This is a genomic window from Salipiger aestuarii, from assembly GCF_003259905.1.
Lineage (GTDB): Bacteria > Pseudomonadota > Alphaproteobacteria > Rhodobacterales > Rhodobacteraceae > Salipiger > Salipiger aestuarii.
This window is the reverse complement of the sequence record NZ_QLMG01000004.1, coordinates 1-56,901: the sequence shown is the minus strand read 5'-3', so window position 1 is coordinate 56,901 and position 56,901 is coordinate 1. Positions and strand designations below refer to the sequence as shown.

The 56,901-nt window shown below is 61.5% G+C and carries 55 protein-coding genes (1 of these 55 only partly in view); 28 read left to right on the top strand and 27 right to left on the bottom strand.

The annotated features are described in order from the left end of the window. The 5 genes in view from ATI53_RS03625 to hslO are tightly spaced (at most 40 nt apart) and all read right to left on the bottom strand, a layout consistent with a single transcriptional unit that may run on beyond the window. Positions 1–893 carry the beginning of an ABC transporter ATP-binding protein gene (locus tag ATI53_RS03625; protein ID WP_009505544.1) on the bottom strand. The gene continues 979 nt to the left of window position 1, outside the view, so only the first 893 of its 1,872 coding nucleotides appear in the window; its start codon is at positions 891–893; its stop codon lies off the left edge, out of view. Between the two features lie 40 nt (positions 894–933). After that, on the bottom strand, positions 934–1,512 hold the full coding sequence (locus ATI53_RS03620) for a LysE family translocator (RefSeq protein WP_009505543.1): 579 nt from the start codon (positions 1,510–1,512) through the stop codon (positions 934–936). Further along, the gene (locus ATI53_RS03615; RefSeq protein ID WP_111549745.1) at positions 1,509–2,648 is read right to left on the bottom strand and encodes a CCA tRNA nucleotidyltransferase; all 1,140 of its coding nucleotides are present in this window, start codon (positions 2,646–2,648) and stop codon (positions 1,509–1,511) included. The genes ATI53_RS03620 and ATI53_RS03615 overlap by 4 nt, the downstream gene beginning before the upstream one ends. Continuing rightward, on the bottom strand, positions 2,645–3,247 hold the full coding sequence (locus tag ATI53_RS03610; protein ID WP_111549744.1) for a CoA pyrophosphatase: 603 nt from the start codon (positions 3,245–3,247) through the stop codon (positions 2,645–2,647). The genes ATI53_RS03615 and ATI53_RS03610 overlap by 4 nt, the downstream gene beginning before the upstream one ends. After that, positions 3,244–4,221, bottom strand: a complete 978-nt coding sequence (gene hslO / locus ATI53_RS03605; RefSeq protein ID WP_009505539.1) for an Hsp33 family molecular chaperone HslO — start codon at positions 4,219–4,221, stop codon at positions 3,244–3,246. The genes ATI53_RS03610 and hslO overlap by 4 nt, the downstream gene beginning before the upstream one ends. A gap of 76 nt (positions 4,222–4,297) precedes the next feature. Between hslO and ATI53_RS03600 the strand changes: the two genes are divergently transcribed. Next, the gene (locus ATI53_RS03600) at positions 4,298–4,735 is read left to right on the top strand and encodes an NUDIX domain-containing protein (protein WP_034452987.1); all 438 of its coding nucleotides are present in this window, start codon (positions 4,298–4,300) and stop codon (positions 4,733–4,735) included. Here ATI53_RS03600 and ATI53_RS03595 read toward each other — a convergent pair. Then, positions 4,723–6,003: a PP2C family protein-serine/threonine phosphatase gene (locus ATI53_RS03595; protein WP_034452985.1), complete on the bottom strand. Its 1,281-nt coding sequence runs from the start codon at positions 6,001–6,003 to the stop codon at positions 4,723–4,725. The two genes, ATI53_RS03600 and ATI53_RS03595, sit on opposite strands and share 13 nt — an antisense overlap. Positions 6,004–6,148: 145 nt before the next feature. Between ATI53_RS03595 and ATI53_RS03590 the strand changes: the two genes are divergently transcribed. Continuing rightward, positions 6,149–6,484 carry an Hpt domain-containing protein gene (locus ATI53_RS03590; protein WP_009505536.1) on the top strand — a complete coding sequence of 112 codons (336 nt, stop codon included), beginning with the start codon at positions 6,149–6,151 and terminating at the stop codon, positions 6,482–6,484. Here ATI53_RS03590 and ilvA read toward each other — a convergent pair. Then, positions 6,481–7,707, bottom strand: a complete 1,227-nt coding sequence (ilvA, locus tag ATI53_RS03585) for a threonine ammonia-lyase IlvA (RefSeq protein WP_009505535.1) — start codon at positions 7,705–7,707, stop codon at positions 6,481–6,483. The two genes, ATI53_RS03590 and ilvA, sit on opposite strands and share 4 nt — an antisense overlap. A 39-nt stretch (positions 7,708–7,746) precedes the next feature. Next, positions 7,747–8,481: a hypothetical protein gene (locus ATI53_RS03580; protein ID WP_009505534.1), complete on the bottom strand. Its 735-nt coding sequence runs from the start codon at positions 8,479–8,481 to the stop codon at positions 7,747–7,749. 130 nt (positions 8,482–8,611) lie between these two features. Between ATI53_RS03580 and ATI53_RS03575 the strand changes: the two genes are divergently transcribed. Then, positions 8,612–9,832 carry an argininosuccinate synthase gene (locus ATI53_RS03575; RefSeq protein WP_009505533.1) on the top strand — a complete coding sequence of 407 codons (1,221 nt, stop codon included), beginning with the start codon at positions 8,612–8,614 and terminating at the stop codon, positions 9,830–9,832. A gap of 589 nt (positions 9,833–10,421) precedes the next feature. Here ATI53_RS03575 and ATI53_RS03570 read toward each other — a convergent pair. Beyond that, positions 10,422–11,138, bottom strand: a complete 717-nt coding sequence (locus ATI53_RS03570; protein WP_034452983.1) for a sulfotransferase-like domain-containing protein — start codon at positions 11,136–11,138, stop codon at positions 10,422–10,424. Positions 11,139–11,176: 38 nt separating this feature from the next. Next, complete coding sequence (locus tag ATI53_RS03565; protein WP_009505530.1) at positions 11,177–12,073, bottom strand: aminotransferase class IV; 897 nt, start codon at positions 12,071–12,073, stop codon at positions 11,177–11,179. A 150-nt stretch (positions 12,074–12,223) separates the two neighbouring features. On the opposite strand from ATI53_RS03565, the gene msrA reads away from it, so the two are divergent. Beyond that, positions 12,224–12,853, top strand: a complete 630-nt coding sequence (gene msrA / locus ATI53_RS03560; protein WP_009505528.1) for a peptide-methionine (S)-S-oxide reductase MsrA — start codon at positions 12,224–12,226, stop codon at positions 12,851–12,853. On the opposite strand, the gene ATI53_RS03555 is transcribed toward msrA, so the two are convergent. After that, positions 12,850–13,725 carry a ribokinase gene (locus tag ATI53_RS03555; RefSeq protein ID WP_009505526.1) on the bottom strand — a complete coding sequence of 292 codons (876 nt, stop codon included), beginning with the start codon at positions 13,723–13,725 and terminating at the stop codon, positions 12,850–12,852. The two genes, msrA and ATI53_RS03555, sit on opposite strands and share 4 nt — an antisense overlap. Before the next feature lie 33 nt (positions 13,726–13,758). Further along, positions 13,759–16,014, bottom strand: a complete 2,256-nt coding sequence (locus tag ATI53_RS03550; RefSeq protein WP_111549743.1) for an NADP-dependent malic enzyme — start codon at positions 16,012–16,014, stop codon at positions 13,759–13,761. Between the two features lie 136 nt (positions 16,015–16,150). Between ATI53_RS03550 and mutS the strand changes: the two genes are divergently transcribed. Beyond that, positions 16,151–18,793 carry a DNA mismatch repair protein MutS gene (gene mutS / locus ATI53_RS03545; protein ID WP_034453011.1) on the top strand — a complete coding sequence of 881 codons (2,643 nt, stop codon included), beginning with the start codon at positions 16,151–16,153 and terminating at the stop codon, positions 18,791–18,793. Between the two features lie 103 nt (positions 18,794–18,896). Here the strand turns inward: mutS and ATI53_RS03540 are convergent, their stop codons facing one another. Both ATI53_RS03540 and hrcA read right to left on the bottom strand, forming a co-directional pair. Then, positions 18,897–19,454, bottom strand: coding sequence for a nucleotide exchange factor GrpE (locus tag ATI53_RS03540; RefSeq protein ID WP_009505522.1), 558 nt, complete (start codon positions 19,452–19,454; stop codon positions 18,897–18,899). A gap of 10 nt (positions 19,455–19,464) precedes the next feature. Then, on the bottom strand, positions 19,465–20,529 hold the full coding sequence (gene hrcA, locus ATI53_RS03535) for a heat-inducible transcriptional repressor HrcA (RefSeq protein WP_009505521.1): 1,065 nt from the start codon (positions 20,527–20,529) through the stop codon (positions 19,465–19,467). 113 nt (positions 20,530–20,642) lie between these two features. On the opposite strand from hrcA, the gene rph reads away from it, so the two are divergent. Genes rph through hemW form a run of 3 tightly spaced genes read left to right on the top strand, consistent with a single transcriptional unit; the run spans position 20,643 to position 23,114 of the window. Beyond that, positions 20,643–21,356: a ribonuclease PH gene (gene rph / locus ATI53_RS03530; protein ID WP_009505520.1), complete on the top strand. Its 714-nt coding sequence runs from the start codon at positions 20,643–20,645 to the stop codon at positions 21,354–21,356. Then, the gene (gene rdgB, locus ATI53_RS03525) at positions 21,353–21,964 is read left to right on the top strand and encodes an RdgB/HAM1 family non-canonical purine NTP pyrophosphatase (protein WP_111549742.1); all 612 of its coding nucleotides are present in this window, start codon (positions 21,353–21,355) and stop codon (positions 21,962–21,964) included. The genes rph and rdgB overlap by 4 nt, the downstream gene beginning before the upstream one ends. A 1-nt stretch (position 21,965) precedes the next feature. Then, complete coding sequence (gene hemW / locus ATI53_RS03520) at positions 21,966–23,114, top strand: radical SAM family heme chaperone HemW (RefSeq protein WP_034453009.1); 1,149 nt, start codon at positions 21,966–21,968, stop codon at positions 23,112–23,114. 15 nt (positions 23,115–23,129) lie between these two features. On the opposite strand, the gene ATI53_RS03515 is transcribed toward hemW, so the two are convergent. The 6 genes from ATI53_RS03515 to rho are packed head-to-tail and all read right to left on the bottom strand — an operon-like array spanning position 23,130 to position 29,960. Next, entirely contained in the window at positions 23,130–24,041 is a 912-nt protein-coding gene (locus tag ATI53_RS03515) for a ParB/RepB/Spo0J family partition protein (protein WP_009505517.1), read from the bottom strand. A 41-nt stretch (positions 24,042–24,082) separates the two neighbouring features. Beyond that, positions 24,083–24,892 (bottom strand): ParA family protein, encoded by an 810-nt coding sequence (locus ATI53_RS03510; RefSeq protein ID WP_009505516.1) that lies wholly within the window; start codon positions 24,890–24,892, stop codon positions 24,083–24,085. Continuing rightward, positions 24,885–25,508 carry a 16S rRNA (guanine(527)-N(7))-methyltransferase RsmG gene (gene rsmG / locus ATI53_RS03505; RefSeq protein WP_111549741.1) on the bottom strand — a complete coding sequence of 208 codons (624 nt, stop codon included), beginning with the start codon at positions 25,506–25,508 and terminating at the stop codon, positions 24,885–24,887. Before rsmG ends, ATI53_RS03510 begins: the two co-directional genes overlap by 8 nt. Continuing rightward, positions 25,505–27,382, bottom strand: a complete 1,878-nt coding sequence (gene mnmG, locus ATI53_RS03500) for a tRNA uridine-5-carboxymethylaminomethyl(34) synthesis enzyme MnmG (protein ID WP_170134519.1) — start codon at positions 27,380–27,382, stop codon at positions 25,505–25,507. Before mnmG ends, rsmG begins: the two co-directional genes overlap by 4 nt. A 3-nt stretch (positions 27,383–27,385) precedes the next feature. Beyond that, a complete protein-coding gene (gene mnmE, locus ATI53_RS03495) occupies positions 27,386–28,669 on the bottom strand; it encodes a tRNA uridine-5-carboxymethylaminomethyl(34) synthesis GTPase MnmE (RefSeq protein WP_009505513.1) in 1,284 nt (427 codons plus the stop codon). Between the two features lie 19 nt (positions 28,670–28,688). After that, positions 28,689–29,960 carry a transcription termination factor Rho gene (gene rho / locus ATI53_RS03490; RefSeq protein ID WP_009505512.1) on the bottom strand — a complete coding sequence of 424 codons (1,272 nt, stop codon included), beginning with the start codon at positions 29,958–29,960 and terminating at the stop codon, positions 28,689–28,691. A gap of 530 nt (positions 29,961–30,490) precedes the next feature. Between rho and ATI53_RS03485 the strand changes: the two genes are divergently transcribed. The 4 genes from ATI53_RS03485 to dnaQ are packed head-to-tail and all read left to right on the top strand — an operon-like array spanning position 30,491 to position 33,186. Next, entirely contained in the window at positions 30,491–31,090 is a 600-nt protein-coding gene (locus tag ATI53_RS03485) for a Maf family protein (RefSeq protein ID WP_009505511.1), read from the top strand. Further along, positions 31,087–31,917: a shikimate dehydrogenase gene (locus tag ATI53_RS03480; RefSeq protein ID WP_111549739.1), complete on the top strand. Its 831-nt coding sequence runs from the start codon at positions 31,087–31,089 to the stop codon at positions 31,915–31,917. Before ATI53_RS03485 ends, ATI53_RS03480 begins: the two co-directional genes overlap by 4 nt. Beyond that, positions 31,917–32,507: a dephospho-CoA kinase gene (gene coaE, locus ATI53_RS03475; RefSeq protein ID WP_009505509.1), complete on the top strand. Its 591-nt coding sequence runs from the start codon at positions 31,917–31,919 to the stop codon at positions 32,505–32,507. The genes ATI53_RS03480 and coaE overlap by 1 nt, the downstream gene beginning before the upstream one ends. Then, on the top strand, positions 32,500–33,186 hold the full coding sequence (dnaQ, locus tag ATI53_RS03470; protein ID WP_111549738.1) for a DNA polymerase III subunit epsilon: 687 nt from the start codon (positions 32,500–32,502) through the stop codon (positions 33,184–33,186). The genes coaE and dnaQ overlap by 8 nt, the downstream gene beginning before the upstream one ends. Before the next feature lie 4 nt (positions 33,187–33,190). Here the strand turns inward: dnaQ and secB are convergent, their stop codons facing one another. Further along, positions 33,191–33,709 carry a protein-export chaperone SecB gene (secB, locus tag ATI53_RS03465; protein ID WP_111549792.1) on the bottom strand — a complete coding sequence of 173 codons (519 nt, stop codon included), beginning with the start codon at positions 33,707–33,709 and terminating at the stop codon, positions 33,191–33,193. Positions 33,710–33,777: 68 nt separating this feature from the next. Next, the gene (locus ATI53_RS03460; protein WP_111549737.1) at positions 33,778–34,278 is read right to left on the bottom strand and encodes an FxsA family protein; all 501 of its coding nucleotides are present in this window, start codon (positions 34,276–34,278) and stop codon (positions 33,778–33,780) included. A gap of 104 nt (positions 34,279–34,382) precedes the next feature. On the opposite strand from ATI53_RS03460, the gene ATI53_RS03455 reads away from it, so the two are divergent. The 3 genes from ATI53_RS03455 to ATI53_RS03445 are packed head-to-tail and all read left to right on the top strand — an operon-like array spanning position 34,383 to position 36,687. Next, entirely contained in the window at positions 34,383–35,042 is a 660-nt protein-coding gene (locus ATI53_RS03455) for a Tim44/TimA family putative adaptor protein (RefSeq protein WP_111549736.1), read from the top strand. A 2-nt stretch (positions 35,043–35,044) separates the two neighbouring features. Then, positions 35,045–36,100, top strand: a complete 1,056-nt coding sequence (gene mltA / locus ATI53_RS03450; RefSeq protein ID WP_111549735.1) for a murein transglycosylase A — start codon at positions 35,045–35,047, stop codon at positions 36,098–36,100. Then, positions 36,097–36,687 (top strand): Smr/MutS family protein, encoded by a 591-nt coding sequence (locus ATI53_RS03445; protein WP_009502910.1) that lies wholly within the window; start codon positions 36,097–36,099, stop codon positions 36,685–36,687. Before mltA ends, ATI53_RS03445 begins: the two co-directional genes overlap by 4 nt. Here the strand turns inward: ATI53_RS03445 and idi are convergent. Then, positions 36,671–37,195 (bottom strand): isopentenyl-diphosphate Delta-isomerase, encoded by a 525-nt coding sequence (gene idi, locus ATI53_RS03440; protein WP_111549734.1) that lies wholly within the window; start codon positions 37,193–37,195, stop codon positions 36,671–36,673. The two genes, ATI53_RS03445 and idi, sit on opposite strands and share 17 nt — an antisense overlap. 136 nt (positions 37,196–37,331) lie before the next feature. Here idi and ATI53_RS03435 point away from each other — a divergent pair, with 136 nt between their 5' ends. Further along, complete coding sequence (locus ATI53_RS03435) at positions 37,332–37,757, top strand: c-type cytochrome (protein WP_009502908.1); 426 nt, start codon at positions 37,332–37,334, stop codon at positions 37,755–37,757. A gap of 117 nt (positions 37,758–37,874) precedes the next feature. On the opposite strand, the gene ATI53_RS03430 is transcribed toward ATI53_RS03435, so the two are convergent. Next, positions 37,875–38,996 carry a polysaccharide biosynthesis/export family protein gene (locus ATI53_RS03430; protein ID WP_009502907.1) on the bottom strand — a complete coding sequence of 374 codons (1,122 nt, stop codon included), beginning with the start codon at positions 38,994–38,996 and terminating at the stop codon, positions 37,875–37,877. 175 nt (positions 38,997–39,171) lie between these two features. On the opposite strand from ATI53_RS03430, the gene ATI53_RS03425 reads away from it, so the two are divergent. Then, positions 39,172–39,783 carry a sugar transferase gene (locus tag ATI53_RS03425; protein WP_111549790.1) on the top strand — a complete coding sequence of 204 codons (612 nt, stop codon included), beginning with the start codon at positions 39,172–39,174 and terminating at the stop codon, positions 39,781–39,783. 3 nt (positions 39,784–39,786) lie between these two features. Here ATI53_RS03425 and ATI53_RS03420 read toward each other — a convergent pair whose 3' ends face one another. Both ATI53_RS03420 and ATI53_RS03415 read right to left on the bottom strand, forming a co-directional pair. Next, positions 39,787–40,446 carry a YjbF family lipoprotein gene (locus tag ATI53_RS03420; RefSeq protein WP_009502905.1) on the bottom strand — a complete coding sequence of 220 codons (660 nt, stop codon included), beginning with the start codon at positions 40,444–40,446 and terminating at the stop codon, positions 39,787–39,789. After that, on the bottom strand, positions 40,443–42,596 hold the full coding sequence (locus tag ATI53_RS03415) for a YjbH domain-containing protein (RefSeq protein WP_111549733.1): 2,154 nt from the start codon (positions 42,594–42,596) through the stop codon (positions 40,443–40,445). Before ATI53_RS03415 ends, ATI53_RS03420 begins: the two co-directional genes overlap by 4 nt. Before the next feature lie 215 nt (positions 42,597–42,811). Between ATI53_RS03415 and ATI53_RS03410 the strand changes: the two genes are divergently transcribed. From ATI53_RS03410 to ATI53_RS03360, 11 genes are all read left to right on the top strand, one after another. After that, positions 42,812–43,669 (top strand): flagellar motor protein MotB, encoded by an 858-nt coding sequence (locus tag ATI53_RS03410; RefSeq protein ID WP_111549732.1) that lies wholly within the window; start codon positions 42,812–42,814, stop codon positions 43,667–43,669. 138 nt (positions 43,670–43,807) lie between these two features. Beyond that, on the top strand, positions 43,808–45,106 hold the full coding sequence (locus ATI53_RS03405; RefSeq protein ID WP_009502902.1) for a flagellar hook protein FlgE: 1,299 nt from the start codon (positions 43,808–43,810) through the stop codon (positions 45,104–45,106). Positions 45,107–45,144: 38 nt separating this feature from the next. Continuing rightward, entirely contained in the window at positions 45,145–46,602 is a 1,458-nt protein-coding gene (gene flgK / locus ATI53_RS03400) for a flagellar hook-associated protein FlgK (protein WP_111549731.1), read from the top strand. A gap of 10 nt (positions 46,603–46,612) precedes the next feature. After that, complete coding sequence (locus tag ATI53_RS03395; RefSeq protein ID WP_034451528.1) at positions 46,613–47,614, top strand: flagellin; 1,002 nt, start codon at positions 46,613–46,615, stop codon at positions 47,612–47,614. An 8-nt stretch (positions 47,615–47,622) separates the two neighbouring features. Beyond that, complete coding sequence (locus tag ATI53_RS03390) at positions 47,623–48,717, top strand: flagellar basal body P-ring protein FlgI (RefSeq protein ID WP_223865882.1); 1,095 nt, start codon at positions 47,623–47,625, stop codon at positions 48,715–48,717. 79 nt (positions 48,718–48,796) lie between these two features. Further along, the gene (gene motA, locus ATI53_RS03385; protein WP_111549729.1) at positions 48,797–49,666 is read left to right on the top strand and encodes a flagellar motor stator protein MotA; all 870 of its coding nucleotides are present in this window, start codon (positions 48,797–48,799) and stop codon (positions 49,664–49,666) included. Continuing rightward, positions 49,663–51,927, top strand: coding sequence for a hypothetical protein (locus ATI53_RS03380; RefSeq protein WP_240778541.1), 2,265 nt, complete (start codon positions 49,663–49,665; stop codon positions 51,925–51,927). The genes motA and ATI53_RS03380 overlap by 4 nt, the downstream gene beginning before the upstream one ends. Before the next feature lie 268 nt (positions 51,928–52,195). Continuing rightward, the gene (gene flhA / locus ATI53_RS03375; RefSeq protein ID WP_009502895.1) at positions 52,196–54,280 is read left to right on the top strand and encodes a flagellar biosynthesis protein FlhA; all 2,085 of its coding nucleotides are present in this window, start codon (positions 52,196–52,198) and stop codon (positions 54,278–54,280) included. After that, complete coding sequence (locus tag ATI53_RS03370; protein ID WP_009502894.1) at positions 54,277–55,044, top strand: flagellar biosynthetic protein FliR; 768 nt, start codon at positions 54,277–54,279, stop codon at positions 55,042–55,044. The genes flhA and ATI53_RS03370 overlap by 4 nt, the downstream gene beginning before the upstream one ends. A 6-nt stretch (positions 55,045–55,050) precedes the next feature. Further along, entirely contained in the window at positions 55,051–56,142 is a 1,092-nt protein-coding gene (locus ATI53_RS03365) for an EscU/YscU/HrcU family type III secretion system export apparatus switch protein (RefSeq protein WP_009502893.1), read from the top strand. Continuing rightward, complete coding sequence (locus tag ATI53_RS03360) at positions 56,142–56,567, top strand: hypothetical protein (protein WP_009502892.1); 426 nt, start codon at positions 56,142–56,144, stop codon at positions 56,565–56,567. Before ATI53_RS03365 ends, ATI53_RS03360 begins: the two co-directional genes overlap by 1 nt. A 30-nt stretch (positions 56,568–56,597) precedes the next feature. Here ATI53_RS03360 and ATI53_RS03355 read toward each other — a convergent pair. After that, a partial coding sequence (locus ATI53_RS03355; RefSeq protein WP_146609879.1) for an integrase core domain-containing protein occupies positions 56,598–56,901 on the bottom strand: 304 nt, incomplete at its 5' end.

Here is a 56,901-nt window from a genome sequence, read left to right as displayed (position 1 = left end):
ACGCTCGCCAGCCCCTGCATCCAAAGCATCAACCCCCAGCCGACAACCCCGACGATCAGCAGACCGTTCAGCACCACCAGCACAAGGTCCATGATGGTGTATAGCCGCATCTCCTTTTGAAACGTGTCGCGGGCGAGGTCGATCGCTTCTTTTGCGTAATCCAGTTCCTGGCGGTCCTGCGCGAACATCTTGACCGAATGGATGTTGGTGTAGGCATCCACCACGCGCCCGTTCACCTGGCTGCGGGCATCCGATGCGGCCTTGGACGCGGGGCCGACACGGCGGATCAGCCAGCGCATCAGCACGATATAGCCGATGAACCACAACACCAGCGGCAGCATCAGGCGCGGATCGGCATCCGCCAGCAACACGGCCGCACCAACGATATAGGCCAGCGCGAATGTCAGCGCGTCAAAGACCTGGAACACCGCCTCGCCCGCCGCCGGAGGCGTTTGCATGATGCGATTGGCGATGCGCCCGGCGAAATCGTTTTCAAACCAGCCGATGGACTGACGCAGCACCTGCGCGTGCGACCGCCAGCGGATCAGGATGCCAAAGCTGGGCATGATCGCGTTGTTCAGCACCAGCACATCCAGCGCCTGAATCAGCGGGCGCAGGAACAGGACGAAAACAGCCAGCAATATCAGAGTGGTGCCGTGATCCTGCCAGACCTGCGCCGGATCTCCGGCAAGGATGTCGACAACCCAGCCCATCGCCCAGATCAGCCCGATTTCGACGCTGGCCACTGCGACCGACAGCAGCCCCGCCCAGACAAACAGTTTGCGAAACGGGTGTGCGTATTCTGCGATAAACGGCAGCAACTTGCGCGGCGGCGTGTCCGACGCGGTGTATTCGGTATAGGGATCGACCAGATTTTCGAAATAGCGGAACATGTCGGGGGGTCCTTGCCAGGCGCGGAGTGTCCCCGATTCCCTACTGGAAGACCATGACCGAAAAACTGCCCAGCGCGACGGCCATGATCCGCGAAAAGATCCGCCACGCCTGCGGAGTTGTGAGCAGCCAGGTGAGCAGGCTGCCCGCGCTTGCCCAGAACAGGCAGCACAGCAGGTTCAGCCCGCTGAAGGCGCTGCCCAGCCGGATCGCTTCGCCCAGCGGACCATAGCCTCCGGGATAGGCCGAGCTTGCGGCCAGCGCCACCGCCCAGACCTTGGGGTTGATCCACTGGAACAGCACCGCCTCGATCAATGTCATGGGGCGGTCGCGCCCCTGCCCGCGTGCGCGATGCGAATGCCACAGCCCCCAGGCCATCCACAGCATCCAACCGCTTGCGGCGATCTTGAGCGCAAGCTCCGACACCGGCGCCCGCGCCAGCAGCGTCGCAATGCCAAGACCCGTCAGCCCGGCGGTGATGCCCACCCCCAGCACCACACCGAACAGATGCGGCAGCGTGCGCTTCAACCCGAACCGCGCGCCCGACGCTGTCAGCAAAACCACGTTCGGCCCCGGCGAAAATAGCCCGAGGAAGACAAAGCCATACAGCGGGTCGATCATGACAGAAGGTCCGCTTTCGTTAGTGAAAATCCCGATGCCACCCAGCGGGTTTCAAGGTCTTTCAGCGCCTTGCCCAGGTCTGGCCCTTGCAGGCCGGGCATCAGGTCACGCGGTTTCACGGGAAACACGGCCGAGACGCCTTGCGCGATCAGGGCGTCGGTGTCGGGCGCCAGCGGCACGCCCAGGCTGGCCGCCCGCAGCGCCGCCACGTCGCGGGCAAACGCCGCGCCGTGGCGCCAGGCGGTTTCGGCCAGATTGTCACAACCCAGCGCCGCGCGATAATCGCTCAGCCGACGTTGCTGCCGCCGGGACAGGCGCAGTTGCGACCCATTCACCCCCAGCACCGCAAGCCGCCGCAGCGGATCGGGCGCCAGGCCCGCGCCCTGTTCGATGTGGATCAGAGGCCCCAGCGCATCCGGCGACGCCCCCGGAAGCACCCGCGCCAGCGCGCCGACCTGCGCCATGCAGGCCACGGCAGGCGCAGGATCGGGCGCGCCGAGCAGCTTCAGAAGCTCTTGGCCCACCCGTTCGGCGGACAGCGTTTCCAGCCCGTCCAGCCCGTCGGCAATGCCCGAGAGCGCGTCCGGGTCCATGCCCTGAGACGGGTCGGCGTACCACGCGGTAAAGCGGAAAAATCGCAGAATACGCAGGTAATCCTCGCGAATGCGCGCGCGCGCGTCGCCGATAAAGCGCACCTTGCGCGCGGTCAGGTCCGGCAGGCCTCCGACCGGGTCCAGCACGTGACCGCGCGCATCGGCATAAAGCGCGTTCATGGTGAAATCGCGTCGCGTCGCGTCTTCTTCGACGTGGTCGGAAAACCGCACGACGGCGCGCCGGCCGTCTGTTTGCACATCGGCGCGAAAGGTCGTGACTTCATGCCCGATGCCATCCGCAACCACCGTGATCGTGCCATGGTCGATGCCCGTCGGCACCGGTTTCAGCCCGGCCGCCTGCGCTAGCGCAACCACCTGTTCGGGGCGGGCATCGGTTGCGATGTCCACGTCCGACACCGGCACGCCCATCAGCGCGTTGCGCACGCAGCCGCCCACGGTGTAGGCGCTGTGCCCGCCCGCCTCAAGCATGCGCAGCACCGCCTGCGTCGGCGCCGCGCGCAGCCAGTCGCCGGTCACCCTCACAGGGCGATGCGCCCGGCCAGCGCCCGCAGCATCCGCGCGGTGGCACCCCAGATATAATAGGGGCCGAAGGGCGCGGTGTAATACAGCCGTCGCTGACCGCGCCAGCGGCGGCCTTCGATGCGGTATCGCGCCGGATCGGCGACATGGGCAAAGGGCACGCGAAAGATTTCGGCGACCTCACCCGGTTCGGCCACGGCGGCAAAGGGGCCGGCAAGCGCCACCACCGGCGTCACCAGAAAGCCGGTCACGGTTTCATGCGGGGGCAGCGTGCCAAGGATCTGCACCCTGTCCGGGGGCATTCCCACTTCCTCGTGCGCTTCGCGCAGCGCCGCGCCCACCGGGCCATCGTCGCCGGGGTCGACCTTGCCGCCGGGAAACGCGATCTGGCCGGGGTGGTGTTTCAGCTTTGAACTGCGCTTGGTCAGCAGCAGATCCAGCCCGGTGTCGCCGGGCAGAAACGCGGCGAGCACCCCCGCATGGCGCAGTTTGCGACCCTCGGGCAGGAGCGCGCCTGGGTTCAGGTCGAAATCCGACGAGGGCTGCCCCGTGGCCTGTAGCGCGCGGCGCAACGCATCGGCCTGATCTTCGGCAAGAGTCACTTTTTCGCCTCGAACCCCACGGTCTCTGGGTCGAGATCGTAATGCGCGCCGCAGAACTGGCAATCGGCGGTGACGCGCCCGTCGTCGGTTGTCATCTTTTCGATGTCGCGGGCCGAATAGATCGACAGCGACTGGCGCACGCGATCCTCGGAACAGGTGCATCCGAATCGCACCGGCTGGGCATCAAAGACCCGTGGCTGTTCCTCGTGGAACAGCCGCACCAGCAGATCGGTCGGCGGCAGGTCCGGTCCGATCAGTTCCAGTTCGTCGACCGTATCGACATGGAAATTGACGCGTCGCCAGTTTTCCTCTTCGTCGCCATCGACCAGGTCCTCGGCCCTGAGCAGGCCTCCGTCGCCCGAGCCGCCCCCCTGCGCAAAGGGCGACGCCTTGGGCATGACCTGAATCATGATCCCACCCGCGCGCCATTCACCTGTCCCGTCCGCGTTCATCGCCTTGCCGAAGTTCAGCGCAAAGCGGGTGGGCAACTGCTCGGACTGGGCAAAATAGCTTTCGGCGCAGGCCGCAAGCGATCCGCCCGCCAGCGGCGTGATGCCCTGATACGGGGTCGTGCCTTCGCCCTGATCCATCAGGATGGCGAAGTATCCGTCTTGAAGCTGATCGAACGCCGCCTGTTCATTCACCTGATCCCGGTCGAAACTGGCGTAGGCGCGGATGCGCGCGGGCTCGCCCTCGGCGGTGGGGGCGAAATAGTCGGTGGCGATCATCCGCACCGCGCCGCGCGTCTGCACCTGAAGCGACAGCTTCCAGCGCAGCTTGACCGTCTGGCCGATCAGCGCCGTCAAAAGCGCCATCTCGGCCACCAGCGCCTCGACCGGTTCGGGGTAGTCATGCTGGCTCAGGACACCATTCAGCACCCCGTCCAGCCGGGCGACCCGGCCACGGATGTCGGAGAGATCAAGCTGAAACGGGAGAACGGTGTCATCCCAGGCAAGTTTGCTGCCGATGGTCATGGGGTTTCCTTATCTGCCGCGCGTTGGCATACCGGCACCATATAGGCAGAGCAAGGTCGATACCAAGGGGGCCGACATGATCCGACGCCACGGAGACGCACCCGAAGCCGGGCGACGCTATACGCTGAGGCGCGGGGCCTACGCCATCCTGCCGCGCGACGGCGCGCTGCTGGTCACCCATCAGGATGATCCCTGGCCGGAATTTCAGCTGCCCGGCGGCGGCATAGATCCCGGCGAATCGCCGGTACAGGCGCTGCACCGCGAAGTTTACGAGGAAACCGGCTGGCACATCGCCCGCCCGCTTCGGCTTGGCGCGTTCCGGCGGTTCACCTTCATGCCGGAATACGACCTATGGGCAGAAAAGCTGTGCATCATCTACGCGGCGCTGCCGGTGCGCCCGCATGGCCCGCCGATCGAACCGGGCCATACGGTGCACTGGATGGCACCGGCTGCGGCCGCCGGACTACTGGGAAACCCCGGTGATCGGGATTTCGTGCTGCGTCACGCGGTCTGAGCATCATCCGGCCCATCGAATTCAAGCAGGGCGGCAGAGATGTCGTCTTCGAGGGGGACGCCGTCGCGGGCAAGCTGGCTGAGCCGCCAGAACAGATCATCCAGAAATTCGGTCCCTTGCGCATCTGCCCCCTGCCCGACGAGGCACTGGCCGACCAGTTCGGCCAGCCCGCCCTGGTCCAGCATCTGTCCGCTTTTCAGCCTCGCCTCTGAAAAACCGTCGGAATAGATCAGCAGCCGATCACCGGGCCGCATGTCAAATTCGATACGGTCATATTCGACATCGGACAGGAGGCCGATGGGCAACCCGCCGCAGCCCATGAATTCCACCTCACCGTTGGCGCGGATCAGAAGCGGTGGCGGATGACCCGCCTGCACCATCTTTACGCTGCCGGTGGCGAAGTCGATGACCGCGTAGCCCATCGTCAGGTATTCCGCCACGCCGGGGTCCGCCGAAAGGCGCGCGTTCAGCCGCCTGGCGACCTCTTCGGGCGGACAAAATGCAACGAGATGTTCGAAACGCCGTTCCAGCGCGATATTCTGATCCGGAAAATCGCCGCCAAGATAGCCCGCCACCCGCGCCGTCATCAGCGCCGATGTGATGCCGTGCCCGGAGACATCAATGCTGTAGACACCAAGCCCGAACTGGTTGGGGCTGAAAAACCCCACCAGATCGCCCCCTACATGACCACAGGGTTTCAGCAGCAGGCTGACACGCGCAGGGCCGTAATCATGGAAACGCCGGGGGACCAGCGCCTCCTGAATGGTGCGGGCCTGGCGCAGATCACGGTCGATCGCATCACAGGCGCCGCGCAACTCCGCGAGCGTATCGGTCAGCTTGCGCTCCATCTCAAGAATGCGGGCGCCGGCGTTGATGCGGGCACGCAGCTCGTCGGAATTAACCGGCTTGGTGAGAAAATCATCGGCCCCCGCATCCAGACCGGCGGCAATTTCACCCTTTTCGCTCTTCGAGGTCAGCAAGATGAAATACCCGTAATTGTCGCGCCGCAGTTTGCGAAACCGGCGGCAGAATTCCAACCCGTCCATGCCCGGCATCATCCAGTCCGACAGCACCGCATCGGGCACCACCGTTTCGCACAGCTCAAGCGCGGCTTCGGCGCTTTCGGCCTGCCACACCTCAAACCCCCAGCGATTGAGCATCGCACTCAGGATCTTGAGCTGCACCACGCTGTCGTCCACCACGAGCACCCGCCTGAGGTGTGCCGAGGACGGGGTAAGGGTGGTGCTATTTGCGGTGTTCGGTTGCAATCGCGTTTCCGGAAATCGAATGACGTTCAAGAAGTCATACCGCCCGGTCCCTAATTCAACCTTTACATGCCCCCGAACAATTTGCCGAAACCGCTCAGAAATTATTTACTTCTTCCCGCTACTTTTTTTGGTCAGGAGGTGCGCCATGATCGACTGGGACCGTGTGGCCGAGCTTCGCGATGAAATCGGGGCCGAAGATTTCGACGATATCGTCGATGCCTTCCTGACAGAGGTCGAAGGCACACTCGAAGAGCTTCCGCAGGCCGCCGGATCGGCCCCGGACATCGAATCGAAACTGCACTATCTGAAGGGCAGCGCCCTGAATCTTGGCTTTTCGGCGCTGGCCACGCTTTGCCAGACATGGGAAAGCGCTGCGAAACGCGGCCAGATCGACGACATCGACCTTGCCAGGGTCTCGACGATCTACCGATCCTCGCGCGACGAATTCCTGCGAGAATTGCCGAAACGCTACGCCGCCTAGATCAGGAACTGCGCCAGCGTCTCGTCATCGGTGATGTCGCGCCAAGCATAGCCGTTGGCATCGAGATGCGCATGAAGGCGCGCAAAATTTTCGGGCGCCCCGGTTTCGATCCCGATCAGCACAGAGCCGAAATTTCGTGCCGATTTCTTCAGGTACTCGAACCGCGCGATGTCGTCTTCGGGACCCAGAAAATTCAGAAAATCCTTCAGCGCGCCGGGACGCTGGGGCAAGCGCAGGATGAAGTATTTCTTGACGCCTAAAAACCGTTGCGCGCGCTCCTTCACTTCGGGCAGACGCTCGAAATCGAAATTCCCGCCAGAGGTGACACACACGACCGTACGCCCGCGAATCGCCTGGCCCAGATCCTTGAGGGCATCGACAGACAGCGCACCCGCAGGTTCCAGCACGATGCCTTCGACATTCAGCATGTCCAGCATGGTGGTGCACAGCCGATCCTCGGAAATCGCCAGCGTGTTCGCCAGGCCGACGCCCTTGAGACAATCGAACGTGCGCGCGCCGATCTGTCCGACCGCCGCGCCATCGGCAAAGGTGTTTACCTGCGCCAACGGCACCGGCTTGCCTGCTTCCAGTGCCGCGCGCAGGCAGGCCCCGCCGGACGGCTCGACAAAGGTATATTGCACGTCATTGCTGAAATACCCAAGCATTCCCGAGCCAAGCCCGCCGCCACCAACCGGGATCACCACATGATCCGGCAAGCGGCCAAGCTGGGTTTCGATCTCGGCCGCGACGCTGGCCTGCCCCTCGATCACGTCGTCATCGTCGAAGGGCGATAGAAAATGCCCGCCCGTCTCGGAACAATATTGCTGCGCCGCCGCCAGCGTGTCGTCGAAATAGTCGCCGGTCATCACGATCTCGACCATGTCACCGCCAAAGATCCGGGTCTTTTGAATCTTCTGGTCCGGCGTTGTCACAGGCATGAAGATCACGCCCTTTTTCCCGAAGAACTTGCACATGAAGGCGACGCCCTGCGCGTGGTTTCCCGCAGACGCCGCAATGAACAAATCCGCCTCGGGGCGCTTGGACATGGCGTTGAACGCACCGCGCAGCTTGTAGCTTCGCACCGGGCTGAGGTCTTCGCGTTTGAGCCAGATGTCGGCGCCGTAAAGGGCCGAAAGGTGGGCGTTGCGCTGTAGCGGTGTCTCGGGGAAAACCGCGCGCATCCGCTCTGCGGCGGCGCGGGCCCTGTCGTGAAAACTGTCCATGCGTCTGACCTTGCGCAATCCGCGCCGCTTGGCAAGCGGCTAGTCGATGTGCCGGCCCTCAATAAAGTGGCCATAAAGGGTGGTCAGCAGCGACACTCCGAACATGGTCACGAACCAGTTGATCACGACCGAATAGATCAGGCTCACCGGCCCCGAACTGTCGCCGTCGATCATCGCCGGAATTTCGATCAACAGCCGCCCGCCCATGACGATCAGCGCCAGAACCAGCAGCGCGTTGTCGCTGGACCTTGTCGCCTCCCAGCTGTCGCGCAGGGTCAGCGGGTGCGCCACGGCAGCGGCGGGCAACACCAGCCCAAGGCGGAAAAACACATAGCTCGCCAGCCCGACCAGGCCAAAGGCGATCACCCCGCCCAACTGGGGCACCGCCTGTGTGACGCCCAGCGCCAGCCCCGCAAGCACGCCAAACAGCAGCCCAAGCATCAGGCCGAGTCCCAGCGACCGCCACAGGTAAGCGCCGATTTCGGACCCGTGCCAGCGCGGCGCAAACCCTGCCGGCCGTTCTCCGATCAGCACAAAGCGGTGCCAGCCTACCGCGATCCACAGGCTGAACAGAACGGTCACGACCAGGGTCAACAGCGCGATCAGAATCTCCGGCAACCCGCCAGAAGACGGCGCCGTCTGCCCGGCGCTCGTGCCGATCAGCGTGGTGAACAGAATCTCCTGAGCGACATACAGTACCGCTGAAAGCCGCAGCGCGACGCCAAGGTTGTCCACCACCATCCGTATCGAATGAAGGAATAGTTTCCAGCCCATCTGGCGCGCCCCATCTGTCGTCTTTCCCGGCAGGGCTATCACAGGAACCGGGCCGGTCAACGTCCGATCCTTGCCCCCTGCGTCAAAAGGCCATAAACCGCGCGGCAGATTTCATCACAAGGAACGAAGCATGTCGGCGCCCAAGAAAGTCGTCCTGGCCTATTCCGGAGGCCTCGACACCTCGATCATCCTCAAGTGGCTGCAAACCGAATACGGCTGCGAGGTGGTAACCTTTACCGCCGATCTCGGCCAGGGCGAAGAGCTGGAGCCCGCCCGCGCCAAGGCCGAGATGATGGGGGTCAAGGAGATCCACATCGAGGACCTGCGCGAGGAATTCGTGCGCGATTTCGTTTTTCCGATGTTTCGCGCGAACGCGCTGTACGAAGGGCTGTACCTGCTGGGCACCTCGATCGCGCGCCCGCTGATTTCCAAGCGCCTCGTCGAAATCGCCGCCGATTGCGGGGCCGATGCGGTGGCGCATGGCGCGACCGGCAAGGGCAACGATCAGGTGCGGTTCGAACTGGCGGCCTATGCGCTGAACCCCGACATCAAGGTGATCGCGCCGTGGCGGCTGTGGGACCTGTCGTCGCGCACGAAACTTATTGATTTTGCAGAGAAAAATCAAATCCCAATCGCCAAGAACAAGCGGGGCGAAGCGCCGTTTTCAGTTGATGCGAACCTGCTGCACACCTCGTCCGAGGGCCGCGTTCTGGAAGACCCGGCCATCGAGGCGCCGGAATATGTGCTGCAGCGCGTGGTCCCGGTGGAACAGGCACCAAACGAGCCCGAGATGGTCGAGATCAGCTTTGAAAAAGGCGACGCGGTGGCGATCGACGGCCAGGCAATGTCGCCCGCAACGATCCTGACCAAGCTCAACGAGCTTGGTGGCAAGCACGGCATCGGCGTTCTGGATCTGGTGGAAAACCGCTTCGTCGGCATGAAATCCCGCGGCATCTATGAAACGCCCGGCGGCACGATCCTGCTGGAGGCTCATCGCGGCATCGAACAGATCACGCTGGACAGCGGCGCGGGTCATCTGAAAGATTCGATCATGCCGCGCTATGCCGAGCTGATCTACAACGGCTTCTGGTTCTCGCCCGAACGCGAAATGATGCAGGCGCTGATCGACAAGTCGCAGGAACACGTCACAGGCACCGTTCGGCTGAAGCTATACAAGGGATCGGCCCGGACTGTCGCGCGCTGGTCCGAACATTCGCTTTATTCCGAAGCGCATGTGACTTTCGAAGACGACGCCGGCGCCTACAATCAGGAAGACGCCAAGGGCTTTATCCAGCTTAACGCGCTGCGTCTGAAACTGCTTGCCGCACGGAATCGTCGCCTCAGGGGTTAAGTCATTTTCGCAAAACGGTACCCTGTCGTCCCCGCTGGGCATGCCTCCGGCGGGGATAGTTTCGGTGTCAGGTGTTTGATCCCTTGGCCCGCTGGTCCGATCCTTTCGATGGAAGGGAGAGAAGCCCTATGGCACGACATATACGTCACGACCAGGTACGCCATCCGAGCAGCGATTCAGCGATCGCCAGCTTCGACCGTGGCGTTGACCTCAGGGCTCCGGATGAACCCGTAGGCGGTTGCCAAACGGCGCAAGCGACCTGCACTTCCTCGCCCTCTCGCCTGAGGAGCGCTGGCACGTCATCAATCGTTCCATCGTTGGCGCGGACTTGCCTAAGCGGCTGAACTGCTGGCGTTATATCTGGTCGCGAGCGCGACCAGATGTCGGATGTATTTTGGCAGAACCCTGGCGGCGTTTGTTTCGCCCCCGCTGTTCCTGAATGTCGCGAAGTCCGGGACAAAGCGATTCGAGTAATGAAGATGCAAGCCTTGGTGCTGCAGGGCGCAAATGCATATTTTCACAAGGTGCATATATCCCTACATGGCACACCGCCTGCCACGCTGAGCGCGAACTTAGCGGGTTAGCAGCGTCAGGCGGGCAGGCAGGCGCGCATTTTCTCGTAATGCGGCAACGCGTCTTCGACGAGCGCCATGCCTGCGGCGTCAAGACCGGGCATCGGGCCCTCTGGCCCGGCGAACCCGGTCGAACGATGCACGTCGCGATACCAATGCGCCGCCCAGATTCCATCGGCAGGATGCCCCCCCAAAGGCCACGTCAGCATGGCCGGATCGAAGGAAAGCCCAAGCGCCGCGCACAGATCGCGCAACCGCGCTTCGGGATTGGCCCGAATGTCGCCGCTGTCGATCACCAGCGGAGTCAGCCCCAAGGACAGCACATGATCGTAGATTTCGGCCTGCGCCGCAAAACCTATGTCGGCGGCGGTCGGGTTTTCATACCCTTTGGAAAAGCTGGCAACCACGCGGGCGGGATGGCGCAGCAGAAAGACATGCACGCAATCCTTCATGAAATCGCGGGGCATTCCGGCGATCATGTGCTGGCACATGTGCTTGTGATACGCATGCGTCTTGCCACGCGGCGGCGGCCCCCGCAGGACGGCGGACATTTCCCTGGCGGTTTCGTATCGCGCGTCCATGATCTCCCGCGCCATCGGATGAGGCAGGCGTGTGCGGCGCAAATACGGGCCATAAAACGGCTCGTCCACGACGTGGAAATCGGATCGGCTTCCGAAGGCATACATGAGTGCCGTCGACAGGTTCCGTGGTCCCGACCACATGGCGAGTTTCATGGCGGGGCTTTCATCGGGCGAATCTCATGCGGCACTCCTCATGCGGTCACCATCGCCTTGTAAAGTTGCAGAATCCTTTCCGTAACGGGACCCATTTGACCCGTTCCGATCTTTCTTCCGTCGATGTCGCCCACAGGGGTCTGCGCCCCGAACGTTCCGGTCAGGAACGCCTCATCCGCCCCATAAGTGTCGACAAGCGAGAAATTGCGCTCGTACACCGGGATGCCGGCCTTGCGGCAAATCTCGATGACCTTGCCGCGCGTGATGCCGTTCATGCAGTAATCGCCCGTGCTGGTCCAAACCTCGCCCCGGCGCACGATGAAGAAGTTGCACGCGTTGGTGGTGTTCACAAAACCATGGACATCCAGCATCAGCGCCTCATCCGCGCCGGCCTTTTCGGCGGCGATGCAGGCCAGAATGCAGTTCAGCTTCGAATGGGAATTCAGCTTGGGGTCCTGCGTCATCGGCAAGCCGCGCTGATGTGGCACGGTGGCCAGCCGGATCGGGCGCCGGATCGACGGGCGGGAATGCTCCATCAGGATCACCACCGTCGGGCCGGACACCGACAGCGCCGGATGCTGAAAGGGCCGCGACTTGAGTCCGCGCGTCACCATCAGGCGGCAGTGGGCATCGCTGACCATGCCGTTCGCCTGCTGCGTGTCAGCGATGGCCCGCCGCAGCGCCGCGCGGTCCATTCCGATGTTCAGGTCGATCGCCAGCGCCGCCTCGAACAACCGGTCCAGATGCAGGTCGAGAAAGCTCCAGCGACCATCGTACAGCCGCAGCCCTTCCCAGATCCCGTCGCCCAGCATGAAGCCGGAATCGTAGACCGACACCATCGCCTGGGCCTTTGGTTTCAGCGTGCCGTTGACCCAGATAAGGATGTCTTCGTTGCGCGCATCGTCCTGCGCCTGGTGCGTGGTAAGCTTGTCCATCCGCGCAACGTTAAGCGGATTTAGCGGTCGCGAAAAGACGTCACGCACGCTCACCATCCGGTGAGATGCCGCCCCGACGCTTGATCGGGCACGCGCCGCGCCCCAGCCTTTGTGCAGAACCAGCCTTTGCATAAAGAGAGAGACTTGCGCATGATCCGCCTTCTGTCCATCGCCGCGCTGCTGTGCAGCGGCTTTTCCGCTCAGGCCGCCGAGCGGCAGATCACCGTCGCAGGGGGGTGTTTCTGGTGCGTCGAGGCGGATTTCGAAAAGGTCCCCGGCGTCACCGGCGCCGAATCCGGCTACACCGGCGGCACCCTTGCCAAGCCCAGCTACAAACAGGTCAGCCGTGGCGGCACCGGTCATTACGAAGCGGTGCGCATCACCTATGACGACACACGGATTGCACCCGAACAGCTGTATGCGCTGTTCTTCCGCTCGGTCGATCCCACCGATGCAGGCGGCCAGTTCTGCGATCGGGGCGAAAGCTACCGGACGGCGATCTTTGCGGGAAGCGCCGCGCAGGAATCCGCGGCCAGGACCGCCAGGGCCAAGGCGCAGGCCGAGCTGGGCCAGAAGATCGTCACGCCCATCCTGCCCGCCGCGACGTTTTACGCCGCCGAAGAAGAGCATCAGGACTATTACAGGAAAAACGACATCGTGCTGACCCGGTTCGGCCCGACCAGCAAGGCGAAGGCGTACAAGAAATACCGCGATGCCTGCGGGCGCGACGAGCGGGTGCGCCGGCTTTGGGGCGCGGGCGCGCCGTTCGCCGGCGGCTAAAACCGCGCTTCCTGCACGTCGCGCAGATCGGGGATCACATCGGCGGTGCCGTGGCGCGTGACCATCAGCGCCGCCGCCTTGGCCGCCATCCCGACCGCCTGTTCCAGCGGCATGCCCCGATCCAGCCCCGCGACAAGATACCCCGCGAACGTATCGCCGGCCCCCGTCGTATCGACCGAAGTAACCTGCGGCGCGGCGAACCGGCGCGGCTGCCAGCGGTTGCGCCGGGTGTGAAGACGCCCGCCCCGCGCGCCCTCGGTCACCACAACCGTGTCGATCCCCAGATCGGCCAGCCCGGCCTCCATCGCCGTGGTCAACTGATCGCATTCGACTTCGTTCAACACGAGCAGATCACAGAACGGCAGCACGGCGCTGGCGGCATCGATTTCGAACGGGGCGGGGACATAAGCGACCTTCAGTCCCAGCCGCCGGGCCAGCGCCGCAGCTTCGGGCTGCAACAGCGTCTCGTTCTGCATCAGCAGCCAGTCCCCGGTCGAGGCCTCGGACAGCGCGCTGCCCAGCAGGGTTTCGGGGATGGCGTGGTTGGCGCCGTGGTGGATCACAATCGAGTTTTCGCCGCCGTCGTCGACAAGAATCACCGCGTGGCCCGTCACCGCATCGACCCGCGCGATGTGGCGGGTGTCAACTCCGTATTCCATCATCCGCCCGACCGCCCAGCCGCCATCGGCCCCGACCGCCCCCAGGTGCACCACCCGCGAGGCCGCGCGCGCCGCCGCGACGGACATGTTGGCACCCTTGCCGCCCAGCCCGCGCAGCATCGAGCTGGCCGCGATGGTTTCGCCCGGCAGGGGCAGGCGCGGCACCGAATACGCCAGATCCGCGTTGATGGACCCCAGGTTCCAGATTGTCATGCCCGCCCCTTTCCGTAACGCATGCCATACGGCTCAGCCGACTTTGCAGGCCGCCAGCACCGCCATGTTGAGAATGTCGTTCGCCGTCATGTTGGTCGAACAGATCTGGATCGACGCGTCGACCCCTGCAAGGATCGGACCGATCACCGTGGCGCCCGCCATCTCCTGCATCAGCTTGACCGAAATCGACGCCGAATGCCGCGCCGGCACCACAAGAATGTTTGCCGGTCCGGTCAGACGCTGGAACGGATAGGCCTCTTGCGCCTTTGTGCTCAGGGCGACATCGACGGCCATGTCGCCTTCGTATTCGAAATCCACGCCGCGCGCGTCCAGAACCTGCGGCGCGACGTGCATCTTCAGCGCGCGCTCCGAAACCGGATAGCCAAAGGTCGAAAACGACACGAACGCGACCCGCGGCTCCAGCCCCAGATGCCGCGCCACGCCTGCCGAGCGTTCCGCGATGTTGGCCAGATCGTTCTCGTCGGGCCATTCATGCACCAGCGAATCCGAAATCAGCACGATCCGCCCCTTGAGCAGCAGCGCCGTGACCCCGACAGCCCCGTGATGCGCATCGGCGTCGAACACCGTGTTGATGCGTTCCATCACATGCGCCGATTTTCGCGTCGCGCCGGTAACAAGCCCGTCCGCATGGCCATGCGCAAGCATCAACGCGCCGAACACATGCCGGTCGCGGGCCGCAAGGCGGTGGATGTCTTTCTGGTCACGCCCCCGCCGTTGCAGGCGCCGGTAAAGGAAGTCCTTGTAGGTGCTCAGATAGCGGGTGTTCGCGGCGTTCACGACGTCGAGTTCGCGCACCGCATCGCCCAGACCGGCCTTTTCCAGCTTGGCCTTCACGTCCTCTTCGCGACCCACGACCAGCGCCTTGCCCAGCCCGTTCCGCTGGTACATCACGGCGGCGCGCAGCACGCGCGGGTCGTCGCCTTCGGCAAAGATCATCCGGGCCTGCGCCTGCCGGGCGCGGTTGTTGATGCTGCGCAGCATCGGCGCGGTCGAATCCATCCGCCCGCGCAGCGTTTCCTCATACGCCGGGATGTCGATGATCGGGCGCCGCGCCGCGCCTGTATCCATCCCGGCCCTGGCCACGGCGGGTGGAATGCGGTGGATCAGGCGCGGATCGAACGGCGTCGGAATGATGTAATCGCGCCCGAAACTGAGCTGTTTTCCGTAGGCAAGCCCGACCTCGTCGGGCACATCCTCGCGGGCGATGGCGGCAAGCGCCTCGGCGCAGGCGATTTTCATCTCGTCATTGATGGCGCGGGCGTGAATGTCCAGCGCGCCCCGGAACAGGTAGGGAAAGCCCAGTACGTTGTTGACCTGATTGGGGTAATCGCTGCGTCCGGTGGCGACGATGGCATCGGGGCGCACCTCGTGGGCCTCTTCGGGCAGAATTTCAGGGTCGGGGTTGGCCATGGCAAAGATCACCGGGTTTTCGGCCATGCCCGCAACCATGGACTGCGTCACCGCGCCCTTGGCCGACACGCCAAGGAACACGTCCGCGCCCTGCATCGCCTGTTCCAGCGTGCGCTTGTCGGTCGCCGCGGCATGGGCCGATTTCCACTGGTTCATGCCCTCGGTGCGGCCCTGATAGATCACGCCCTTGGTGTCGCACATGATGCAGTTGTCGTGGCGGGCGCCCATCGCCTTGACAAGCTCAAGACAGGCGATCCCTGCTGCCCCGGCGCCGTTCAACACGATTTTCACGTCTTCGATCTTTTTGTCGGACAGATACAGCGCGTTGATAAGCCCCGCCGCGCAGATCACCGCCGTACCGTGCTGGTCGTCGTGAAACACCGGAATATCGCACAGTTCCTTGAGCCGCTGTTCGATGATGAAACATTCGGGCGCCTTTATGTCTTCCAGGTTGATGCCCCCGAAGGTCGGCGCCATCAACTTGACCGCGTTGATGAATTCCTCCGCGTCTTCGGTGTCCAGTTCGATGTCGATGCTGTTCACATCGGCAAAGCGTTTGAACAGCACCGACTTGCCCTCCATCACCGGCTTGGACCCAAGCGCGCCAAGATTGCCAAGGCCCAGCACCGCCGTGCCGTTGGAAATCACCGCAACGAGGTTGCCCTTGTTGGTGTAATCATAGGCAAGCTCGGGGTTGGCGGCGATTTCCTCGCACGGCACCGCGACGCCCGGCGAATAGGCCAGGCTAAGGTCGCGCTGCGTGGTCATCGGCACGGTGGCCTGGATTTCCCACTTGCCGGGCACCGGTTCGAGATGGAAGGCCAGCGCCTCCTCTCGCGTGAATTTCATCTTGGCCATGGTGCGACTCTCCCCTCGCAGGCGGCGTTGTCTCTCGTAGCGCAGCGGCGCGCGCGGCTCAACTGCGCGGTTTTCACCTTTCATGAGGGGACGGGGCTTTGCTATGCCGGGCGGGAACGACAAGGTGGGAAACGCGATGACGACGGTCACTCCGATGATGGCGCAATACATGGCGATCAAGGCCGATCACCCGGATGCGTTGTTGTTTTACCGGATGGGCGATTTTTACGAGATGTTCTTTGACGATGCCGCCGCCGCATCCGAGGCGCTGGACATCGCGCTGACCAAACGGGGCAAGCACGACGGCGACGACATCCCGATGTGCGGCGTACCGGTGCATTCCGCCGAAAGCTACCTGCTGACGCTGATCCGCAAGGGGTTTCGCGTTGCCGTCTGCGAACAGATGGAAAACCCGGCCGAGGCAAAAAAGCGTGGCAACAAATCCGTGGTCCATCGCGAGGTCGTTCGCCTTGTCACTCCCGGCACCCTGACCGAGGAATCGCTGCTTGAGGCCCGCCGCCACAACTATCTTGCCGCGCTGTCGTGCCTGCGCGACGACTGGGCGATCTCCTGGGCCGATATTTCCACCGGCGCGTTCCATGTGATGCCACTGGGCCGTGCGCGCATCGGGGCGGAACTGGCCCGGCTAGTACCGTCCGAGGTGCTGGTGTCGGAAGCGGTCGATGCAGAGCTGCGCAGTGTATTCTCGGATCTGGGAATTTATCCAACAGTTCTGGGGCGCGCCTCGTTTGACAGCAGCAGCGCGGAAACGCGGCTGTGTTCATTGTATCAGGTTCAGACGCTTACCGCCTTCGGGAATTTTTCCCGATGTGAACTGTCGGCCATGGGGGCGCTTGTCGATTACCTCGACATCACGCAAAAAGGACGCCTGCCCCTGTTGCGCCCCCCGCAAAGCGACGCCGTTTCGCGCCTGCTTCAGATCGACGCCGCCACCCGGCGTAACCTCGAACTGACTCATTCGATGAGCGGCGGGCGCGCCGGATCGCTGCTGTCGGTCATCGACCGCACCGTGACGCCCGGCGGCGCGCGGCTGCTGGAACGGCGCGTTTCGTCCCCGTCGCGGGTGCTGCCGGTGATCCACGAGCGGCTGGACGCGATCGACTGGGCGATGGAAACGCCCCTGTCCTCCACGCTGCGGGACCGTTTGCGCAAGGTGCCCGATCTTGACCGCGCCCTGTCGCGGCTTGGGCTTGATCGCGGCGGGCCGCGCGACCTGGCGGCTGTGCGCAACGCGCTTGAGCAAGCGGAAGAGATCTGCGACGCGCTGTCCGGCGCCGACCTGCCATCACTGCTGACCGAATCCCGAGACGCGCTTGGCGGTCACGAGGCCTTGCTGACGGTTCTGGACAGCGCGCTGGTCGCCGAACCGCCGCTGCTGGCCCGCGACGGCGGGTTCATCGCCCCGGACTATGACGCCGCCCTGGACGATGCCCGCCGGTTGCGCGACGAGGGGCGCGGGATCATCGCCAGCATGCAGGCCCGATACGCTGAGCGCGCGGGCGTCCCATCGTTGAAGATCAAGCACAACAACGTGCTGGGCTACTTCATCGAAACCACGGCGACCCACGCGGACAAGATGATGTCGCCGCCGCTGAACGACAGCTTCATCCACCGTCAGACCACCGCCAACCAGGTTCGGTTTACCACTGTCGAGCTCAGCGAACTGGAAACCCGCATTCTGAATGCATCGGGAGAATGTCTCGAAATCGAGAAGCGGCTGTTCTCTGACCTGCGAGAGGCGATCCTCGCCAAAGCGCCGCAGCTTTCGGAAACCGGCCTTGCCCTGTCGGAAATCGACCTTGCGCTCGGGCTTGCCGATCTTGCCAGACAACACGACTGGACCCGCCCCAGGGTTGACGACAGCCGTGCGTTCGACATCAGGGCGGGCCGGCACCCGGTGGTGGAACGCGCGCTTCAGCAGCAGAACGCAGGCGCCTTCATCGCAAATGATTGCGCGTTGATGCCCGAAGGCGACGGCGCCGCTGTCACCCTGCTGACCGGCCCCAACATGGCAGGCAAATCGACCTACCTGCGCCAGAACGCGCTGATCGCGTTGCTTGCGCAGATGGGCAGCTATGTGCCTGCGCACAGCGCCCATGTCGGCCTTTTCAGCCAAGTGTTCAGCCGCGTCGGCGCGTCCGACGATCTTGCCCGGGGGCGGTCGACCTTCATGGTCGAAATGGTCGAAACCGCCGCGATCCTCAATCAGGCCGACGACCGCGCTCTGGTCATTCTGGACGAGATTGGCCGCGGCACCGCGACCTACGACGGCCTGTCCATCGCCTGGGCCACGCTGGAATATCTGCAAGCCAACAACCGCGTCCGCGCGCTTTTCGCGACCCATTACCACGAGCTGACACAGCTGGCGGGCAAGCTGGAGGGCGTGCGGAACGCCACGGTCGCGGTGCGCGAATGGAACGGTGAGGTGATTTTCCTGCACGAGGTCCACGACGGCGCCGCCGACAGGTCCTACGGCGTTCAGGTCGCGCAGCTTGCCGGGTTGCCCAAACCGGTGATTGCCCGCGCCCGCAGCGTGCTGGAGGCGTTGGAAAAAGGCGAACGTGACCGCGCCACGCCCAAGGCGCTGATCGACGATCTGCCGCTGTTTTCCGCCGCCGCCCAGGCCGCCCCCACCACGGCACCCACCGGCCCGTCCCCGGTGGAACAACATCTGCGCGATCTGAATCCCGACGATCTTAGCCCCCGCGACGCGCTTCGGGCGCTTTACGATCTCAAGGCGCTGACCCACAACGACTGACGGCGCAGGGAAGGCGCCGCCATATGTCTATTTCTGGCAAAAGATGCGCCGAGGATGAAGCGATCGTCAGGCCAGGAGGGGCGGCCCCCTGCCCCGCGATCCTTCAGGTGGCCGGCATAGAGCTGACGCCGACCTGCGCCGGGCGCAACAGGCGGTCATGCAGCATGAACCCCGCACCCGACACCTGAATGATGTCGCCGGCCTTGGTGCCCGGCAGCGGCGCTTCGAACATCGCCTCGTGCTGCTGCGGGTCGAACCGGTCGCCCACTTCGGGGGTTATCATCGTCATGCCGTGCTTGGAAAACACGTTGCTGAGCTCGCGCAGCGTCAGTTCGATGCCCTCGATCAGCGCTGCCGCGGCGTTTTCGTCCCTGGCGGCGTTCAACGCCCGCTGAAGGTTGTCGTAAACCGGCAGCAAGTCGCGCGCCAGGCGCGAGCCGCCATATTGCTGCGCCTCGCGGCGGTCCTTGTCGGCGCGCTTGCGGGCGTTCTCGGCATCGGCCAGAGCGCGCATGAAACGGTCCTTGAAATCGTCCCGCTCTGCGCGCAGGGCATCGAGCTCTGCCGCGTCCGTGTCGATCTCGGCCTCGTCTTCGGCATAGGTCTCTGCCTCTGCGTCCGCAATGTCATCGAGAAAATCGTCGTTCTTCGGGTCTGCCATGTCTTAACCTCTAGCTCCGCTCGGCAATCAGCTTGCCGACCAGCTGCGCCGTGTAGTCCACAATCGGAACGATCCGGCCGTAGTTTAGGCGCGTGGGGCCGATGACCCCCACCGCACCGATTATCTTGCGATCCGCGTTCATATAAGGAGACACCACCAGAGAGGAACCCGAAAGTGAGAAAAGTTTGTTCTCCGAGCCGATAAAAATCCGCACGCCGTCGCCGCTTTCGGCCAGATCGAGAAATTCCGCGATGTCGCGCTTTCGTTCCAGATCGTCAAACAGGCTGCGGATCCGGTCAAGACCGGCCGCCTCGTCGTCGCCGCCCAGCAGATTCGCACGCCCCCGCACGATCAGCCGGGCCGAGCTGTCGGCATCGTCTTCCCAACTGGCGATTCCCGCTTCGATCAGTTCGGCGGCCAGCGTGTCGATTTCACGCCGGCGGTGGTTGATCTCATCTCCCATGACGTGACGCAGCTCGGACAGGGTACGCCCTTCGAGCAGCGCATTCAGGAAATTCGCCGCCTCGCGCATCGAGCTGGGCGTCTGACCGGCGGGCGGCTTGAACAGACGATTTTCGACAGTGCCATCGGCGAATACAAGCACCACCAGCGCCCTGTCATGCCCCAGACTGACAAATTCGATATGCTTGATCGGGGCTTCGTGCTTGGGAGTCAGAACAAGGCTTGCGCCTTGGGTCACCCCGGACAGCGCGGTGCTGACCCGGTCCAGAACGCCGCCCACATCGTCCGCCCCGGTGCCGCGCGTGGCATCAAGCGCCTGTCGGTCGGACACGTCCAGGTCACGCACCTCAAGCAGGCCATCGACGAACATCCGCAGCCCCATCTGCGTCGGGATCCGCCCTGCCGACACATGCGGGCTGTCAAGCAGCCCGAGGTATTCCAGATCCTGCATCACATTGCGGATTGTCGCCGCCGATACCTTTTCGCTCAGCGCACGCGTCAATGTGCGCGAACCCACGGGTTCGCCGTTGTCGAGATACCCTTCGACCACCTTGCGAAACACTTCGCGAGAGCGGTCGTTCAACTCTGAAAGCAGGGTCTTGTCCTGTTTCATCAAGGCGTCCTCCGCTTGAAGGGTCATTAAAGACGACGCAGCGCCGCCGTCAATCGGGGTTGCGGGGCGAGCGGCGCATCAGTATCCCGAAGCCAATGAAAAAAGGGATACAGATGCGACCGTCAGGACGAGATTTAAGTGAAATGCGCCCGGTTTCAATCGAAACGGGTGTTGTGAAGCATGCCGAAGGCTCCTGCCTCATCCGCATCGGCGACACCGCCGTGATCTGCACCGCCTCGCTTGAAGAGCGCGTGCCGCCGTTCATCAAGGGATCCGGGCTGGGATGGGTCACCGCGGAATACGGCATGCTGCCCCGGTCGACCGGATCGCGCATGCGCCGTGAAGCCGCCAGCGGCAAGCAGGGAGGGCGCACGGTGGAAATTCAGCGCCTGATCGGGCGCAGTCTGCGCGCGGGCGTCGATCGGGTCGCACTGGGCGAACGTCAGATCACCGTCGACTGCGACGTGATCCAGGCCGATGGCGGCACCCGCTGTGCGTCGATCACCGGCGGTTGGGTCGCGTTGAAACTGGCGGTAAACAAGCTGCTGAAGGCGCGCGCCATCACGTCCGACCCGCTCGTGTCGCCGGTTGCCGCCGTATCCTGCGGCATCTACGCCGGTCAGCCCGTGCTGGATCTGGACTACCCCGAAGACAGCGAAGCGGGCGTCGATGGCAACTTCATCCTGCGCGGCGACGGCCAGTTGATCGAGGTGCAGATGTCCGCCGAGGGCGCGACCTTTACCCGCGACCAGATGGGCAAGCTGATGGACCTTGCCGAAAAAGGCGTGGCAGAACTGGTCGAGGCACAGAAGGCCGCTGTCGCATGATCCGCAAGTTCACCGGCGACCGGCTTCTTGTCGCTACCCACAACAACGGCAAGCTGGTCGAGATCGCTGATCTGCTGAAACCCCACGGTGTTTCGGTGGTCGGGGCCGCCGAGATGAACCTGCCCGAGCCGGTCGAAGACGGGACAACCTTTGTCCACAATGCCCGGCTCAAGGCACACGCCGCGGCCAGGCCGACTGGCCTGCCCGCCCTGGCCGACGACAGCGGTATCGAAATCGACGCGCTCGGCGGCGCTCCGGGCGTCTATACCGCCGATTGGGCCGAAACCCCCGACGGCCGGGATTTCGTCATGGCGATGACCCGTTCTCACGACGAGTTGCTCGCGTCCGGCGCGGCGCGACCCTGGACCGCGCGGTTCTGTTGCACGTTGGTTCTGGCCTGGCCCGATGGTCATGACGAGGTTTTCCCCGGCAAGATGGAAGGCCAAGTCGTCTGGCCGATGCGCGGCGATCAGGGGCATGGCTACGACCCGGTCTTTCAGCCCGAAGGCTACGACATCACATTTGGCGAAATGGACCGCTTTGAAAAGAACCGCATCAGCCACCGGGCCGATGCCTTTGCAAAGTTTGTGACCGGCTGCTTTGGCTGATCTGTCCGAAACATGGCGCGCAGGAGGGTTTGGGCTATATGTCCACTGGCCCTTCTGCGAAGCCAAATGCCCCTATTGCGACTTCAACAGCCATGTTGTTTCCCAGGTCGATCAGACGCGTTGGGCGCGGGCATTGGTTTGCGAAATCGCCCGCTATGGCGCCTTGACCGAGGGGCGCGTGCTGAGTTCCATCTACTTCGGCGGGGGCACGCCGTCGTTGATGGCGCCGGAAACAGTACGCGCCGTGCTTGACGCGACCCGGGCACACTGGGCTTGGGCCAACAACATCGAAATCACGCTTGAAGCCAACCCGCGTTCGGTCGAAATTCGAAAGTTCGAAGGATTTTCGCTCGCGGGGGTCAACCGGGTGTCGCTTGGGGTGCAAGCCTTGCGTCCCGACGACTTGAGGAAACTCGGCCGACTGCACGGAGTCGATGACGCGATAGCGGCACTCGATGTTGCCAAATCCGTTTTCGAACGAGTGACCTTCGATCTGATCTACGCACGCCAGGGCCAAAGCCTTGATGCGTGGTGTACCGAATTGCGCGAAGCACTAAATCTAGCAGGCGACCACCTGTCCTTGTATCAATTAACCATCGAACAGGGCACCGCCTTTTGGGACCGCTTGCAAGCCGGCGGGTTGCGGGGCCTTCCCAACGAAGACCTGGGCGCGGATATGTATATCGCCACCCAGGAAATCTGCGGCGCCGCAGGGTTCCCGGCCTACGAGGTATCCAACCATGCCAAGCACGAGGCCATGTCGCGGCACAATCTCGTTTACTGGCGGGGGGGCGATTATGTGGGTGTTGGGCCCGGCGCCCACGGGCGCGTCACTCTGAATGGTCAACGTCATTCCACGGTCGCGCGCGCGATGCCTGGCGATTGGTTGAACGCCGATGCGGGCCGGGATTCGATGCAACTGCTCTCGCAGGATGACGCGTGGAACGAGTTTCTGATGATGGGTCTGCGACTGTCGGAAGGGGTCGACAAGGAACGCGCGCGCGCAATCGGAGGCGCCAAAGCGGATAAGCTGGCGTTTGGCGATTTCATCGCAATGGGGCTGATGTGGGAAACGTCCGAGCGTTTCGGAACAACGCTCGACGGCCGCATGGTATTGAACACCCTGACCGCCGAACTTCTATCAGTTTAGGACGGGCGCCTGCCCCTAGCGCGCTGCACTCAGGATCATGCAAAGCGTATCAAGTTCTTCAAGCGACTCGTAGGAAATCGTCACCCTGCCCGCTTCGGTGCCGGGTTTGTGTCCCACCGACACCTTCATCCCCAACGCCGCAGACAAATCGCCTTCAAGCGCGCGGGTGTCCGCGTCTTTTTCGACTTCTGCGATGCGCGGCTGCGGCGATACCTTGGGGCGATCTGGCTGGTTTTCCGTGCGCAAAAGTGCTTCGGCCTGACGGACCGAAAGCTTTTTGTGGATAATTTCCACCGCCATACGTTCGGGATCGCGGGACGTCACGAGCGTTCTGGCGTGACCCGCCGATAGCTCCCCGTTGCGGACGTGTTCCTGAACCGGAACGGGCAGGTTGAGCAGGCGAAGAAGATTGGCGATATGAGATCGGCTTTTGCCAAGTGCCTCGGCGATTTTTTCCTGCGTATGACCGAATCGATCCATCAGGGCCTTGTAGCCCGCAGCCTCTTCGATGGCGTTGAGATCTGCCCGCTGGATGTTTTCGATGATCGCGATTTCCAGGGTTTCCTGGTCATCCAGGTCACGGACAAGGACGGGAATTTCGTGTATCTGCGCCAGCTGCGCCGCGCGCCAACGCCGTTCACCCGCAACGATTTCGAATTTGTCAGGGTCCGTCGGCGCGATGCGCACGATCAACGGTTGGATGATACCCTTGGCCTTGATCGACTCCGACAATTCGCCAAGCTGAGCATCAGTGAATGTCCGGCGGGGTTGGTCCTTGTTGGGAATGATACGCTCGATCGGAATCAGTCGATCCGGAGATTTTGGAGCGTTGTCGATCTCTGAACGACCGGGGGAAATTTCGACATCCGACATCAAGGCCGAAAGGCCGCGGCCAAGCCCCCTGCGCTGTTCCTTTTTCTCTGCCATCTCTGCTCTTTCTTTTTCTCTGACCTTCAAGACGGCGCCTGTCAGGCCGCCAGCCGCGCGTTCTTTTTCAGAAATTCGTCCGCCAAAGCACGATAGGCAATCGCGCCCTTGGACTGACTGTCGTAACTCAGAACAGGCAACGCATAGGACGGCGCCTCACTTACACGAACATTGCGCGGTATGACCGTGGTGAAAACCAGATCGCCAAGATTTGAGCGCGCGTCGTCTTCAACCTGTTTGGACAGGTTGTTCCGGGCATCGTACATCGTCAGCAACACGCCTTCGATCCGAAGATCCGGGTTGGCGGATTGGCGCACCTCCCGGACCGTGAGCATCAGCTGAGACAGCCCTTCGAGCGCGAAAAATTCGCTCTGCAACGGGACAAGCACAGAATGCGCCGCAACCATCGCGTTGACGGTCAGAAGATTCAGCGATGGAGGACAATCGACCAAGATGTAGTCAAAGCCGAAATCACTCATCTCAGGCTGACGAAGCGCGTCATGCAGCAGGAAGCTGCGCTTTTCGTTGGAGAAAAGCTCGATGTCCGCCGAGCTGAGATCGACCGTTGCCGGGATAAGATGCATATTTGTTTGCTGGGTGCCAAGGATCACGTCTTTCAACGGAATCTCATCAACGAGCAGGTCATATGTGGTATGCGACCGATATTCAGGTTCTATGCCAAGCCCCGTCGATGAGTTTCCCTGAGGATCCAGGTCGACGACCAGCACCTTCAACCCCCGCTCCGCCAGTGCGGCTCCGAGATTGATCGTGGTTGTGGTCTTGCCGACCCCTCCCTTCTGGTTCGCAATCGCGATGATTTTTGGGCCAACGGGCCGCGACGGATCAGACATGGGTCAGTGCTCCGATAGTCAGGACAACAGCGTTGGGGTCAGTTACGCTTGTACGCGGGTTGCAAGTGAAGTTCCACGATTCCCGAGCGGTAGCGACTTCTTTTTTCCACTCAGCGCCTTTCAGAAATACAGCAACGCCGTCGTCGGAGAGATGATGTTTTGCGTAGGTGAGCAGCGTTGACAACCCTGCAAGCGCGCGCGCACTGACGTAAGTCGCGGCAAGAGGGTCGAGGCTTTCGATGCGCGCGGGCAGGACATCCGCCTTCGTTCTGACCTCCCGAAGCACAGCTTTCAGGAATACGCACTTTCTCTGATCGCTTTCAACCAGCGTGACTTTCACACCGGGGGAACACTCCTGAGCCAGGATAGCCACCACCAGCCCCGGAAAGCCTCCGCCGGATCCAAAATCTACCCAGTGGCCCGTCTTCGGGTTGACGACGTCAAATGCCTGAACGGAGTCCAGAATATGACGTGTCCACGCATTTTCCAACGTCGATTGCGCCACTAGGTTGATCTTTGGCGACCACTTCCGAAGCATATCGACAAGATGCGAGAGCTTTTCAGTTGTTTCACGTGAAACAGTGAGATCGGGAAATGCCCAATGCCGATCCGTCATGCGCTACGAACCTGGCTAAGTTTCCGGATCCTGAGAAGAAGAAGAGACAAGGCAGCCGGGGTCATCCCCTCAATTTTCGCCGCCTGAGCCAGGTTTTTCGGGCGTGCCTTAGACAGCTTCTGCTTTAGCTCAAAGGAAACCCCCTCGATCTTGGAAAAATCCACGCTGGATGGGATTTCCAACGCTTCATCTCGGCGAAGAGCTGCTACATCACGCTCCTGGCGCTGAATGTAGTTTGCGTATAGCGCGTCCCGTTCAAGCTGTGCGCCAATTTCCGTCGGAATGTCGGAAAACTCAGGGAAGATAGCGGAAAGTTTCGAAAGACTCATGTCAGGAAATGATAGTAGATGCATCCCGCTGCGCTTTTGGCCATCGGTCGATGTCTTGACCCCCAACCGGGCGATCTCTTTCGAAGAAAACATGCGGTGCGATAACCGATCACGGCCCGTGTTCAAACGGTCTTGCTTTTCGTTGAATGCCTGCTGCCGCGCCTCGGAAACGCAGCCTAGGCTGATAGCCCGAGGTGTTAACCGTTGGTCCGCGTTGTCTGCACGAAGAGAGAGTCGGAACTCCGCCCTCGACGTGAACATTCTATAAGGTTCGGTCACACCCCTTGTAGTCAAATCATCGACCATCACTCCGATATATGAGTCGGCGCGAGAAAAGAGAACCGGCGTCAACCCGAGTGCTTCCCGAGCAGCGTTCAGGCCCGCCGTCAGACCCTGGGCGGCCGCTTCTTCATATCCGGTTGTGCCGTTGATTTGCCCCGCAAGGAACAAACCCGTGATATTTCTAACGCCAAGCCTCAAGTCCAATGACCTGGGATCGACGTAGTCGTATTCGATTGCATATCCCGGCTGCACGATTTTCACGTCATTCAACCCAGAGATCGATCTGACGTACTCCTCTTGCACGTCTCTGGGTAAGGAAGTCGAAATTCCGTTGGGATATATGGTCGTGTCGTCAAGGCCCTCGGGCTCTAGAAAGATTTGATGAGAGGTTTTCTCAGAGAAACGAACAACTTTGTCTTCGATAGACGGACAATAACGCGGCCCGATGCCGTCAATGTGCCCGCCATACATCGCTGACTTGCCTAGGTTATTTCTGATAACGTCGTGGGTTCTCTCGTTGGTGTGGGTAATACCGCAGCTGACCTGCCGCGCGAAAGGTCGAGAAGACATGAAAGAGAACATCACAGGATCGTCGTCACCGGGCTGAGCGTCAATAACGCTCCAGTCGATCGTCCGTCCGTCCAACCGTGGCGGCGTGCCCGTTTTAAGACGTCCAAGATCCAAACCCAAACCGTCAATACGCTCGGCAAGACGTATGGAAGGACGGTCCCCCATCCTTCCCCCTGGCTGGCACTGGTCACCGATATGAATTACGCCTCGAAGAAACGTTCCGGTGGTCAGAACGACAGAACCAGCGCGCAGGGTAATATCACCGGAGAGAACCACCCCGCCGACCCTATCCCCCGTCACCACCAGATCCACCACTTCGCCGACCAAAACTGAAAGGTTCGGCGTTTCGCGCATCTCGCGTTGCATGCCGCGGCGGTATATCTTTCGGTCAGCCTGAGCGCGGGGTCCCTGAACGGCCGGCCCTTTCCGGCGATTCAAAAGCCGAAACTGAATACCCGCCTGATCGGCGATACGCCCCATCACCCCGTCCATCGCATCGATTTCGCGAACCAGGTGCCCCTTACCGAGACCCCCAATCGCGGGGTTACAGGACATTACTCCGATTCCAGCCTCCGAAAGGGTGATTAGAGCGGTCACAGCACCGCTTCTGGCCGAGGCCGCAGCAGCCTCGGCTCCGGCGTGTCCACCGCCAACAACGATGACATCAAAATCTCGATGTTTCACGTGAAACACTCCTTACTTGCCGATGCAAAATGTTGAGAAGATCTCATCTAACAGATTTTCGACATCTATGCGACCAACCAGAATCTCCAGTGCGCGAATTGCCGCCCGGATTTCTTCTGCGGCCAGATCATAAAAGCCCGGCCCGCGGTTGAGGAGCTGGATACTCCGTTCCAGCGACTCACGGCCATCAAAGAAAGCAACACGATGACGCTCTCGTGTCGCAAGACCGGCCCCTTGGATGATTGCGGAAAGACGGTGCCCTATTTCAGAAAGCAGGTGATCGAGTCCCTGACCTGTATACGCCGATATCCCGGACGCATCCCCGGTGAGGTCAGCTTTTGTTGTGAGGATCAAATCAGAATCGCCCAGCGGAACGTCAGGAATACCGTGTTCATCAACCAGCACCACACGCAAGTCGGAGAGCGACGCACGTTGAAGAGCCCGACTTATCCCAATTTTTTCAATCGGATCCTGTGTTTCTCGGAGTCCGGCTGTATCGAGAAGCGTCACCGGCAGACCCTGAATGTCCATCCGCACTTCGATCACATCACGCGTGGTTCCCGCGATGTCAGACGTAATTGCAGCGTCACGCCCCGCCAGTGCGTTCAAAAGACTGGATTTCCCCACGTTGGGTGCCCCAAGAATAGCGACTTCGAAACCAGTCCGAATACGTTCCGCGGCGTTCATACCGTCAATTTCCCGACCAACCGCACTGATCACGGCGGTGATCCGCGCAAGAACGTCTCCGGTCACATCGACCGGAACCTCCTCATCAGCGAAATCTATGGTGGCTTCAAGAAGAGCGGCCGCTTCGATCAGCATGCGCCGCCAACTTTCGATCCGCTTTCCGAGAGCCCCAGAGAAAACGCGCAAGGCCTGGATTCTCTGGCTTTCGGTTTCAGCTTCGATCAGATCGGACAGGGCTTCAACCTGGGTCAGGTCCAGGCAATCATTTTCCAGCGCCCGACGCGTGAATTCACCGGCCTCTGCCATACGCAGCCCCGCGATCCCTTCCAGCACGCGCAGGACAGCCCGTTGAATCGCGATGCTGCCATGCAGATGAAGCTCGGCGACTCGCTCACCCGTGAAACTGGCACCTTGATCGAATACCAAAACCAGGGCTTCATCGAGGATTTCGCCGTCGGGATCGCGAAGCTTTCGAAGCGTCGATTGCCGTGGTTGGGGGATCACGCCGACCAACAGGCGAACAGCTTCCCACGAAAGCGGTCCGGATATGCGGATCACCGCGACCCCGGCCTTTCCGGGCGCGCTTGCCAGAGCGAAGATGGTGTCCAAACGTGCCTCCAGGCGGCGCTTAGCTGTTCATCGAATCGAAAAATTCAGAGTTCGTCTTGGTCTGCTTAAGCTTGGAAAGGAGAAACTCGATAGCGTCGGTCGTCCCCATGGGGTTGAGGATACGCCGCAGCACAAAAGTTTTCTGCAGATCAATCTTGTCGACAAGAAGATCCTCTTTCCGCGTCCCGGATTTGAGGATGTCAAGCGCCGGATAGACCCGCTTGTCAGCGATCTTGCGATCAAGAACGATTTCCGAGTTCCCAGTGCCCTTGAATTCTTCGAAGATCACTTCATCCATCCGGCTGCCGGTGTCGATCAGGGCGGTTGCAATGATCGTCAGTGAACCGCCCTCTTCGATGTTCCGCGCGGCACCAAAGAATCGCTTGGGCCTTTGCAAGGCATTGGCATCGACACCGCCGGTCAACACCTTCCCCGAGCTCGGCACCACTGTGTTGAATGCTCTACCAAGTCGTGTGATCGAATCCAGAAGGATAACAACATCTCGTTTATGTTCGACCAGACGCTTGGCTTTTTCAATCACCATCTCCGACACCGCAACGTGTCGCGTCGCGGGTTCGTCGAATGTCGAGGAGATGACCTCACCCTTCACCGATCGCTGCATGTCCGTGACTTCTTCGGGTCGTTCGTCGATCAGAAGCACGATCAGATAGCATTCAGGATGGTTCTTTTCGATACTGTTGGCGATGTTTTGCAACAGCACCGTCTTGCCGGTTCGCGGCGGAGCCACGATCAGCGAACGCTGCCCCTTACCGATCGGTGAGACCAGATCAATAATGCGCGCCGACCGATCCTTGATCGTCGGGTCCTCGATCTCCATCGTCAATCGCTCGTCGGGATAGAGCGGCGTCAGGTTGTCAAAGGCGATCTTGTGACGCGCTTTTTCGGGGTCCTCGAAGTTGATGCTCGTCACATCGACCAAGGCGAAATAGCGCTCGTCATTGTCCGGCGCCTTCATTTCGCCATCGACGGTATCGCCAGTGCGCAGCGCGTATTTTCGGATCATGTCGGGAGAGACATAAATATCGTCGGGGCCCGGTAGATAGTTCGCCTCGGGCGAGCGCATGAAGCCGAAACCGTCCTGAAGCACCTCGAGCACACCGTCGCCGAAGATCTGCCAGTCTTCATCGGCCCGCTCCCGCAGGATCTGGAACATCATCTCGCCTTTGCGCATGGTCGAGGCGTTCTCGATCTCGAGCTCCTCGGCCATGGAGAGCAAATCTTTGGGGCTTTGCGCCTTGAGATCCGAGAGATGGAGCTTTTCAACGCTCATCGCAAATCCTTCCAGGCCGGACGGCCGGCCACACATTCATATAATCTTCGGGAAACTCATGGCCCGGACGGGCTTGAGATGGTGATTTAATGATCCAAGGCACAGGAGTCAATCTTCGCGTTGAGCGGGGGTTGGTCTGGGCCGCCCTGAAAATAACTAAGAAAGAATGTAAGGATGATTTTGATGTAAGGGGCGGCAGTTCCGGTGGATTATCACGCCATCCCAGAGTTTTCCCTCTGTCGTCACCCTGTGGATAATTCGGTGCATGGCTTGTGGCAGCTTCGACGTAACATTTCCCGAACTTGCACTATACATGGGGTTTGGTGCTGATTTTACGCCAGTTGAGAAACTTGGGAAAACTTTCACGAAGCAGACTCATCCACCGATCGGAGTTATCCTTGTTCACAAGCGGAAGACTCGGCCGGGTGCGGTGTGGGGACCCGCGACTTTTCCCCTGCCTTGATTGTCGCGCTGGTTTTCCCCAGAACGGTCCCGCACGAGATTCATGACATTTCGACAGGGTTGTCCACATGACCACGAAGCTCATCCTTGCGTCCGGCTCGGAAATTCGGGCCCAGTTGTTGCGCAACGCTGGGGTTCCGCACCGTATTGATCCCGCGCGGATCGACGAATCGGCAATCCGCGACTCACTCGCGGCAGAGGGGGCCTTGCCGCGCGATCAGGCCGACGCGCTTGCCGAATACAAGGCGCGGAAGATTTCGTCCAAGGCGCCGGACGCCTTTGTCCTGGGCTGCGACCAGATCCTTGCGATGGGGACCGAGATCTTTGCCAAGCCTAAAACGCCAGAAGACGCGCGGTCCCAGTTGCATAAACTGCGAGGCCAGCGCCATCAGCTTCTGTCGGCGGCGGTGATCTATCGGGATAGCAAGCCGGTCTGGCGGCACGTCGGCGTCGCACGGTTGCAAATGCGCGCGTTTTCAGACAGCTATCTGGATGATTACATTGCACGGAACTGGGACAGCCTGCGTCATTCCGTTGGCGGCTACAAGCTTGAGGAGGAAGGCGTGCGTCTGTTTTCCCGTATCGACGGCGATCATTTCACTGTCCTTGGCCTGCCCTTGCTGGAACTGCTTGCCTTTCTCACCGACCGGGGGATCATCGCATCATGACAGTACCTTCCATTCCGCTTGCCGGCGTTATTGGCGCGCCCGTCGGACATTCCAGGTCGCCCCGCCTGCATGGCCATTGGCTGAAGACCCATGGCCTGCCCGGTCATTATGTCCCGTTGGAAATCGCGGCCGATGTGTTTGAAGACGCTCTGAGGATGTTGCCCAAGCTGGGTTTCGTTGGCGTTAACATCACCATTCCTTACAAGGAACGGGTGATCGAGATCGCCGATCTGGTGTCGGATCGCGCCACGCTGATCGGCGCCGCCAACACCATCATATTCCGCGCTGATGGCCGGATTCACGCCGACAACACAGACGGTTACGGTTTCATCGAAAACCTGAGACAGGGCGCCCCCGGTTGGGATGCCAAGGCCGGGCCGGCGGTTGTGCTGGGCGCCGGAGGTGCTGCGCGCGCGGTCGTGGCCTCGCTGCTTGAACTTGGGGCGCCTGAAATCCGGCTGACCAATCGCACCCGCCTTCGCGCGGATGCGCTTCGCGCGGAATTTGGAAACCGGATCACCGTTGTCGAATGGGTGCAGGCGGGTAACGTACTCGACGATGCGGCGCTGGTGGTGAATTCGACGTCGCTTGGAATGGTCGGCAAGCCGGAATTGCGGGTGCCGCTGGACGGGCTGCGCAAGGGAACCGTTGTGACGGACCTTGTCTATACGCCGCTTCAGACCCGGTTGTTGAAAGTTGCGGCCGAGCATGGCTGTACCTGTGTCGATGGGCTTGGAATGCTGATCCATCAGGCGGTGCCGGGGTTCGAGCGTTGGTTCGGGCAGCGCCCTGACATCAACGAGGCCACGCGCGGCGCCATCCTGTGATGCTGTTCCGTCTTGGCCTGACCGGATCTATCGGGATGGGGAAATCGACCACCGCGCTGATGTTTGCGGATGAGGGATGCGCGGTTTGGGACGCGGATGCCGCTGTACACCGGCTTTATGCGCAGGGCGGCAAGGCGGTCGGGCCCATCCGGGAAATTTTCCCGGACGCCATCGCAAATAATGCGGTATCGCGTGATCGGCTGCGCGAGATCATCGCAACCGACAAGACCGCCCTGCCCCTTATCGAGGCGGTTGTTCACCCGCTGGTCGGCCAGGATCGCGAGATATTCGCGCAATCCTGCACCGATCTTATCGGTGTTTTCGACATCCCGCTGCTGTACGAAACCGGCGCCTGCGCCGAGATGGACGCGGTCGCCTGTGTGCGCATTCCCGGCGATGAGCAGCGTCGCCGCGTGCTGGCGCGCGGCACCATGACCGCCGCGGACCTTGAACGCATTCTGTCGCGGCAGATGCCGAACGATGAAAAATGCGCGCGCTCGGATTATGTGATAGACACCGATACGCTGGACCATGCCCGTGCGCAGGTGCGTGCCATCGTGCGAGCTATAAAGGACAAAATTGATGCGTGAGGTCGTTCTCGACACCGAAACCACGGGGTTCGAACCCGAAACCGGCGACCGGATCGTGGAAATCGGGGCTGTCGAACTGTTCAACCACGTCGCCACGGGCAAGACCTATCATCAATACATCAATCCCGAACGATCAATGCCCCAGGGCGCGTTCGAAGTGCACGGGCTGGGCGATGATTTCCTGCGGGACAAGCCGGTATTTGCCAGTGTCGCCGACGATTTTCTCGCGTTCATCGGGGAGTCCAGGCTGGTCATCCACAACGCCAGCTTTGACGTCAAATTTCTGAATGCCGAGCTGAAATGGGCCGGGCGCCCTCTGCTGCCAAAGGATTGCGCCATCGACACGCTGGAAATCGCTCGGAGAAAATTTCCCGGCTCTCCTGCGTCTCTGGACGCATTGTGTCGCAGGTTCAATATCGACAATGGCGCACGCACCCTGCATGGCGCGCTTTTGGATTCCGAAATTCTGGCCGAGGTGTATCTGGAACTGATCGGGGGCAAACAACCCGATCTGGTGCTTAGTCCGGTGCGCCAATCGGGCAACGACGGCGCGACTGATGACGACTGGCGCCCGACACGGCGCCCGACGCCGCTGCCTTCGCGCCTGTCGGACGCAGAAAAGGCGGCTCATGCCGCCTTTGTCGCAAATCTGGGTGACAGCGCGCTCTGGTCGCGCTGAGCGGTCAGGCGTCCAGCTTGGTTTCGCCGGACGCGTTCGCTTGCTGACGCCGCGCGATTTCGTTGCGATAAAGTGCCACGAAATCAATCATTTCCAGGTTCAGCGGCGGGAAACCCCCATCGCGGGTCACGTCCGAAATGATCCGACGTGCAAACGGGAACAACATCCGCGGGCATTCGATCAGCAGGAACGGATGCATCTGGTCTTCGGGCACGTTTTCGATGTGAAAGACGCCGGCGTAATCCATTTCGAGGATGAACAGCGTGTCGGACGTGCCCTTGGACTTGGATTCGACCTTGAGCTTGATGACCACCTCGAACTGGTGCTCGACGTTGCGCTTCTTGGCATCCAGGTTCACCTGGACCTGCACATCGGGCTGCACTTCGCCGGTGCTGCCCTTCTGCGCCAGAATGTTTTCAAACGACATGTCCCGCACGAACTGCGCAAGCACGTTCATCTTGACCGGGCTGGGGGCGGCAGTGCCCGCCTGGCCGTTCTGGTTTTCCTGCTGGGTCTCAGCCATCTTCATTCCTCTCCTCGGAATAGCTTTGCCTTGCAATAGCAGGCCCGTTGGCCCGTCTCAATGCTTCGTCAGTGTTTGGTCCAGCCGGATCCGGGGTGATTGGGCTGCTTTTTCGGCGGAACCTCGGTGTAATCACCGTCGATCACGTCGCCCTGACCGGGGCGGCGCGGGCCCGGTGTCGGGTGCGGGCGGGATTGCCGCGCGCCCATTTCAAAGCGCGTCACGCTGACCCGCGACGCGACCTGCCGCATCACCGCCAGCCGCACGCCGGGAACCAGCAAGGCGAACCCGCAGGCGTCGGTGAAGAAACCCGGTGTCAGCAGCAGCGCGCCCGCGAGCAGGATCATCGCGCCGTGGGCCAGCGGGGTTGTCGGATCCTCCAGCCGCGAGAACGATCCCTGCAATTCGCCAAGCGCGCGCAGCCCTTGCGAGCGCACAAGTGAGGTGCCGATGACTGCCGTGATGACCACGATCGCCAGGGTCGGCCACAGGCCGATCACCCCCCCGATCTGGATAAACAGTCCGATTTCGATCAGGGGCACCATCAGAAATGCCAGAAAAAGCCACATGGGCGGTCTCCCTTCGTCTCGGGCGCCGGTAGACTTGCCGCGACCCAGCACCTACATAGGTGTGAACCGATGAAATTCCATGATTGACCCCGAATGAGGTGCCAATGAACACGCCGATAGTCCAGCTTCTGGTTCTTGCCGGGATCGCCATATTCCTGATCCTGAGGCTGCGCAGCGTGCTGGGCACCCGCGACGGGTTCGAAAAGCCCCGCGCGCCCGCGCCGACGCGCAGCGACACGCCCCGCCACGAATTCGAGGTGATTGAGGGCGGCCCCGATCGCGACATCACCGACCACGTTCCCGAAAACAGCCCCGCCGCCGAGGCGCTCGCGCTGATGAAACGGGCCGAGCCGTCGTTCAACGTCGGTGAATTTCTCGGGGGCGCGCGGGGCGCCTATGAGATGATCCTGATGGGTTTCGACAATGGCCAGATCGAGGATCTGCGCGATCTTCTTGCCCCGGAAGTCTATGAAAGCTTTGAGACGGTGATCGAACAGCGCCGCCAGCAGGGTCTGACCATCGAGGCGACGTTTGTCGGCGTGCGCGAAATGGCCCTGGTGGACGCCACTTTTGACGAAGGCGAGCGGCTGGCCGAAATCACGGTGAAATACGTCGGCGAACTGACGCAGGTGGTGAAGAATGCCAACGGCGAGATCATCGAGGGCAGCGCGAGCGCGGTGAAAAAACAAAAGGACGTCTGGACCTACGCGCGCAAGATGGGCGTCGACGATCCAAACTGGCAACTGGTGGCAACCGACGAATAAACATGAGACGGGCGATCCGGGCCGCCCTTCTTGCCGGACTGGCATTCGCACAGGCAACGGCAGGCAGCATGAGCGCGGCGGACTCCGAAACCACATATCAGATCCTCGATTTTGCGGATCTGGACGGCTGGGCGGGGGATGACCACGCGGCGGCCCTTTCGGTATACCGCGATACCTGCGGCGACATGGACGATCCCGACTGGCGCAGCCTGTGCAATGTCGCGCGTGAAACCAGCGACGCAAGAGCGTTCTTCGAGCTGTTCTTTCGCCCGGTGCTGATTTCCGACGGCGCCCCCGGCCTGTTCACCGGCTATTTCGAACCCGAGCTTGACGGCGCGCTGATGGAAACCCCGCGGTTTCGCTACCCGGTCTACCGGATGCCGCCCGAGGCGGAGGTGCAACGCCCCTGGCTGTCGCGGCGTGAAATCCTTGTTTCGGGTGTGATGGCGGGGCGCGGGCTGGAAATCGCCTGGGTCGACGATCCGGTTGAGCTGTTTTTTCTGCAAATTCAGGGGTCGGGCCGCATTCGTCTGCCGGACGGGCGGCACCTGCGGGTGGGCTACGCGGGCGCCAACGGGCAGCCCTATCGGTCGATCGGTCAGGAACTGATCCGGCGCGGCACGTTTTCGGCGCATGAGGTGTCGGCCCAGCGGATCAAGGCCTGGGTTCGGTCCAACCCCTTTGCGGGGCGGGAACTGCTGTATACCAACCCCGCCTATGTGTTCTTTCGCAACGTGACCGAGGTTCCCGCCGACAAGGGGCCACTGGGCGCGATGAACCGGTCGATCACCACGATGCGGTCGATCGCCGTCGACCCGGCGTACACGCCGCTAGGCGCGCCGGTCTGGATCGAAAAGGCAGGCAGCGCGCCGCTGCACCGGCTGATGGTCGCGCAGGACACCGGGTCCGCGATCAAGGGCGCGCAGCGGGCGGACATCTTTTTCGGGACCGGCGATGCGGCGGGGCAAATGGCCGGCACGATCAAGGATCCGGGTCGTATGGTTGTGCTGATGCCGATCCAGCGCGCCTACGCCCTGTTGCCGGATATGATCCAGTGAGCCGCCGCCGCATCCGGCCCGATGAGCTTGAGTTATGGAACCTCGTGGCGCGATCCGCCGACCGGCTTCCGGGGCGCGTGCGCCGCAAGGACGAGACCCCGAAGCCGCCCGCTCCGGAACTCAAGGGCAAGGCGACGCCGGCCCCCCTTCCCGATTTCTCGCTTGGCGACCGGGCTGGAAAGGTCCCCGAACATCATGATTTTCGCGGCACGACATCGGACCGGCTGCGTAGCGCGCCGCTGAACATGGATGCCAGGGCATTCAAGACGATGAAACGCGGCAAGCTTGCGCCCGAGGCGCGGCTTGATCTGCACGGGATGACGCTGGATCAGGCGCATCCGGAACTGGTGCGATTCATCCTGACGTCGCAGACCCGCGCCCTGCGGCTGGTGCTGGTGATTACCGGCAAGGGCCTGCGTGAGGACCCGCACGACCCGATGCCGCGCCGTCGCGGTGTGCTGAAAACGCAAGTGCCACAGTGGCTTCGGCTGCCGCCGGTGGCGCAGGCGGTGCTTCAGGTGTCCGAAGCGCATAACAGGCACGGCGGCGGCGGCGCCTACTACGTCTATCTCAGGAAGCGGCGCTGAAGATCTGGTCCGCGTGCCGGTCCAGATAGATGCGCAGCCACGGGGTGAACCGCTCGGGCTGCGCGGCGATGTCGGCGCGCAGGCTGGCAAGGGATTGCCAGCGCGTGTCCATCACCTCGGCCGGGTCGGGCGCGGGGCCCGGCCCCGGCGGCGCAACCGCGGTAAAGATGTCGACGCGTTCGTGTTCGATCATGCCCCCGCCCACATCGGCGCGGTATTCCACCTGCCCTTTGTGCGTGAGGACCAGCCCCGTCATCCCCAGTTCTTGCCTCAGCCGCCGAGTCGCGCAGTCCAGCGGCGCCTCGCCCCAGTGCGGATGGGTGCAGCAGGTGTTCGCCCACAGGCCGGGCGTGTGGTATTTTCCCAGCGCCCGGCGTTGCAGCAGAGTGTCGCCGCCACGCATCACGAAGACCGAGACCGCCTTGTGTCGCAGGCCACGCAGATGCGCATCAAGTTTTTCGACCGGCGTAAGGGTGCCGTCGATCCATGCGGGGATAAGGTCGGTCATCGCGTCTGTTTCTCCGGTGCGTCAGGCAAGGTCAAGCCGCTGCTGGCAATTGGTCGCATGCGGCGGGTCGCCCCATTGTTGCGGCTGTTCCCTTCGGCTAGCTTGACCGCTGAAAACTCGTCACAGGAGACATCACATGACTTTCAGGATAGCCACGGTGTTTGCCGCAGCGCTTCTTGCCGGAACCGCCGCTCAGGCGCAGGACGTGGCCGAGGGAGAAGATCTTTTCAAGAAACGCTGCCGGTCGTGCCATTCGATCGTCGCGCCGGACGGAGAGGCGATTGTCAAGGGCGGCAAGACCGGGCCGAACCTGTTCGGCGTGATCGGCCGGAAGGCCGGATCGGCCCCGGATTTCGAGCGTTACAAGGACTCGCTGGTGGCCGCCGGCGAAAAGGGCCTGATCTGGGACGAAGCGAGCTTCGAGCAATATGTCGTCGACCCGACATCGTTCCTGAAAGAGTATCTTGAGGATGGCGGGGCGCGGTCCGGCATGACGTTCAAACTGCGCAAAGGCGCACCGGACGTTTACGCCTACCTGGCGTCGGTCGCGCCCGGGTCCTGATGGACCGGCTGCGCTTGCAGTCACTTTCGGGGTGCCGAGCCAGCGCGATCCGGCGTTGGAAACGAAAACGGGGCGCATCTTTCGACGCGCCCCGATGATTGAAATGATGGCAGTCGATCAGTTCTGGATGGTTTGAACCTGGCGGGTCAGACCGAACGCCGTTCCAAAGAGGCTGAAGATCGCCTGCGCCTGCGGAATCGGGGATTCCGTTGCAAGGACGGTGTCCTGCGGATTGATCCGGAACTGCCGTGCCGCGAACAGCCCGTCCGCCGAGGTCAGATCGAAGGTAAACACCACCTGCTGCATCGACGGCGCGCTGCCGTCCGAACGCAGATGCCGCACGGGATATTCGCGCAGCACCAGCACGCCCTTGGGATCGGCGCGGTAATCCTGAAGGCCCCCCATCAGCGTGACGGCTTCCATCGCGGACAGATCGTCCTTGGGAAAATAGACCAGATCCTCGCTGCCGGCAGCCCCCAGCGCGGTGAAGCTGTGCTTGTCTTCCTGAACGATCACCGTGTCGCCGGGCAGCAGCAACGCGTTGCGCTGGCCGTTCTGAAGCAGGGTGTCGGCTGAGGTTTCATAGGTGGTGCCGCTTCGGATCAGCCGCACGCGCGGGTTGCGCAGGGTCGGCACGATGCCGCCGCCATCGGCGATCAGGCCCAGCACCTTGTAGTTGCGCGACGGCATCGGAAAGGTGCCGGGCGCATCGACGCCACCGACCAGTTCGACCGAATTGGCGCGTCCCTGCGTCAGGCTGAGCTGAACCTGCGCCGACGGGGCGATCTGGATCAGTTCGTCCTGGATCTTGCCGCGGGCCATTTCCGGCGTCATGCCCCGGATGAATACCTGGCCGACGTAGGGCACAAAGACGGACCCGTTGGCGCCCACCTCGATGCCGGTCAGCGGAGCAGCTTTTTCCGCCTGGCTGGTAAGCAACGAATTTTCCTGACTGTCCCAGATGATGATGTCGACCTTGTCGCCGGTCTTGATCACGTTGACGTTCGATCCGTTCGAGGTGCCCGGCCAGCCGTGCGGGTTTTCCCGCCCGGTCACCGGCCAGGACGCGATAAGCGGCATGTTCGCGCGGGTCACGGGAATGACTTCGAAACTGGGGGCAGATCGCGCGGATTCCCTCAGCACTTCGGATTGCAGCGCAGCGCCGCGGGGGGTGATCCCGCACCCGGCGACAAGGAAAACCGCCGCGCAGGCAGCAAGAATCGAACGTGATCGGAACAAGTCGAGGTCCCCCGGAAGAGTCTGAGACGTGGCAATGGCTTTCTTAGCCGTTGCAGATCATGATAGACAGCGTGTTGTCGATGGAAAACCTCAAGTGGACGGTGACAGTGGCCCCGAAGGCGCAACGCAGCACGGATCAGCAAGGATCAGCCGGTATTTCTCGTGGAGAGTTGTGGTGACGCCCGCGAAGCGTGTTTTCGACATCATCGTTTCGCTTGTTCTGATCGTGCTGCTGCTGCCGGTGGTGGTGGCGCTGGCGCTGGCCATCCTTCTGCTGGACGGGCGCCCGGTGCTGTACCTGTCCGAACGGATGCGCAGCATGGACGAGGGATTCACCCTGTGGAAGTTCCGCACCATGCGCGCGGATGCCGATGACCGGGGCGTTTCGGGCGGCGACAAGTCCAGCCGCGTCACCCGCACCGGGCGGTTCATGCGGCGCTACCGTCTGGACGAAATTCCGCAGCTGTGGAACATCCTGACAGGCGACATCAGCTTTGTCGGGCCGCGCCCGCCGTTGCGGCGCTACACCGAAACCCATCCCGAGATCTATGCCAGGGTGCTTCGCTCGCGTCCGGGTGTCACCGGGCTTGCGACGCTGGTGTTTCACCGTACCGAAGAACGGCTTCTTGCGCCCTGCGCCAGCAAGGATGAAACCGAAGAAATCTATTGCCGCCGCTGCATTCCGCGCAAGGCGGCGCTGGACCTTGTCTATCAGCGCAGGCGCACGCTGTGTTACGACGCGCGCATCATGCTGGCGACGGTGCTGCGGCGACTTTCGCTACACTGAGGATCAGCGCCGCAGCCGGTGCATCGCGGCGTAGCCGATGTTGGGCCCAAGCCATTGGCGTGACGCAAGGATTTCGCCGGCGCCGTCCACCACATAGTAATCGACAAACGGCGGGCCGTCCGGGCTTTCGCAGGCGGCGATGATTTCCCTGGCGGCCGATCGCACGAGTCCCAGCGCCACATCGACCGGTTTGTCCGGTTCGATGCCGCAGCGGTAGGTTGTGACGCGGGTGACATCCTCGGGGGTCAGCCAGCGCTGGATGTAGATCGCCGTTCCGGCCCGGCGGGCGCGGACAAGGTCCAGCAGCGGGCCCTCGTCGGTGGACATGAGGTCGCCGCTCAGCCCGCGCGTGCCGGTAATCATGCCGTTTCGCAGCACAACCGACTGTCGGCTGGGGTTGCCATAGGTTGCATAGGGGCCGTTCTGCTCGATCTTCAGCAGCAGGGACTGGGTTTCGCGTTCCGGCATCGCGAAGAAAATTACCGGAAGGTCGGTGCTGCCGAGCGTGCGCACGATCTGCTCGGGGCTGATCGGCGATGGCTCGGCCTTGCCGCCGAAAAGCACCGCATAGATCGTGTCGATCGGGCTTAGATATTCGGGATCGTTGCTGCAGGCGGCAATTCCCAGAAGGGCTGCGGCGGCAAGCGCGGTGCGGCGTATCATCTCCAGAACCTTCCCCAGCTATCGGCTATTTCCGGCTCATGCCAGGTGCGGACATTATTATACAGACGCCCCGGAACGCCCAGACGCGCCCCGCCGTCGCGGGTGATCGGGCGGATGACCGTGGTTTCCACACGGCGCGACGGGGTGCCCAGCCCGACACTGACCGGAATGCTGAGCGAGATGCCCTTGTCGAACGAGCCCTCGCCGAAGTCGTCGCTGGACACGTTGGTAAAGGTGGCGAAGGCGCCGAATCTCCAGCCGTTGGCAAACTCGCGTCCCACCGTCAGTGTGGTGCCCCAGTCACCGGCAAGATAGCGCCCCACGTCCATCTGACCCTGGTAGCCACCGCCGAAATCGTAATAGGCCGACACATGGCCGTTGAAATCGGGGATCTCGCGGGTGGTGTCGTTATCGGGCTCTTCGGTGGTGTTGCTCATCAGGCCGAACATCTGGTCGTAGTCGCGACGGCGCACAAAGTTCAGTTCGGCCCCGAGCGCAAGCGCGCTGCCGACGGGTTTCCACAAAAGCTCGCCAGAGATCCCCGCATACATCGCTTCGAGGTAGCCCGCCGAAACCCGGCCATACAGATCGGGGCCGGGACGACCGTAATAGGAAAGGATCAGGTTACTGATCTTGGGATCGCCATTCTGGGCATAGAACGGCAGGTCGGTGCGCACGCGGGGCAGTTCGGACGGCGAAACGCGGTCGATGTCCTGGATGTTGCCGATCACGCGCTTGCGCAGGGCGCCGGACAGTTCAAGCTGGGGCGTGATCTGCCATGTACCCCCGATCTGGGCGCCGACGTCGACGCGCAGCGGATCGTCGGGGTCGAACGATGAATATTCGTAATACGAGGTCAGCGCCCAGGTGAATTTCGGCGTCACCTGGATGTCCGGGGCAGGGGCCTTGCCATAGGCGTCGGTGATTGCCGTGCGGGCGAGCATTTCGACCGCTGCGTCGTTTTCAAGGTTTTCCAGATCGCTGCGCTGCAAGGTGATCGCGGACATGGGCGTGCCGTTCTCGACCGGGATGATGGTGAATTCCTCGACGGAATCGGGCATGATGCGGGTCATTGCACGGGCCGCGCGGCCAATGGCCTGCGACGGGCGGCCGTAGTGGCTGTTGCGCAGGCGGATTGTGGCGCGGCGCGGTTCAAGCCGATAGCCGTCGATGCTGAGGTCGTCCTTTTCCAGGCTCGAAATGAGACGCTTTTGGGTCGATGCCTCGTAAGCGTCCAGCGCCGCGGTCCAGCCCAGGTCGTCCGCGCTGGCCTCGGCGCGGCGACGCACCGGCAGGCCGCCAGGTTCGACCCCGCCCGGAATGCCCAGCGTCTTGGGGTTTATCGGGTAGGTCAGTTGAAAGCCCAGAGAACTGCCGTAGGCGTAATACAGCGATAGACGCAGGTCGTTGTCCAGCCGGTAGTCGAAGCCAAGGTTCACCGGCGAATCGTGTTCGAACCCGCCGCGGGCGGATTCGTCGTCATAGGCATCCGAGGAATATTCCAGTTTCAGCGTCAGCCGGTCGTTCCAGGCGTAGCTGAGCCCGCCGAACGGTGCGATGTCGCCGCGAAACCAGCGGTCATAGGTCGGCAGGCCGCCACTTCCCAGCAGGTTGTCGGCCCGTTCGCCCAACGTGGTCGCGGGGTTGTAGCTGCCAAGGCGCCCCCAGCCCAGACCGGCGGTGACTTTCAGTTTCGGCAGCAGGGTCTTGGTCGCGACGATGTATTCCCCGCTATAGATCCCGGTGCCGATGAAATCCTGAAGGCCGATGGCCACGGCGGGACGGATCCCGGTTTCGGTGAAAAGCAGGAACCGGATATCGAAGCTTCGGTCGTAATAGACGCCGTCGGCGTTGCTGTTGGGATCGTCGAAATCGGCGATTCCGGCGTAGCGAAAGGTGCCCGACAGGCGCGGAGTCAACTGAAAGGTCAGGGCGCCGCGATTGCTTTGGTCGATGCGTCCGTAGCTCAGCCCGACGGTGGCGTCGGGGGCCATTTCCGCGCTGGGCATGTCGATCAGGCCCGGAACGCCATAGGTGTTGAAGGTCGGGATGTCCTGGGCCTGCGTCGGTGCACCAAAAGCAAGCGCCGCCGCTGCGGTTGTTACCGCAAGCCTTGCCCGCGACCGTCTGAATTCTGCCCGCGCTGTCATTCCTCGCCCCTGCGTCCGGATGTGTGCCCGAACAGAGCTAGAGGAACGCGCATTCGCTGTCCACGCGCGCGCGCGCTGCACGGCGCGCCTGTGGGAAATACGGCACGTCCCGGGGCGCGTCCTGTCTCGGGTTAAGTTAACATTTTTATTTGTTAAGCGTGCCGTAAGGTCTGGACCTTTAGGGTTCTGGCGGGGTGATTAAAAGAGGTGGTGTAATGGCTGTCGACAGCAATGTCGCACCAATCATCATCAAGAGAAAGAAAGTATCTGGCGGCGGCGGGCACCATGGTGGGGCCTGGAAAGTCGCGTATGCGGACTTTGTGACCGCGATGATGGCTTTCTTTCTGTTGATGTGGCTGTTGAATGCGACGACGGAAAAGCAGCGCAAGGGGCTTGCGGACTATTTTACGCCGACCGTCGCGATTGCGAGGGTATCCGGCGGGGGCGATGGGGCGCTTGGTGGCCACAGCATGTTCTCGGAAGAAGTCATGCCGCAGGTCGGGTCCGGTGCGACCAGCCTGCGCGCCATGGCACAGCGTCAGGCAAGCGGCGCGCTTGCTCCGGGCCAACAGGCCGGAGAGGGCGGGGAATCCGTTGATCCCAGGGGCGAAGACGAGGCGCTTCGCGAAATCGGCCAGGCGTTGATGGCGCGTTCGGGTGAAAGCATGGTCGATGATGGGCTGATGCGCCACATCGTGACCCGCGTGACCGACGAAGGGCTGGTGGTCGAGTTGTTCGAAACGCCGGATTCTCCGTTGTTCGGCGCTGACGACCAACCGACCGATCTGTTGCGGGCGCTCGGAGGAGTCATTTCCCGGGTGTCGGGGATGGTGACGAATCCGCTGGCGATCGAAGGCCATACGGCGGCGTATCCGCTGGTTATGGCGCGGGATCCATCCTGGGAAAAGTCGTCCGCGCGGGCAGACAATTTCCGCCAGATGCTGTTGTCGGACGGTATGCCAAAGACGCGGATCGACCGTGTGACGGCCCATGCCGACCGTGAACCGGCCGATTCAAACCCGATGGATACAAGGAATAATCGCATCGAAGTGATCTTCCTGCGAAAATCCTGATCAGTGCTTTGGCGCTATGCACCAGGCGGGTCCTGAGCGGCGGCATTTGTTCGAAATTTAGCTGTTAGCGTCACGTTAAGGCGGCGGGCTTAACTGTTGTCTCGGGTATTTCTGACCGAGACAGCAGAAAGGCGTGTCATGACAATTTCATCTTCGCTCAACGCGGGTGTATCCGGCCTTGCCGGTAACGCTACGCGACTTGCCGCGATTTCCGATAACATCGCGAACTCTTCGACTTACGGTTATCGTCGTGTCGAAACCGATTTCACCGCATTGGTGATGAGCAGCGGCGCATCGACCTATACCGCGGGCGGTACCAAGGTCGACAACCTCCGTCTGATCGACGAGGGCGGCGCGCTGGTGTCGACGTCGAACGCAACAGACCTGGCCATCGACGGCCTCGGCATGCTGCCGGTGGTGTCGTCGTCGCGGTTCGAGGCGACGGGCGAGCCCGAGCTTCTACTGACCTCGACCGGGTCTTTCCGGATCGACGAAAACGGGTATCTCGCCAGCGAAAGCGGCTATTACCTGATGGGGTGGCCCGCGAATCTGGACGGGTCCATCCCGAACTATCCGCGCGATACGATCAACGGGCTTGAGCCGATCCAGTTCAGCCTCAGCCTGACGGGCGATCCGACCACCTCGATCAATATGGCGCTGAACCTCCCGGCGACCTCCACCCAAGCTGGCGCAACGGCGGAAACCGAATATCTCGAGATCGAGTATTTCGACAACGTCGGCATCTCGCAGAGCGTTTCGATCACGTTCACTCCGACAGTGCCGGCAACCGGCACATCCAACGAATGGACGATGCTGATGACCGATTCGGCGCAGGATGGCGCGACAATCGGCGAATACACCATCACGTTCGACAACACGACCGGCGACGGCGGTACTATTTCAAGCGTCGCAGCCGGAGCGACGGGGGGCGCCTATGACGCTACGACAGGTATGTTCACTGTCGACGCGGCGGGCGGCCCGATCGAGTTCGACATCGGCGCCGTGGGCAAAACCGGTGGTCTGTCGCAGCTTGGTGACAGTTTTGCCCCGATCGCCATTTCCAAGGACGGCTCGTCCGTCGGCAACATGGTGTCGGTCGAAGTCGACGAGAACGGATATGTCAGCGCGCTTTACGACAGTGGCCAAAGCCAGGTTCTTTACCAGATCCCGCTCGCGGACCTTCCGAATTACAACGGGATGATCGCGGTCGATGGCTCGACCTTCCGGCCATCGCCCGAAAGCGGATCGTTCTTCCTGTGGGATGCGGGAGACGGCCCGACTGGCAGCGTCAAATCCTATGCACGTCAGGAATCGGCGACCGACATCGCGCAGGAACTGACGGACATGATCCGTACCCAGCGCGCCTACTCGTCCAACGCCAAGGTCATCCAGACCGTGGACGAGATGCTGCAGGAAACCACCAATATGAAACGCTGATCCCCGCAGGGGACCAGCCTTTAACAGGAGGCCGCTGAATGTCACTTTCCGGAGCTTTGTCCAACGCCTTGAGCGGCCTCACCACACAGGCCCGTCAGGCAACGCTTGTTTCGTCGAATATTTCGAATGCGACGACCGAAAGCTACGGGCGCCGCACACTCGATGTCTCGTCCCGCTCTACGACATGGGGCGGGGTCAGTGTCGATGGTGTGACCCGAAATACAGACGCGGTGGTTCTTGCGGATCGCCGCCTGTCGGATGCCCAGCTCGGCTACGCCGACGACATGCAAACCTTCGCCAGCAAGATCGAGATGCTTGTCGGCGAAAGCGGAGAGGCGGGGTCCTTGACCACGCTCTATTCGAACTTCGAGAATGCGCTTCTGTCGGCGAGCTCCGATCCGTCTTCCAATCAGCGTCTGAAATCCGTAGCCCTCGCCGCAGAGGACTTTACCGAAAAGCTCAATCAAGTGAGCGGCGCGCTGCAGGACGCGCGGACCGATGCCGACAAGTCGATCGCAAGCGACATCAAATCTCTGAACGATTCTCTCGCAAGTGTGAAGCAGCTGAACGATTCCATCGGCGAAAGCGTGCTGCGCGGCGCTGATGCGTCGTCACTGATGGACGAACGCCAGCGGGTGCTTGATACGATTTCCGAAATAGTGCCGCTGCGCACTGTGGCGCGCGACAACGGGACGCTGGCAGTCTATGCCGCCTCGGGCACCGTGCTTCTGGATCCGTCTTTCAGCGGCCAACCCGCCCAGATCGGATTCACACCGCAGGAACCGATCACGGCGGACCGGACACTTGCGGACGGCGGTCTGTCGGGGATCACCATCAATGGCCACGCGATCAACAGCACCAACGAGGGTCCGCTTGGCGGCGGCACTCTTGGCGCCCAGCTGCAAATCCGCGATGTCGTGGCGGTCGATATGCAGGCGGCGCTGGATGGCATCGCGCGCGATCTCGTGGATCGGTTCGGCCCCGGAGGCGCTGATACCACGCTTGCCGCAGGGGATGCGGGGCTTTTCACCGATGCTGGCCTTGCTTTTGATCCGCTGCTTGAGGTTGGGCTCGCGGCCCGGATCTCGCTCAATTCTCTGGTCGATCCCGGCGGGACCGGAACCTGGAGACTTCGTGACGGCCTCGGCGCCGCAACGCAGGGCAATGTCGGGGACGCGACCCTGATTCAGGGCTATTCGGACGCACTTGACGGTCTTTCCGTGCCCAGCTCGACCAGCCTCGGGACCGGAACCTCCAGTTTTGCCGGCCATGTCTCGGATTTTGTATCCGCGATTTCGGCGGCGCGGGTCCGTGCCGATGGCGAGCAAAGCTTCAGCAGCGCGCAGCATACCGCGCTCAAGGAACTTGAGTTGTCAAAAGGCGTCGATACCGACGCCGAACTTCAGGATCTTCTGCTTATCGAACAGCATTACGCGGCAAACGCCCGCGTTATGACCACGGTCGATGAGCTCATGCAAACCCTTCTGAGCATCTGAGGAGCCAATCATGGATACCGTAGGCGACCTGGCCAGAACCTTGGTTCTGCGCTCTCATCAGACCCGTCTAAATGCCACGATGGACAGCCTGTCGGTGGAAATCGCTACCGGCTTTGTCACCGACAAGGCTTCACATCTTGGCGGAGACATCACCGAACTGCTGTCCATCGACCGCAATCTCGCCAAGCTCGAAACCTATCGTGTGAACACATCCGAAGCTGGGCTTGTGACAAGCACGATGCAAACCACGCTGGACGAGATCCAGAGCCGCTCAGAAGCTCTCTCGCAAGACCTGATGAAGGTCGAGCTGACGCAGACCGATGAGATGTTCAGCACGCTTTCTGCTTCTGCGGAAAGTTCTCTCGACCAGATGATGAACGGGCTGAACCGGTCCATTGCCGGGCGGTTTCTGTTTTCGGGAACGGCCACCGACACGCCGCCCCTCGTAGACAGCGAAGCATTGCTTGCGGAGCTTGAAACCGTATTGTCGGGCGCGACCACCGTGGCGGGGGTCGAATCCGCTTTGGACACTTGGTTTGATACAGCAGGAGGCGGTTTTGATACCTTTGCTTATAAAGGTTCGACCACATCGCTTGCACCGATGCGCCTGTCCAGCACCGAAAGCGCGCAGGTCGATATTCGCGCTGATGACGATGTCTTTCGGGAAACTTTGAAAGCAGTCGCCAAGGCGGCACTGGCCAGTAACGACGTGCTGGGCTTTTCGACCGAGGTCAAATCAGAACTGATTTCCAACGCGGCGCTTAATCTGCAGTCGTCGCAAGCACGCGTGGTCGAACTGCGGGCGGGGCTCGGCGCGCTGGAAGGCAGAATCGAAGACACGGTCGCGCGCAATTCGTCAGAGCGCACGGCGATGATGATCGCGCGAACCGAGCTGGTCGGTACCGATGAATACGAAGCGGCGACCGCCTACGAGAATACGCGCTCGCAGCTGGAGGCAATCTACGCAATCACGGTTCGCTCGTCGCGGATGTCGCTCGTGGGGTATCTCTGATGCGGCTCATGATGATGGTCGCGGTTTGTCTGGGAATCTGCGGCGGCCTTGCCGAGGCTCAATCTGTTCGTATCAAGGATCTCGTGGAAGTCGACGGAGTGCGATCCAACGACCTTGTTGGCTACGGGCTCGTCGTGGGCCTGAACGGGACAGGCGACGGCTTGCGCAACGCCCCCTTCACCGAAGAGATCATGCAGAACATCCTCGAACGCCTGGGGGTCAATGTGACCGGTGAACAGTTCCGGCCGCGCAATGTTGCGGCCGTGTTCGTAACGGGCAGGTTGCCGCCGTTCGGCCGCGCCGGCAGCCAGATCGATGTCACGGTTTCAGCCATCGGCGATGCAAAAAGCCTTCTTGGCGGAACGCTGATCATGACGCCGTTGAACGCAGCGGATGGCCAGATCTACGCGGTCGCGCAAGGTACCATTATCGCGGGGGGTGTCGAAGCCGAGGGTGATGGTGCGCGGGTCGTTCAGGGTGTACCAACCTCCGGCGTTATACCGGCGGGCGCAAGAATCGAGCGTGAGGTCGAGTTCGACTTTTCAGAGCTATCGACCCTTCGGCTGGCGCTGCGCGAACCGGATTTCACTACCGCAGCCCGAATCGAAAACGTCATCAATGCCAATGTGGGTCGCGGCGTCGCGGAAATGATGGACGCCGGGACGGTTTCGATCAATCTTCAGCGCACTGCGACGGGCTCTCCGGCGCGTGCAGTGGTCGCGATCGAAAATCTACCGGTCGAGCCAGAGCGCCGGGCGCGCGTCGTTGTCGATCAGCGGTCGGGCACCATCGTGATGGGCGAGGATGTGCGCATCTCTCGTGTGGCGGTTTCGCAAGGCAACCTGACGCTGCGCATAGAAGAGGCGCCGTTGACCGTGCAACCCAGTCCTTTTGGCGATGGAGAAACCGTGGTGGTTCCGCGGACGCAGGCGGAAATCAACGAAGAGCCCGGAATCAGCCTTGCCGAGATCCCGAGTGGGACGTCGCTGTCCGAAGTTATTGCGGGTCTCAATGCGCTGGGCGTTTCGCCCAGAGATATGATCGACATTCTCAAGAGCATCAAAGCCGCGGGCGCGCTGCACGCGGAATTCCTGGTCATGTAGCTGTGCCAGGCCCGACAGCATAAGCTTTGTTAACCGCTGTCGGGCTAACGTTCTCTCATCGCAGTGAAGGAGTCGCCCTATGTTGGGGATCATCGGGATCGTACTGATTTTCGCCATGGTTTTCGGCGGTTATGCGCTTGCCGGCGGAAAGATGGGCATCATCTTGAAAGCCCTTCCGTTCGAATTGATGATGATCGCTGGGGCTGGTTTGGGCACGTTTCTGATCGGTAACGATATGGGCGTCGTTAAGCATACGGTTCAGGACATCGGCAAGGTCTTCAAGGGCGCAAAGTGGAAGCCTTCCGACTACCGGGATCTGCTGTGCCTGCTGTTTGAACTCATACGACTCGCCCGGCAAAGCCCCGTCGCGATCGAAGAGCACGTCGAATCGCCAGGGGAATCTTCGATTTTCTCGAAGTATCCCAAGGTTCAGGCTGATAAGATCGCGGTAGAGCTCATCTGTGACACGATGCGATCAATGTCGATGAACTACGACGATCCCCATCAGGTTGAGGAGGTGCTCGATAAACGGATCGAAGCCCTTGAACATCATCGCATGCACTCGAACCATGCGTTGCAAAGCTTGGCGGACGGCCTGCCGGCGCTTGGCATCGTCGCGGCCGTGCTTGGCGTGATCAAGACGATGGCGTCAATCGATCAACCGCCGGAGGTCCTTGGCAAGATGATTGGCGGGGCGCTCGTGGGCACCTTTCTCGGGGTGTTTCTAGCCTATGGTTTCATGGGGCCGTTTGCATCCAAAGTCAAAGCGGTGGTCGAAGAAGATCTCCACTTCTACCAGCTTATACGCGAAGTCCTCGTGGCGAATTTGCACAATCATGCAACAAATATCTGTATCGAAGTGGGACGCCAGAATACCCCGGCGCATTTCAGACCGAGTTTTGTCGATCTCGAAGAAGCTTTGAAATCTGTTAAGCAGGAGGCGGCATGATCCGGAGCCTTCTGACAGTCATGCTGCTCTGTGCGACGACGTCTCCAACTGCGGCACAGGACGTGCGGGTTCGTTCGGGTGAGCACGGGAATTTCACTCGGTTAGCACTTGATATTCCCGCAGATACGGGCTGGTCAATTGACCAGAGCTCTTCTGACGCGATCGATGTGCGTCTGGGCGGGGAGAATATTGAATTCGATTTGTCGCGGGCGCTGACTCGACTGAATGAAGAGCGTGTCTTAGGAGTGTCCGAGTTGCCTGGGGACCAGGGAATCCGGATATCACTCGGCTGTGCCTGTGTCGCAGAGGCTTTTCTGGCGAATGACAGGATGCTCGTGGTCGACATTCGTCGCGGGATATCCTCTCCTCAAGCTTCAACGGTTGACCAATCTCCGGCGCGCGTTGCTGACGAGGCGGCCACCTCGGAAACGCCTTCTCTGTCGAGCGTTCGTATCGGACAGAATCCGGGAATTGGTCCCAAAAACGCTGGAAATGCGTTGCTGCCGGATTTCAACGAGCTGGTACAGGGGCCCCGACCGTTTGAATCGGAAAGCCAGTCCGCAGCGACCGGACTGGACCCTGGCGTTTTCGAGCATATGCTTGCGGAACAGCTTGCAACTGCGGCGACAGACGGACTTTTGGATTCGGCGATGCGTTCTCTCCCAAAGGCGGGTGATAGCCATGTCGAGCAAAAAGTAAACGTAAGCCCGCTTTCTTCGTCGCAAGAGACTCCGGAGAAGAAGGCGGCAAGAGCAATTGAAGCGGTAATTTCGGGGCGCGAGCCGGGCAACATGCAATCTCATATTCGCATAGGAGGCGCGACATGCGTCGCTGAACGCGATCTCGACATCACATCCTGGGGCGGTGACGACCCTCTTGCCGACACGATACCGGCGTTGCGCGGGAGGCTATTCGGAGAATTTGACAGGCTTGACAGAGATGTCGTCATCGGACTTGCGCGCGCCTACACCAGCATCGGGTTCGGAGCAGAAGCACGTGCGGTGCTGGATCTGGATTCGGATACGCAGGACTCAGCGCTGTTTGCAATCGCTGGTATTGTTGATGGGTACTCGGATCGAGCCGGAGTTTTTGCGGGACAAACAAATTGCGACGGCCCGGCGGCTTTCTGGGCGCTGATCGGTTCGGTCGATTTGCCTGGAAACGCTGGGGTCAATCAAAAGGCTATTCTCACTACTTTCGAGGGATTGTCCCTTCGAATGCGGACACAACTTGGCCCGCGCCTCGCTACGCGCCTCGCGGAGGAAGGTTTTCCAGACGCGGCGCGCAACGTGCTCTCACGCCTTGAGCGGGCCACTGGTGAAATCAACGACGACATGATGTTCAGTAAGGCGCAGATCGACCGTTTGAACGCCTCCCACGACCAAGCACACGAGATTCTTAATGCGATTGCCTCGAAGTCGGGGCCCAACGCGCCGGAAGCGATGGCGCAAGCCATCGAACTGGCTACGGAGAATCGGGAACGCGTGAACAGCACCCTTGCGGATCTGTCCGGGGCGTATTCGACCGAAATGCGTGATACAGAAAAGGGTCCCGACCTCTGGTTGGCGCATCTGCGGGCGCTGACGGCGAACGGACAATATGATGCAAGTTTCGGTCAGCTGTTTGATAAACCAAACTATCCAAGAAGTATCCGGGCAAAAGCCACCACAGATCTATTGACGCTGTTAACCGAACAAGCGCAAGATACCGCCTTCCTGAAACATTCGCTCGCTCGAACAGATGGTTACGACGGCCTCGCGTCATCGAAAAGCGCGCTGCTCGTCGCAGGCCGTCTTCTTGACCTTGGTCTTCCGGAACCGGCGAAGCGATGGCTGGACTTCGAGGGAATAGATCGGACGAAGCCTGATGTAAGGTTGCTTAGTGCGCGGGCACATCTTGCGCAAGCTGAACCTGAACAAGCTGAGATCGCGCTGATTGGCCTTAAAGGAAACGACGCCTTGTCACTGCGCGCGGAGGCGCGGCGCATGATGGGGGACTATAGCTACGCTGCGGAAGCCTACACGACCCTCGGAAATACCGAAAATGCGCGTCGCTCGGCTTGGTTGGCCGGGGAGCCGAACCTCGGTGGCGGCGAACGGGATGCTTTGAGCGCGGCAATGCGGCTTCGGCAGGACACCATTCCTGATCCGGCGTCAAACGCTCCGAGTCTCGCCGTCGCCGAAACGGTGGCGGGTGCAGGCGCGGACACGCGTGGCACGATCCGGGCGCTTCTGGATGCAACGCGTCTCAGTGCCGAGTGAATGGCGGGGAAAGTTACGGAAAATAAACCATGCTCCGCTAGCGATGGTGTATCGCTCCAGAAGGAACGCGGATCACAATGTTAGACACGTCAAAATCAGTCAAGTATCCGTCGCATCTTACGCGGTTTCCGGTTAGCACCGCGCACTATCCCCAGCTGCAAGCCCATGATGCCGCTCGCGGACGGTGGATTTCTGGCCAGTCGGGTTTGAAATTTGGACCTCAGGATCTGCCTTCGCCCAACTTTGCGCTGACGGGGCGGAATGCAGCATGACGGCGGACAAGACCTCAGCTTCGATCTTCAAGCCGACCGTGCTTCTCGCTGTCGCCCTCATGGCGGTGATCGTCATGATGATCCTTCCAGTTCCTTCCTGGGTACTGGACGTCGGCTTGGCCGCATCGTTCGGCTTGGCAATCCTGATTTTCACGGTCACGCTCTTTATCGAACGACCCCTCGATTTTTCTGCGTTTCCTACGATTCTTCTTGCCTCTCTCATGCTGCGTCTTTCGCTGAATGTCAGCTCGACGAAGTTGATTATCGGTCAGGGACACTCTGGCACATCCGCGGCCGGCGAGGTGATCGAAGGCTTTGCCAATTTCGTGATGGGCGGCAGCGTATTTCTCGGGCTTGTGGTCTTCGGCGTTCTGATGATCGTCAACTTCGCGGTCATCACAAAAGGTGCCGCGCGAATGGCCGAGGTTGGCGCCAGATTTGCGCTGGACGGGATGCCAGGCAAACAGCTTGCGATCGACAGTGACATGTCGGCAGGGGCGATTGACCATGCCGAAGCAAAGCGTCGCCGCGAGCTTGAGCAACAAGAGACAACATTTTTCGGCTCCCTTGATGGGGCCTCGAAATTCGTTAAGGGCGATGCGGTTGCCGGCCTGCTCATTACCCTTCTGAACCTTGTCATGGGTATCATCATGGGTGTTTTTGGCCATGGCATGGCCATATCGAGCGCCTTTGAAACCTATGCCATCCTGACCGTCGGCGACGGGCTGGTATCCCAGATCCCAGCCGTGATCATTTCCATCGCATCTGGCCTGTTGCTGGCACGCGGAGGTGCGACCGGCGCGACGGATGTTGCGATGGCAAAGCAGCTTGCGCGTCATCCCGCCGCGCTTTGGACCGTCGGCATTCTAATGGCGCTGTTTGCGTTAATCCCTGGTCTGCCTTTTGTGCCGTTCATACTTGGTGCGGGCGTGTTGTGTGTGATCGCGTACGTTCAGTCCAAAAAGCCGGCTGAGGCCGAAATCGAGTGTGCGCCTGCCGCGGCCGAAGAAGCGCCGCGCAAATCCATCGGTGACGTGCTTGATGTCGACGAGATCCATGTCGAATTTGCGCCAGACCTGGTGAACATGGTGCTCGATCCGGGGACAGGGCTTGACGTGCGAATCGAAAACATGCGCCGCCATATCGCGTCAGGCTTCGGATTGATCCTGCCGGAGATCCGGCTGACCGACGCCCCGGCCCTGGAGGCGGGCACCTATGTGGTGCGCATTCACGGGGTCGAAATCGCGCGTGGAGAGCTTAACCCGGATCTCGTCCTTGCGCTTATGCCCGAGGATCACGGCAGGCTTCCGGCAGGCAAGGATGTAACCGAACCCGTCTATGGCGCGCCCGCGCGCTGGATTCGTCCGCAGGATCAGGATCGCGCGGCGATCACGGGTGCGACCATCGTTACCCCGACCGAGGTTCTTGCAACGCATCTGCTTGAGGTGATCAAGCGTAACTTCGGCCGGCTTCTGACGCTCAAGGCACTGCGCCGGATTCTTGATGAGATGGTCACGCTCAGCAACCAGAAACGGGCCGATGCAAACCGTCGGTTGCTGGACGAGCTGATCCCCGAAAAGGTGCAGATCGACACGCTTCACCAGGTGCTGCGCTTGCTCCTCGAAGAGCAGGTCAGTATCCGAAACATGGCTCTCATCCTTGAAGCGATTGCCGAACTACGGGGTCAACACAACAGCCCCGAAGCGATTTGTGAACATGTCCGTCAGCGAATCGGCTTCCAGCTCGTTGCGGGAATGCGCCGCAAGGACGGCACGCTGCCACTGATCCAGCTCGCGCCCGAGTGGGAGGATACGTTCTCGACATATCAGGTCGAAGGCACGCGCGGCGGGCTGGACGTAGCCCTGCCTCCGGAGATGTTCGAATCTTTGACCACAGGCGTTGCAACCGAAGTCAGCGAGGCCGGAAACCGGGGGATATTTCCCGCCCTTGTGACGAGCGCACGGCGCAGGCGCTTTCTGCGCACGATTCTCGCGGCGAAGGGCATCGGAAATCCGGTCCTGTCGTTTGAGGAAATCGGGATCGAGGCACGCCCCGCGCTGGTCGGTGTGGTGGCGGCATGACCCTTCCGTCCGAGGTCGTGACGCTGATCTCCGGCTGGGCGTGGCTGGGGTCCATCGTCTTTCTGAGGGTGGCTGCGATGATTGCGTCGCTTCCAGGCCTTGGAGAGCAGAGCGTCTCGGTGCGCGTGCGGCTCGTGCTCAGCCTGCTGATGACGACGATCGTGCTGCCGGTCGCCGCGCAAAAGATTCCCGCGATCGAGCCAAGTTACGCAAACGTGTTGAAGGTGATCCTGACAGAAAGCATTTCCGGACTGATCCTTGGTCTCTGGCTTCGGCTTCTTATGCATGCGTTGCAAACCGCAGGAAGTATCGCGGCACAGTCAACGTCGCTTGCGCAATTGCTGGGCAACAGCGCTGCGGATCCGATGCCTGCAATTGGCCATATTCTCACCGTCTCGGCGCTTGCGTTGCTCATGATTACGGGCTTTCACGTCAAGGCAGCGTCATTCCTGATCCTGTCGTATGATTTGCTGCCCCCGCTGTCGTTTCCGGACCCTGGCCTGATCGGCCAGACAGGGCGTCGCCAGATCACCGAGAGCTTTTCGCTTGCCTTCACGCTCGCCGCGCCGTTCGTCATCTTGTCGGCGCTCTATAACCTGACGCTCGGCTTTATCAACAAGGCGATGCCCCAGCTTATGGTGGCCTTTGTCGGCGCGCCCGTGATTACCCTCGGGGCCATGGCGATGCTGATCCTGACCGCGCCCGTCATGCTGTCGGTCTGGCTTTCGACGGTCGACCTCTTCTTGTCAAACCCGTTTCGGTAGATCGGCATGGCAGAAGACGAAGGCGGCGAAAAATCCCACGAGGCATCTCAGCGCAAACTCGATGATGCGCGCAAGAAGGGCGAGATTCCGAGATCTCCTGACATGCTCACCGCGTCAGCCTATCTGGGAATGCTCGTGACCGGGGTGACGGTGGGTGGCGCGACCCTGATCCGCTTTGCCGACACGCTCATGCCAATGATCGAGCAACCGGACCGGCTTGAGCGGCTGTTCTTCAGTGACATGTCAACTGCGCCGACTGGTGGCCTGATGACGGCCGTCCTTAGCCCGGTGCTTTTGTGGCTTTCGGTGCCTGCTCTGTCCGTTTTGTTGGTGCTTCTTGCGACCAGAGGGTTGCTTTTTACGCCCTCCAAGCTTGAACTCAAGTTCAACCGATTGTCGCCGATCGAAAACGCAAAGAACAAATTCGGACGCCGGGGTCTTTTCGAATTTGCCAAGAGTTTCGCCAAGCTTACCCTCTATTCAGTGGTTCTGGGCCTTTTCCTGTCATCTCGCCTTGACGAGATTGCGGGTGTCGGGCGGTCAAGCCCGCGCGAGGCGACAGCGCTCATGGGGCGGCTCATGCTGAACCTCCTGGCCATTGCGGCGATGATCGCCATCAGCCTCGGCGCCGTCGATTTTCTCTGGCAGCGGGCCGAACACATGCGCCGCAACCGAATGTCACAAAAAGAACTTCGGGACGAATACAAGGAGTCTGAAGGCGACCCGATGTTCAAGCAGCATCGCCGCGCGCGCGCCCAGGAGATCGCAATGAACCAGATGATGACGGACGTGCCCAAGGCGGACGTGATCATCGTGAACCCGACTCACTACGCGGTTGCGCTGAGCTGGAGCCGCATGAAGGGAGAGGCGCCTGTCTGTGTCGCCAAGGGCGTGGACGAGATTGCGCTGCGTATTCGCGAGATCGCGGAAGCGGCTGATGTGCCGATCCACTCCGATCCGCCAACCGCGCGCGCAGTGCACGCCACAACGCAAATCGGCGACCAGATCGCGCCGGAGCATTTCCGACCGGTGGCTGCGGCCATTCGCTTTGCAGAGGACATGCGCAAGGCAATGCGCAAAAAGAAGGGATACGAGTGATGAGTTCCGAGATCGACGACCTGCTTCGTGTGACGGCGCTGCTTCGCGAGCGGGCTCTGGAATCCTATCGCAGGGACCTCTCTGAGGAAATGCGCCACCAGGGCGAACTCGATCGCATCGACGGGCTGCGGCAGCAGTCCTTCAGCGATCATGATTCGGTCGATCCCCGTCGTATGCTTGGGGCAGATACGCTGTGGCAGGGCTGGCTGTCCAAGCGCAGGGGTGAAATTAACCGAGCCATTGCAATGTCGCGCGCAAAGCAGGCCCACAGCATGGCTGCCGCCCGGCTCGCCTTTTCGCGCGATGAGGCCGCGAAAGATGTTTCAAGGCAGCAGATAGCCAAGCGGCGGACAGAGCTGATGGCGCGCGAAGAGAGCCAGCTCGAAGAGCTGTCGCAGATGCTCAAATTCGACCCTGAATCATAGGCTCTGATCTGCCCCCTGCCGGTCCCTCATTCATGACGAGAGTCTGCAGGTTAGATCTGGGTATTCGGCTTCCCCGTCTGGCGCACGCGCGCCGGGCGCGGAGCCCTCAGATTGCTCAAGCACTCGGCGCGCTTGCAGCGGTGTCTGGTTCTCCAGCGAGGAATGCGGCCTGACCGTGTTGTCGTCGTAGCGCCAGAGGGCCAGCTTACGCCGCGCGTCATCCAGGCTGTCGAAGATCTCCTCGTTCAGAAGTTCGTCCCTGAGGCTGCCGTTGAAGCTCTCGATGAAGGCGTTTTGCTGCGGTTTTCCGGGATCGATGTAGTGCCACGGCACG

Coding starts and splice junctions, on each gene's coding strand:
- ATI53_RS03555 (WP_009505526.1), bottom strand. CDS start 13,725: ATGACAATCTGGAACCTGGGGTCCATCAACGCGGATCTGGCGTATTCG.
- idi (WP_111549734.1), bottom strand. CDS start 37,195: ATGACCGACCTTATCCCCGCATGGATCGACGGCACCCTTACGCCGGTC.
- ATI53_RS03565 (WP_009505530.1), bottom strand. CDS start 12,073: ATGGACAAGCTTACCACGCACCAGGCGCAGGACGATGCGCGCAACGAA.
- ATI53_RS03600 (WP_034452987.1), top strand. CDS start 4,298: ATGATCCGACGCCACGGAGACGCACCCGAAGCCGGGCGACGCTATACG.
- ATI53_RS03590 (WP_009505536.1), top strand. CDS start 6,149: ATGATCGACTGGGACCGTGTGGCCGAGCTTCGCGATGAAATCGGGGCC.
- ATI53_RS03395 (WP_034451528.1), top strand. CDS start 46,613: ATGGATACCGTAGGCGACCTGGCCAGAACCTTGGTTCTGCGCTCTCAT.
- ATI53_RS03580 (WP_009505534.1), bottom strand. CDS start 8,481: ATGGGCTGGAAACTATTCCTTCATTCGATACGGATGGTGGTGGACAAC.
- motA (WP_111549729.1), top strand. CDS start 48,797: ATGTTGGGGATCATCGGGATCGTACTGATTTTCGCCATGGTTTTCGGC.
- msrA (WP_009505528.1), top strand. CDS start 12,224: ATGATCCGCCTTCTGTCCATCGCCGCGCTGCTGTGCAGCGGCTTTTCC.
- secB (WP_111549792.1), bottom strand. CDS start 33,709: ATGGCTGAGACCCAGCAGGAAAACCAGAACGGCCAGGCGGGCACTGCC.
- ATI53_RS03370 (WP_009502894.1), top strand. CDS start 54,277: ATGACCCTTCCGTCCGAGGTCGTGACGCTGATCTCCGGCTGGGCGTGG.
- ATI53_RS03455 (WP_111549736.1), top strand. CDS start 34,383: ATGAACACGCCGATAGTCCAGCTTCTGGTTCTTGCCGGGATCGCCATA.
- rdgB (WP_111549742.1), top strand. CDS start 21,353: ATGATCCGCAAGTTCACCGGCGACCGGCTTCTTGTCGCTACCCACAAC.
- ATI53_RS03410 (WP_111549732.1), top strand. CDS start 42,812: ATGGCTGTCGACAGCAATGTCGCACCAATCATCATCAAGAGAAAGAAA.
- ATI53_RS03620 (WP_009505543.1), bottom strand. CDS start 1,512: ATGATCGACCCGCTGTATGGCTTTGTCTTCCTCGGGCTATTTTCGCCG.
- ATI53_RS03485 (WP_009505511.1), top strand. CDS start 30,491: ATGACCACGAAGCTCATCCTTGCGTCCGGCTCGGAAATTCGGGCCCAG.
- ATI53_RS03420 (WP_009502905.1), bottom strand. CDS start 40,446: ATGATACGCCGCACCGCGCTTGCCGCCGCAGCCCTTCTGGGAATTGCC.
- ATI53_RS03390 (WP_223865882.1), top strand. CDS start 47,623: ATGATGATGGTCGCGGTTTGTCTGGGAATCTGCGGCGGCCTTGCCGAG.
- ATI53_RS03435 (WP_009502908.1), top strand. CDS start 37,332: ATGACTTTCAGGATAGCCACGGTGTTTGCCGCAGCGCTTCTTGCCGGA.
- ATI53_RS03540 (WP_009505522.1), bottom strand. CDS start 19,454: ATGGCAGACCCGAAGAACGACGATTTTCTCGATGACATTGCGGACGCA.
- ATI53_RS03365 (WP_009502893.1), top strand. CDS start 55,051: ATGGCAGAAGACGAAGGCGGCGAAAAATCCCACGAGGCATCTCAGCGC.
- flgK (WP_111549731.1), top strand. CDS start 45,145: ATGTCACTTTCCGGAGCTTTGTCCAACGCCTTGAGCGGCCTCACCACA.
- mltA (WP_111549735.1), top strand. CDS start 35,045: ATGAGACGGGCGATCCGGGCCGCCCTTCTTGCCGGACTGGCATTCGCA.
- ATI53_RS03405 (WP_009502902.1), top strand. CDS start 43,808: ATGACAATTTCATCTTCGCTCAACGCGGGTGTATCCGGCCTTGCCGGT.
- ATI53_RS03575 (WP_009505533.1), top strand. CDS start 8,612: ATGTCGGCGCCCAAGAAAGTCGTCCTGGCCTATTCCGGAGGCCTCGAC.
- ATI53_RS03550 (WP_111549743.1), bottom strand. CDS start 16,014: ATGGCCAAGATGAAATTCACGCGAGAGGAGGCGCTGGCCTTCCATCTC.
- ATI53_RS03510 (WP_009505516.1), bottom strand. CDS start 24,892: ATGTCTGATCCGTCGCGGCCCGTTGGCCCAAAAATCATCGCGATTGCG.
- rph (WP_009505520.1), top strand. CDS start 20,643: ATGCGACCGTCAGGACGAGATTTAAGTGAAATGCGCCCGGTTTCAATC.
- ATI53_RS03515 (WP_009505517.1), bottom strand. CDS start 24,041: ATGGCAGAGAAAAAGGAACAGCGCAGGGGGCTTGGCCGCGGCCTTTCG.
- ATI53_RS03360 (WP_009502892.1), top strand. CDS start 56,142: ATGAGTTCCGAGATCGACGACCTGCTTCGTGTGACGGCGCTGCTTCGC.
- dnaQ (WP_111549738.1), top strand. CDS start 32,500: ATGCGTGAGGTCGTTCTCGACACCGAAACCACGGGGTTCGAACCCGAA.
- coaE (WP_009505509.1), top strand. CDS start 31,917: ATGCTGTTCCGTCTTGGCCTGACCGGATCTATCGGGATGGGGAAATCG.
- ATI53_RS03380 (WP_240778541.1), top strand. CDS start 49,663: ATGATCCGGAGCCTTCTGACAGTCATGCTGCTCTGTGCGACGACGTCT.
- ilvA (WP_009505535.1), bottom strand. CDS start 7,707: ATGGACAGTTTTCACGACAGGGCCCGCGCCGCCGCAGAGCGGATGCGC.
- ATI53_RS03480 (WP_111549739.1), top strand. CDS start 31,087: ATGACAGTACCTTCCATTCCGCTTGCCGGCGTTATTGGCGCGCCCGTC.
- hslO (WP_009505539.1), bottom strand. CDS start 4,221: ATGACCATCGGCAGCAAACTTGCCTGGGATGACACCGTTCTCCCGTTT.
- ATI53_RS03570 (WP_034452983.1), bottom strand. CDS start 11,138: ATGAAACTCGCCATGTGGTCGGGACCACGGAACCTGTCGACGGCACTC.
- ATI53_RS03460 (WP_111549737.1), bottom strand. CDS start 34,278: ATGTGGCTTTTTCTGGCATTTCTGATGGTGCCCCTGATCGAAATCGGA.
- hrcA (WP_009505521.1), bottom strand. CDS start 20,529: ATGAAACAGGACAAGACCCTGCTTTCAGAGTTGAACGACCGCTCTCGC.
- rho (WP_009505512.1), bottom strand. CDS start 29,960: ATGAGCGTTGAAAAGCTCCATCTCTCGGATCTCAAGGCGCAAAGCCCC.
- mutS (WP_034453011.1), top strand. CDS start 16,151: ATGACGACGGTCACTCCGATGATGGCGCAATACATGGCGATCAAGGCC.
- rsmG (WP_111549741.1), bottom strand. CDS start 25,508: ATGACGGATCGGCATTGGGCATTTCCCGATCTCACTGTTTCACGTGAA.
- flhA (WP_009502895.1), top strand. CDS start 52,196: ATGACGGCGGACAAGACCTCAGCTTCGATCTTCAAGCCGACCGTGCTT.
- ATI53_RS03415 (WP_111549733.1), bottom strand. CDS start 42,596: ATGACAGCGCGGGCAGAATTCAGACGGTCGCGGGCAAGGCTTGCGGTA.